The sequence below is a fragment of the Enterococcus alcedinis genome (assembly GCF_014635985.1).
Lineage (GTDB): Bacteria > Bacillota > Bacilli > Lactobacillales > Enterococcaceae > Enterococcus_I > Enterococcus_I alcedinis.
In genome coordinates, this window is record NZ_BMDT01000002.1 from 57,290 (window position 1) to 114,960 (window position 57,671).

General features: G+C 38.2%; 51 protein-coding genes (2 of these 51 running past the window's edge). 9 read left to right on the forward strand and 42 right to left on the reverse strand.

The window, feature by feature from the left end; all coding sequences use genetic code 11:
- Positions 1-1,023, reverse strand: the start of a protein-coding gene (locus IEV09_RS03160; protein WP_188366825.1) for a YhgE/Pip domain-containing protein. It extends 1,683 nt beyond the left edge of the window; the window shows 1,023 of its 2,706 coding nt (coding positions 1-1,023); the start codon lies at positions 1,021-1,023; the stop codon falls past the left edge of the window.
- 268 nt (positions 1,024-1,291) lie between these two features.
- On the opposite strand from IEV09_RS03160, the gene IEV09_RS03165 reads away from it, so the two are divergent.
- Positions 1,292-2,074, forward strand: a complete 783-nt coding sequence (locus IEV09_RS03165) for an ABC transporter ATP-binding protein (protein WP_188366826.1) — start codon at positions 1,292-1,294, stop codon at positions 2,072-2,074.
- A 127-nt stretch (positions 2,075-2,201) separates the two neighbouring features.
- Here IEV09_RS03165 and IEV09_RS03170 read toward each other — a convergent pair whose 3' ends face one another.
- The 11 genes from IEV09_RS03170 to IEV09_RS03220 all read right to left on the reverse strand — a co-directional run bounded on the left by IEV09_RS03170 (position 2,202) and on the right by IEV09_RS03220 (position 15,422).
- Positions 2,202-3,572, reverse strand: coding sequence for an MATE family efflux transporter (locus IEV09_RS03170; RefSeq protein WP_229731658.1), 1,371 nt, complete (start codon positions 3,570-3,572; stop codon positions 2,202-2,204).
- A gap of 38 nt (positions 3,573-3,610) precedes the next feature.
- Entirely contained in the window at positions 3,611-4,420 is an 810-nt protein-coding gene (proC, locus tag IEV09_RS03175; RefSeq protein WP_188366828.1) for a pyrroline-5-carboxylate reductase, read from the reverse strand.
- 10 nt (positions 4,421-4,430) lie between these two features.
- Complete coding sequence (locus IEV09_RS03180; RefSeq protein ID WP_188366829.1) at positions 4,431-4,706, reverse strand: hypothetical protein; 276 nt, start codon at positions 4,704-4,706, stop codon at positions 4,431-4,433.
- Positions 4,707-4,709: 3 nt separating this feature from the next.
- Positions 4,710-5,063, reverse strand: coding sequence for a type II toxin-antitoxin system PemK/MazF family toxin (locus IEV09_RS03185; RefSeq protein WP_188366830.1), 354 nt, complete (start codon positions 5,061-5,063; stop codon positions 4,710-4,712).
- Positions 5,060-6,196: an alanine racemase gene (gene alr / locus IEV09_RS03190; protein ID WP_188366831.1), complete on the reverse strand. Its 1,137-nt coding sequence runs from the start codon at positions 6,194-6,196 to the stop codon at positions 5,060-5,062. The genes IEV09_RS03185 and alr overlap by 4 nt, the downstream gene beginning before the upstream one ends.
- Positions 6,183-6,563, reverse strand: a complete 381-nt coding sequence (acpS, locus tag IEV09_RS03195; RefSeq protein ID WP_188366832.1) for a holo-ACP synthase — start codon at positions 6,561-6,563, stop codon at positions 6,183-6,185. The genes alr and acpS overlap by 14 nt, the downstream gene beginning before the upstream one ends.
- Before the next feature lie 189 nt (positions 6,564-6,752).
- On the reverse strand, positions 6,753-9,296 hold the full coding sequence (gene mprF, locus IEV09_RS03200) for a bifunctional lysylphosphatidylglycerol flippase/synthetase MprF (protein WP_188366833.1): 2,544 nt from the start codon (positions 9,294-9,296) through the stop codon (positions 6,753-6,755).
- Positions 9,293-10,027 (reverse strand): alpha/beta fold hydrolase, encoded by a 735-nt coding sequence (locus tag IEV09_RS03205; protein WP_188367097.1) that lies wholly within the window; start codon positions 10,025-10,027, stop codon positions 9,293-9,295. Before IEV09_RS03205 ends, mprF begins: the two co-directional genes overlap by 4 nt.
- A gap of 276 nt (positions 10,028-10,303) precedes the next feature.
- Entirely contained in the window at positions 10,304-12,226 is a 1,923-nt protein-coding gene (locus tag IEV09_RS03210) for a BglG family transcription antiterminator (RefSeq protein WP_188366834.1), read from the reverse strand.
- Between the two features lie 108 nt (positions 12,227-12,334).
- On the reverse strand, positions 12,335-14,257 hold the full coding sequence (locus IEV09_RS03215) for a fructose-specific PTS transporter subunit EIIC (RefSeq protein ID WP_188366835.1): 1,923 nt from the start codon (positions 14,255-14,257) through the stop codon (positions 12,335-12,337).
- Between the two features lie 136 nt (positions 14,258-14,393).
- Entirely contained in the window at positions 14,394-15,422 is a 1,029-nt protein-coding gene (locus IEV09_RS03220) for an NAD(P)H-dependent amine dehydrogenase family protein (RefSeq protein WP_188366836.1), read from the reverse strand.
- 89 nt (positions 15,423-15,511) lie between these two features.
- Here IEV09_RS03220 and IEV09_RS03225 point away from each other — a divergent pair, with 89 nt between their 5' ends.
- The gene (locus IEV09_RS03225) at positions 15,512-16,351 is read left to right on the forward strand and encodes a MerR family transcriptional regulator (protein WP_188366837.1); all 840 of its coding nucleotides are present in this window, start codon (positions 15,512-15,514) and stop codon (positions 16,349-16,351) included.
- A 62-nt stretch (positions 16,352-16,413) separates the two neighbouring features.
- On the opposite strand, the gene IEV09_RS03230 is transcribed toward IEV09_RS03225, so the two are convergent.
- From IEV09_RS03230 to IEV09_RS03255, 6 genes are all read right to left on the reverse strand, one after another.
- Positions 16,414-17,751 carry a sialidase family protein gene (locus tag IEV09_RS03230; RefSeq protein WP_188366838.1) on the reverse strand — a complete coding sequence of 446 codons (1,338 nt, stop codon included), beginning with the start codon at positions 17,749-17,751 and terminating at the stop codon, positions 16,414-16,416.
- Between the two features lie 302 nt (positions 17,752-18,053).
- Positions 18,054-19,706, reverse strand: a complete 1,653-nt coding sequence (gene cshA, locus IEV09_RS03235; RefSeq protein WP_275950531.1) for a degradosome RNA helicase CshA — start codon at positions 19,704-19,706, stop codon at positions 18,054-18,056.
- Between the two features lie 425 nt (positions 19,707-20,131).
- Entirely contained in the window at positions 20,132-21,472 is a 1,341-nt protein-coding gene (locus tag IEV09_RS03240) for a UDP-N-acetylmuramoyl-tripeptide--D-alanyl-D-alanine ligase (RefSeq protein ID WP_188366840.1), read from the reverse strand.
- A gap of 65 nt (positions 21,473-21,537) precedes the next feature.
- A complete protein-coding gene (locus IEV09_RS03245; protein ID WP_188366841.1) occupies positions 21,538-22,611 on the reverse strand; it encodes a D-alanine--D-alanine ligase in 1,074 nt (357 codons plus the stop codon).
- 132 nt (positions 22,612-22,743) lie between these two features.
- On the reverse strand, positions 22,744-23,193 hold the full coding sequence (locus tag IEV09_RS03250) for a YaiI/YqxD family protein (RefSeq protein WP_188366842.1): 450 nt from the start codon (positions 23,191-23,193) through the stop codon (positions 22,744-22,746).
- A 155-nt stretch (positions 23,194-23,348) separates the two neighbouring features.
- The gene (locus IEV09_RS03255) at positions 23,349-24,146 is read right to left on the reverse strand and encodes a formate/nitrite transporter family protein (protein WP_188366843.1); all 798 of its coding nucleotides are present in this window, start codon (positions 24,144-24,146) and stop codon (positions 23,349-23,351) included.
- Between the two features lie 384 nt (positions 24,147-24,530).
- Here IEV09_RS03255 and rpsD point away from each other — a divergent pair, with 384 nt between their 5' ends.
- Positions 24,531-25,142 (forward strand): 30S ribosomal protein S4, encoded by a 612-nt coding sequence (gene rpsD, locus IEV09_RS03260; protein ID WP_188366844.1) that lies wholly within the window; start codon positions 24,531-24,533, stop codon positions 25,140-25,142.
- Between the two features lie 380 nt (positions 25,143-25,522).
- On the opposite strand, the gene IEV09_RS03265 is transcribed toward rpsD, so the two are convergent.
- The 4 genes from IEV09_RS03265 to IEV09_RS03280 all read right to left on the reverse strand — a co-directional run bounded on the left by IEV09_RS03265 (position 25,523) and on the right by IEV09_RS03280 (position 29,004).
- Positions 25,523-26,080, reverse strand: a complete 558-nt coding sequence (locus tag IEV09_RS03265) for a hypothetical protein (protein ID WP_188366845.1) — start codon at positions 26,078-26,080, stop codon at positions 25,523-25,525.
- Positions 26,073-26,726: an ATP-binding cassette domain-containing protein gene (locus IEV09_RS03270; RefSeq protein WP_188366846.1), complete on the reverse strand. Its 654-nt coding sequence runs from the start codon at positions 26,724-26,726 to the stop codon at positions 26,073-26,075. The genes IEV09_RS03265 and IEV09_RS03270 overlap by 8 nt, the downstream gene beginning before the upstream one ends.
- 765 nt (positions 26,727-27,491) lie before the next feature.
- On the reverse strand, positions 27,492-28,232 hold the full coding sequence (locus tag IEV09_RS03275; RefSeq protein WP_188366847.1) for a hypothetical protein: 741 nt from the start codon (positions 28,230-28,232) through the stop codon (positions 27,492-27,494).
- Positions 28,222-29,004 carry a hypothetical protein gene (locus IEV09_RS03280; RefSeq protein ID WP_188366848.1) on the reverse strand — a complete coding sequence of 261 codons (783 nt, stop codon included), beginning with the start codon at positions 29,002-29,004 and terminating at the stop codon, positions 28,222-28,224. The genes IEV09_RS03275 and IEV09_RS03280 overlap by 11 nt, the downstream gene beginning before the upstream one ends.
- Positions 29,005-29,250: 246 nt before the next feature.
- On the opposite strand from IEV09_RS03280, the gene IEV09_RS03285 reads away from it, so the two are divergent.
- Positions 29,251-29,685, forward strand: coding sequence for a DUF2712 domain-containing protein (locus IEV09_RS03285; RefSeq protein ID WP_188366849.1), 435 nt, complete (start codon positions 29,251-29,253; stop codon positions 29,683-29,685).
- A 339-nt stretch (positions 29,686-30,024) separates the two neighbouring features.
- Here IEV09_RS03285 and IEV09_RS03290 read toward each other — a convergent pair whose 3' ends face one another.
- Positions 30,025-31,356: a citrate/2-methylcitrate synthase gene (locus IEV09_RS03290; RefSeq protein WP_373281472.1), complete on the reverse strand. Its 1,332-nt coding sequence runs from the start codon at positions 31,354-31,356 to the stop codon at positions 30,025-30,027.
- 204 nt (positions 31,357-31,560) lie between these two features.
- Between IEV09_RS03290 and acnA the strand changes: the two genes are divergently transcribed.
- The 3 genes from acnA (at position 31,561) to IEV09_RS03305 (ending at position 36,116) form a co-directional block, all read left to right on the forward strand.
- Positions 31,561-34,254 (forward strand): aconitate hydratase AcnA, encoded by a 2,694-nt coding sequence (gene acnA / locus IEV09_RS03295; RefSeq protein WP_188366851.1) that lies wholly within the window; start codon positions 31,561-31,563, stop codon positions 34,252-34,254.
- Position 34,255: 1 nt separating this feature from the next.
- Complete coding sequence (gene icd, locus IEV09_RS03300; RefSeq protein ID WP_188366852.1) at positions 34,256-35,491, forward strand: NADP-dependent isocitrate dehydrogenase; 1,236 nt, start codon at positions 34,256-34,258, stop codon at positions 35,489-35,491.
- Positions 35,492-35,579: 88 nt separating this feature from the next.
- Positions 35,580-36,116, forward strand: a complete 537-nt coding sequence (locus IEV09_RS03305) for a biotin transporter BioY (RefSeq protein ID WP_188366853.1) — start codon at positions 35,580-35,582, stop codon at positions 36,114-36,116.
- A gap of 703 nt (positions 36,117-36,819) precedes the next feature.
- Here IEV09_RS03305 and IEV09_RS03310 read toward each other — a convergent pair.
- The 12 genes from IEV09_RS03310 to IEV09_RS03365 all read right to left on the reverse strand — a co-directional run bounded on the left by IEV09_RS03310 (position 36,820) and on the right by IEV09_RS03365 (position 50,352).
- A complete protein-coding gene (locus IEV09_RS03310; RefSeq protein WP_188366854.1) occupies positions 36,820-37,125 on the reverse strand; it encodes an ArsR/SmtB family transcription factor in 306 nt (101 codons plus the stop codon).
- A gap of 28 nt (positions 37,126-37,153) precedes the next feature.
- On the reverse strand, positions 37,154-39,106 hold the full coding sequence (locus IEV09_RS03315; RefSeq protein WP_188366855.1) for a heavy metal translocating P-type ATPase: 1,953 nt from the start codon (positions 39,104-39,106) through the stop codon (positions 37,154-37,156).
- A gap of 571 nt (positions 39,107-39,677) precedes the next feature.
- Positions 39,678-40,604, reverse strand: a complete 927-nt coding sequence (locus IEV09_RS03320; protein WP_188366856.1) for an RNA-guided endonuclease TnpB family protein — start codon at positions 40,602-40,604, stop codon at positions 39,678-39,680.
- A 35-nt stretch (positions 40,605-40,639) separates the two neighbouring features.
- Positions 40,640-41,578 (reverse strand): ATP-binding cassette domain-containing protein, encoded by a 939-nt coding sequence (locus tag IEV09_RS03325; protein WP_188366857.1) that lies wholly within the window; start codon positions 41,576-41,578, stop codon positions 40,640-40,642.
- Positions 41,571-42,647, reverse strand: coding sequence for an ABC transporter ATP-binding protein (locus IEV09_RS03330; protein ID WP_188366858.1), 1,077 nt, complete (start codon positions 42,645-42,647; stop codon positions 41,571-41,573). Before IEV09_RS03330 ends, IEV09_RS03325 begins: the two co-directional genes overlap by 8 nt.
- An 18-nt stretch (positions 42,648-42,665) precedes the next feature.
- Positions 42,666-43,601 (reverse strand): oligopeptide ABC transporter permease OppC, encoded by a 936-nt coding sequence (gene oppC / locus IEV09_RS03335; protein WP_188366859.1) that lies wholly within the window; start codon positions 43,599-43,601, stop codon positions 42,666-42,668.
- A gap of 1 nt (position 43,602) precedes the next feature.
- The gene (locus IEV09_RS03340) at positions 43,603-45,090 is read right to left on the reverse strand and encodes an ABC transporter permease (RefSeq protein ID WP_188366860.1); all 1,488 of its coding nucleotides are present in this window, start codon (positions 45,088-45,090) and stop codon (positions 43,603-43,605) included.
- A 67-nt stretch (positions 45,091-45,157) separates the two neighbouring features.
- Positions 45,158-47,140, reverse strand: coding sequence for a peptide ABC transporter substrate-binding protein (locus IEV09_RS03345; RefSeq protein ID WP_188366861.1), 1,983 nt, complete (start codon positions 47,138-47,140; stop codon positions 45,158-45,160).
- A 340-nt stretch (positions 47,141-47,480) separates the two neighbouring features.
- Complete coding sequence (locus IEV09_RS03350) at positions 47,481-48,374, reverse strand: metallophosphoesterase (protein ID WP_188366862.1); 894 nt, start codon at positions 48,372-48,374, stop codon at positions 47,481-47,483.
- 15 nt (positions 48,375-48,389) lie between these two features.
- Positions 48,390-48,761, reverse strand: a complete 372-nt coding sequence (locus tag IEV09_RS03355) for an iron-sulfur cluster biosynthesis family protein (RefSeq protein WP_188366863.1) — start codon at positions 48,759-48,761, stop codon at positions 48,390-48,392.
- A gap of 82 nt (positions 48,762-48,843) precedes the next feature.
- On the reverse strand, positions 48,844-49,566 hold the full coding sequence (locus IEV09_RS03360) for a DUF2786 domain-containing protein (RefSeq protein ID WP_188366864.1): 723 nt from the start codon (positions 49,564-49,566) through the stop codon (positions 48,844-48,846).
- A gap of 63 nt (positions 49,567-49,629) precedes the next feature.
- Positions 49,630-50,352 carry a hypothetical protein gene (locus IEV09_RS03365; protein ID WP_188366865.1) on the reverse strand — a complete coding sequence of 241 codons (723 nt, stop codon included), beginning with the start codon at positions 50,350-50,352 and terminating at the stop codon, positions 49,630-49,632.
- A 177-nt stretch (positions 50,353-50,529) separates the two neighbouring features.
- Between IEV09_RS03365 and IEV09_RS03370 the strand changes: the two genes are divergently transcribed.
- Together IEV09_RS03370 and IEV09_RS03375 are read left to right on the forward strand one after the other, a co-directional pair.
- Positions 50,530-50,973 (forward strand): YueI family protein, encoded by a 444-nt coding sequence (locus IEV09_RS03370; protein ID WP_188366866.1) that lies wholly within the window; start codon positions 50,530-50,532, stop codon positions 50,971-50,973.
- A 31-nt stretch (positions 50,974-51,004) separates the two neighbouring features.
- Positions 51,005-51,406, forward strand: a complete 402-nt coding sequence (locus tag IEV09_RS03375) for a hypothetical protein (protein ID WP_188366867.1) — start codon at positions 51,005-51,007, stop codon at positions 51,404-51,406.
- 82 nt (positions 51,407-51,488) lie between these two features.
- On the opposite strand, the gene IEV09_RS03380 is transcribed toward IEV09_RS03375, so the two are convergent.
- The 7 genes from IEV09_RS03380 to ftsY form a co-directional block, all read right to left on the reverse strand.
- Positions 51,489-52,211, reverse strand: coding sequence for a hypothetical protein (locus IEV09_RS03380; protein ID WP_188366868.1), 723 nt, complete (start codon positions 52,209-52,211; stop codon positions 51,489-51,491).
- A 179-nt stretch (positions 52,212-52,390) separates the two neighbouring features.
- Positions 52,391-52,591: a cold-shock protein gene (locus tag IEV09_RS03385; protein WP_188366869.1), complete on the reverse strand. Its 201-nt coding sequence runs from the start codon at positions 52,589-52,591 to the stop codon at positions 52,391-52,393.
- Between the two features lie 209 nt (positions 52,592-52,800).
- Positions 52,801-53,001, reverse strand: a complete 201-nt coding sequence (locus IEV09_RS03390; protein ID WP_188366870.1) for a hypothetical protein — start codon at positions 52,999-53,001, stop codon at positions 52,801-52,803.
- 163 nt (positions 53,002-53,164) lie between these two features.
- Complete coding sequence (gene tnpA, locus IEV09_RS03395) at positions 53,165-53,641, reverse strand: IS200/IS605 family transposase (protein ID WP_188366871.1); 477 nt, start codon at positions 53,639-53,641, stop codon at positions 53,165-53,167.
- A 230-nt stretch (positions 53,642-53,871) separates the two neighbouring features.
- A complete protein-coding gene (gene gshAB / locus IEV09_RS03400) occupies positions 53,872-56,139 on the reverse strand; it encodes a bifunctional glutamate--cysteine ligase GshA/glutathione synthetase GshB (RefSeq protein ID WP_188366872.1) in 2,268 nt (755 codons plus the stop codon).
- 229 nt (positions 56,140-56,368) lie between these two features.
- A complete protein-coding gene (locus IEV09_RS03405) occupies positions 56,369-56,887 on the reverse strand; it encodes a GNAT family N-acetyltransferase (RefSeq protein ID WP_188366873.1) in 519 nt (172 codons plus the stop codon).
- Positions 56,888-56,967: 80 nt separating this feature from the next.
- A protein-coding gene (ftsY, locus tag IEV09_RS03410; RefSeq protein ID WP_188366874.1) for a signal recognition particle-docking protein FtsY crosses the window boundary here: on the reverse strand, positions 56,968-57,671 show its 3' portion. 526 nt of this gene lie beyond the right edge of the window; only the last 704 of its 1,230 coding nucleotides appear in the window; its start codon lies beyond the right edge, outside the window; its stop codon occupies positions 56,968-56,970.

Sequence of the window (57,671 nt, forward strand, 5' to 3'; positions counted from 1 at the left end):
CGCTTCCTGTGTTTTTGCCACAAAATTCGTCGAGTCTTCACCAAATTGTTGAATCATTGGTAACAAACTTTGCACTTGTTGAACGATTTCCAGTGCTTCTTTGCCTTCGGTGACACCTTCTGAAACGGTTTGGGCAATCTTCTCAAAATCCTGGTCAATCATCGCCACTTGTTGACTAGCTTGTTCAATTTCCGGGATTTTTTCTTGCAAGGTTAAAATAACTCCTGCTTCTTTTTGAATGTCAGGGAATTTTTCATTTAATGCGACGATTTTCGTCGCTAGCGCATCCACTTCTGGTAAGTAATCGACCATTTCATTTGCTTTTGCTAATTTTTGTTTGATATTTGGTAGCTCTTTTTGAAGGGAAACAACCTCTTTCGTGTACCCGTCGATTTTACCGAGATTGTCATTTGTTGTTAAGATTAAATTTTTCACTTTATTAATCGATACAAGATTTTCTTCTAGTGTATAGCCAATCGCGTTAAAGACCTCTAACAATGTGCTGCTAGCAGTCTCGATGAATTGACGACTAATCTGTTCTTGAACACTCGTTGCGCCCTTCTCGGTAATCTTAGGCGCAATTGCATTGATTTTACCGTTAAAGTAATAGTTAATTTCTGGTTTTTTAATTTCACCATCCACGAAACTCAATAAATCCTCTGAAAACTCCGGTGGTAAATAAATGCCGGCATAATACTTACCTGACTGAACCCCCTTAGTAATTTGTTCTTTGGAAGAAACAAACCGCCAACCGAGCTGCTTGTTTTTATGCAAATTGTCGATGACTTCTTCTCCGACGTTGACTTCCGTCTCTTTTAACGTCGCACCGATATCCGCACTGTAAACGGCAATCGGCAAATCTTTTGTATTACCGTACGGATCCCATAGCGCTTTGATGTTAAACCAAGCGTAAAGTGATGGCAGAACCATTAAGGCAATCACTAAAAATAATGCGATGGGATTTTGTCCGATTCGCTTCCAATCTAACCGATAAAGTTGTAAGACATTTCTTAGTTTTTTCATTCTTCCTCACCTATTCTTTAATAACAGGACCTATGCGTCCATTTTACCAACGAATATTACGCCTCTTTGTCTTTCTTTTCAAGTATTAAACATGAAAACAGCCGTTTTTCTTTATTAAAGCAAAAAAAAGTGAACGGCATTATGTTTTCTCTTTTTTAAGTTATCTAGTAAGATAGATTTAAGAATTGCGCGCATCGCTTGATTGCATCCCATTCATAGCGCTAACAAAAAAATAAGCTTCATATAAAATAAATAAAGGAGTGAACTTATGAAGGTCCTTTCATTAGAAGAAGTGTCATTTATTCGAAATCATAAGTTTTTATTAAATCAGATCAATTGGCAAGTCAACCCAGGGGAACACTGGGCATTATTAGGTTTAAATGGCGCTGGAAAAACACTCATTCTACAAATGATCACGGGAAATTTATGGCCGTCTGAAGGAAAAATTACCGTTTTAGGCGAAGTTTTCGGTCAAACATCGATTCCTGAATTAAGCAAACGCATTGGTTGGGTTAGTACGGCACTACAAGTTCGTTTACGTATGAACGATGTCGCCGAAGAAATTGTGCTATCTGGCAAATTTGCAAGTATTGGGATTTACCAAAAATATAGTCCCGCGGATTTAGAAAAAGCAAAAAAACATTTAACTGCTTTAAATGCTGCTGATTTAATCGGCAAACCGTATGCCCACCTCTCTCAAGGCGAGCGCCAAGTTGTTTTGATCGCTCGGGGGTTAATGGCCGATCCTGAATTATTAATTTTAGATGAGCCTTGCACTGGACTCGATTTGTTTGCTCGTGAAGACTTATTGCAAAGCATTCAACATTTAGCCGAAGCGCCGGATGCGCCAACGATTCTTTTCGTGACGCATCATACAGAAGAAATCATGCCTTTTGTCTCACATGTTTGTTTATTACGAGAAGGCGAAATTTTTAACCAAGGAACGCGCGAGACGATGTTAACAACTCAGACTTTTCAACAGTTCTATCAACACCCCGTTACGATTGCCCCTTATTCAGGCAATCGCTTGCTCGTTTCACCCCAAAAATAGTAAAAAGGCTGAGACAAAAGTCACAGCTTTTTTTGTTATACGAACATTTGATAGATACACAAGTGAAAAAAATCGACTCTTTTCAGAAACGGCACTAAATATCTTAAAGTAAAATGATTTTTGACGTTTAATCTAAATTTTTCATCCACTTATTGCTAAGGAATCGTCGATAAAAAATCGCACCACGAATGCCCCACTCAATCGTCATCACGACGAAAATTCCAAGTAGTCCATAACCGAGATAGACACCAATTAAATAACCGGCACCGATACGAAAAATCCACATTGAAAATAAAGAGACGGTTGTTGTAAACTTCCCATCACCAACCGCTCGTAAGGCAGAAGGTAAGACGAAGCTATAACACCAAGCCACGCCATGCATCACAAAAGCGACCATATAGATTTTAAAAATAATTGGAATCATTTCAGGTTCTGGATTAAATAACTTCATCGCCCACGGAAACAATGGCAACAGTAAGATATCCACGGCGATAATCGCGACAATTCCTAAGCGAATAAAAGATTTGGTTAAGTTTTGAACGTCATTTAAATTTCGACGACCCACCGATTGTCCGACGATTGGTACGAGTGATGTTGCTAAGGCACTCGGAATAATTTCGGACAACTGTATCCAAGAACCGGCAATCGCATTGGCTGCAATATGGGCGGTGCCAAAACTGACAATCATCATTTGCATAATGATTTTCCCGCCATTAAAAAAGAGCGATTCTGCAGCAAACGGTAAGGACGTTCGTAAAATAAAGCTGATTGTCGGAAAGTCCAATTGTGTTAAATCCTTTTTTCGTAGACGGAAATTTTGTCTATGTTGATACATTGAATAACTCGCAAAAATGACCCCTAAAAAACGAGAAATAAGCAACGACACGATCAAGCCGATTATCCCTAAATCAAAAATCAAAACGAATACCAGATTCGAAACCAGATAAACACTATTCATGAATAAGGAATTTTTCAATGAGTTTCGTGTAAAGCCTAATCCTCTTAAACTCCCATTAATCCCTTCAATCACTGCATGTGCAGGATAGCTCAGTAAGATGCCGACAAAATAGCCTTTGGCATGCGACATGACGAGCGCATCCGCTTTACCAAAGAGAAGATTCAATACGACGGGATGGATGATTAAAAATAAGAGCATTAAAATCGTCCCAATAAACAACGTTCCATGAATGACACTAGCACTCAATGCCCCTAGTCCCTGTGTATCTCCCCGCCCATAGGCTCGCGAGATTAAGACCGTGCCACCTAAGCCGATTGCTACGAAAATTTGGACTAAAAAGACATTGATACTGCCGACCATATTGACCGCACTAATCGCAGCCGATCCTGATGAACTAATCATCGCAGTATTAATAAAGTTGAAACTAATTAAGAAAAATTGATCAATAATAACCGGAAAAAGAATCGCTAAAATTTCCCTTTGCGAAATTTCCTCCCCAACTAACGAGATACCTAATTTATGACCCACTTTAGCAAGCAATAGACTACCCTTTCTTTTCCTCATCATTTTTTGAGCATTTATGCTTCGTTCATTTTACGACTTTTTCCGGCCGCGGCCTGAACGGCTTGCATGACTGTACTACGGAAATGATTGTCCTCTAATGCTTTCACCGCTTCAATCGTCGTCCCTCCCGGTGAACAAACTTTATCTTTTAAAACGCCTGGATGTTCTTTCGTTTCAAGCACCATTTTTGCACTGCCTAAAACCGTTTGGGCCGCGAATTCATAGGCCATTTCACGTGGCATTCCTTCTAATACTGCGCCATCGGCTAAGGCTTCAATAAATAAATACACATACGCTGGTGCCGAACCACTAACGCCAATAAACGCATCAAAGAGATTTTCTGGTAATTCTTTCGCCGTTCCAACTTGATTAAACAAATTGAGAATGGTGGTGAATTGTTCCTCGCTGACAAATTGGTTACGCGTTAAAGCAATCGAACCTTCTAAAACAGCTAATGGCGTATTTGGCATTGCTCGGATACATGAGTAATCGCCTAGATTTGATTCAAATTCTGCTAACGTAATCCCCGCAGCCAATGACACCAAACAATGCTTTGGTGTTAAGAATGGTTTGATGTTTGCATAGAGCGTTCGTAACACTTGTGGTTTGACTGCAAAAATAACAATATCGACGGATTCAAAAAACGCCTTTTCATCTAAAACAGCGGTCACGCCATATGTTTCAACTGTTTTTTGTAACGTTGGTGCATAGCGACGATTATACACAACAACCGCTTCTTTGGGATAAACCTCTTTTGCTAGTAGTCCTTGAATAATACTTTGTGCCATATTACCCGAACCATAAAAACCAATTTTAACCGTCATTTTCTTCCTCCTAAAATTCAAATGAATCGAACTTTTTCTCGTACAGTGTCAAGCTTCCTCGACTAAGTATAGGCACGCTTTGATAGATTTTATAAGGACAATCGAGCGCCCACTCTTGTTGCCCTTGTTGAAAAACAAGGATGTAACGACCCTCGACTTCATATTTATCAACGACAAGACAGTAGCCGATTTTTTCTTTTTTTAGCTCTTTAAAAAAGTGTCGGCTCTGTTTGATGATAAAAAACAAAAAGAGAACCGTCGTTAGAAAAATAACAAGTTTCCCCATCGATTACCCCTTCTTTCTAGCGTCTAAACTTAAACTAATTCGCAACGCACGATCGACTTCTTGCATTTTTTGTGCCGTTAGTTGACAGACTTTTTCTTGTACCCGACACTTATCGATCGTCCGGATTTGTTCCACTAAAATCATCGAGTCTCTTTTGAGTCCCGTTAGTGCTTTGGGCAATTCAATATGCGTCGGTAAGTTGGCTTTGCTTTTTTGAGTCGTAATCGCGGCAACAATCAAAGTCGAACCATGGCGATTCCCTAAATCATTTTGAATCAACAATACTGGGCGCACGCCACCTTGTTCTGACCCCTTAACAGGCGATAAGTCCGCAAAAAAGATTTCTCCACGCTTCATGTTAAAATACCCTCGCTATTTAAATAATCACGTGGAATACGATCCGATAGTAAACAAATCACTTCATAATGAATCGTCCCTAAATAGTCAGCGACTTCTTGCAACGTAATTTCGTTGCCTTGATTTTTTCCAATTAGAGTGACTTTTGTCCCTACTGGAAAAGCTTTCGGCAAACGAACCATTAGTTGATCCATACAGACGCGCCCGACGATTTCACATACCTGTCCTTCGACTAGCACCTTAAACCCCTGCATTCTACGGACATACCCATCTGCGTAACCAATTGGCACCGTACCAATCCATTCAGTTACTGTCGTCTCATACGTTTTCCCATAACCGATGCCTTCTCCGGCTGGAACTTGCTTAACTTGAACCAGCGCCGACTCCAAAGATAGCGCGGGTTGCAGGGGATAAGGATTCGTTAACGCGCTACCTGAGGGATTGTACCCATACATTCCAATACCCAAACGGATCAGATTTCCTTGATCCTCGTGCCACATCGTCGCTGCGCTATTGCTGCCGTGAACGTAGCGTGGACGATACGGGAGTTGATTGATAACTTGTTTGAATCGCTCGTTCTGTCTTTCAAAATAGGTGAAATCAACATCATCCGCTGTCGCGAAATGAGTGAACAGTCCTTCGACAAAAAATCCCGCTGTTTGGTCAAGTTGTTGCATCGCTGCAAGCACCTCTTCGACCGTTTGAAAACCAATCCGTCCCATCCCTGTATCAAATGTCACGTGCACCGCAATGTCTCCGGTTAATTGATGTTCTTGGTAAAAAGCACGTGCTTCTTCAATCCATAAATTTGTCGCAACTGGAATCGCTAAATCGTACTGCAAAATAAGGGGTAACCAAGCCACCTCAACAATTCCCATCACTAAAATCGGTGCGGTTAAGCCATTTTCTCGTAAAGCAATCCCCTCATCTAGCGTTGCCACACAAAAACCCGCAGCACCTCCTGCTAAAGCTGCTTTGGCAACTGGCACCGCTCCGTGCCCATAACCATTGGCCTTCACCACCGCAAACACATCACGCTTGCCTTGTTGTTTTTGTACCTCTTGTTGCACGTTCGCTTTAATGGCTGCCAAATCGACAACGACACGTGTTGGGCGATGATTAGATACAACCATTTTTGTTTCCCTCCTTTTTTTCTAAAATAATTTGGGCGAAAGCAAAGGCATCGGTATGTGTAATACTGACAAAAACGGTTCCTTCCTTAAAAGGTGATTTCGTCACAATCGGTGCCCCTTTTTCATTAACTAATACTTCGATATCTTGAAAAGTCACTGCTCCAATGCCGGTTCCCCATGCTTTCGAAAAAGCTTCCTTACAAGCAAAGCGTCCCGCTAAAAATTCGACTTGTCGTTTAGCAGGTAACGCATCAAACAATGTTTTTTCATTTTCAGTTAAAACCCGTGTAATAAAACGTGGCTTTTCTTCAATTATTTTTTTTATGCGCGGCAATTCCACCGCATCTATTCCAATTCCTTGAATCATCTTCTTCGACTCTTTCCCTATCCAATAATTAGATATCCTTTGATAAATCCATTCTAGCAAAAAAAAGGGTATAAAAGAAGCGCTACGATGCAAGAGATAAGCAGACAGCCGATAAAATATAACCTTTCTTAAAGGTAAAAAAGAAACAAAAAAATACCTAGGGATTTGACTCCTAGATATTTTCTTGCTTTAATTTTCCCTTTTCGGTGCATCATCGACCATCAGCAAAGCAATCATCACATACAAAATCCAAGTATCTCGGTGATAAAGTAGGTAACTCGGTGCCCATTTCGTCGCGTATTTTGCTTTATACTTACGCAATCCTTGGAAGGAATAAAAGCGCGAACCAAATTGATAAACAAGATGGGCGATTCGTTCTTGGATAAAGCTTTTTTGATTGACACCTACATTGGCTAACGGCGCCATTCCCAAGCTAAAATAGTCATAACCTTGTGCTTGGCTCCACTCGAACAAATGAATAAATAAGAAATCCATACTACCGGATGGGGCATTTTGTGGATGATGACGCATCAAGTCAATCGTAATGACGTCTTTATCATACGTTGGCATAATATTCGAAAAGGCCACGATTGCACCCTCTTGATCACGTACAATAGCCATTTCTGCCCGTTGTAAATAGTCTTCTGAAAAGAATCCGAGTGAGAAGCCTTTTTCTTTTCGACTGCCTAACCACGCGTCCGAAATCACTTTAATTTCGGTCATTATTTCTTGACTGAACGGTGGTTTGAGTACTTCGAAAGTATAGCCTGATTTAATTAATTTATTGATTAAGGCGCGGTTGCCTTTCATCTTTTTACCAGATAAGGTGAAATCGGGTAAATAAACATGGGCTTCTTCCCCCATTTTGAAAAAATCATAGCCATATTCATGTAGTAAAAAGACAAACGGTTCGCTGACTTCATAAAATACTGGGGTGTAACCCAACACATCGGCCGCGTCAATAATGGAGAGAACCGCCTCACGGAAATCTTCTTTTTTACCTGAAGGATCACCCATAACGACACACTTATTATTGTGAATCCCGAACTGGAAAAAGACGGTTTGTTCGCCATCCTTCTCATAAACAAAAATTTGCTTGTCTTTTAAAAAGACGAGTTGACTCGTTAAATTCCCACCATAATTAGTTAAGATTCGTTGCACGATTTCCTCATCAAAGTCTTGCCCTAACGACTCTTTTTTCCCTTGTAAATACCGAATCAGCAATACGCTACATAGCGTAATCGATAATAAGATTAAAAAGCTGTAGAGCCAAACGACCCCGATTGAAAGGTTGATGAAGTGGAGTGCTCTGAAGTGAAATGCTTTAGGTAATTGGTGGCGATTTTCAACGCCTAGCACGATATAACTGATCGAAAATAAGACTAAAATCAAGCCGTCAATCGTCAGCCACTCCCAAGCATAGACAAACTGCTGACGAAACAATCCCCGACGAGTCACGTACGTCAATAACAAAAGTCCTACTAAATAGACTTGAATCAGCATGCCATAATCCGCAGATAAACAATAAATACTCGTTCCAATCAATAAAATAAAGGCTGGGATTAGACTACGTGAGACTTTTGCCGATAAGCCTCGACCGATTATTAAGAAAAATGCCCCAATAATCAGGTTCGGTATTTGTGAAAAAAGATGGGCTGAGGACAAATGAAATTGTTGTAGCCAAATATATTGGTCAAACCAACGTGGAAAAACGTTGGATAGCATTAACAGGATACCGAATACGTAATAACCAATCACCGTTATTTTTTGTAAGACTTGTGATAATAAGCGTTTCGGGACGCCCTCATAACGTTCATTTAGCATTTTACCGGTAGTGTGCGCAAAGACTGGTAAGCTGAATAAAAATGGTACAACGTAATAAAACAACCGATACAACAACAACCAACTCGTAACGAGTTCCTTGGATAATCCTAGACGTGTGAGACCAATTAACATCACTAAATCAAAACTTCCCAGTGCTCCAGGAATCATTGAAACGGCCCCGATAACGGATGCGGTAATAAAAATTGGAAAGACAGTGGAAAAAGAATAATCAATTCCCATGAGTCGTCCAACAACAAAGAACGTTGCTAAAACGCCCGTCCATTCAAAAAAAGAAATCATAATTAACGAGAGTTGCTCTTTCCACTTGTCCGAATGAACCGTTTTTTTATTAAAAAACGCATTCGCTAACAGTACCATCGGAAAATACAAACTACCACCCAATAACCACAACCAATCATTCGCTAGACCACTCGTATGCGGCTGTGTCCCAATCCTCAACAAAGCAAAAGCACTATAAATCGACAAACCGGACATCATGAATAAAAATATTTTGGATAACGCCGCTGTCACGGCTTTGACTTCTTTATTCTTGCCATAAATTTGTGACCGTAATCCGATACTGATCAAACCACCAAAACCGGCAATATTATTAATCGTATTAATCATCCAACTTGTTTCAAGCAAGTATTTTTTGGGCCATTTTCGATCGAGATTACGGTTCAAAATCCAGTCATATCCGATCATCGGTGTGACCGACAGGATTCCTACCAATAACATCAATAGAATTTTCCATAGCGCAATTTGACTAAAAATCTCCAGCAACTTCTCATAAGACAAGCTTTTATTTAAAACCAATAACTCGCGAACGACAATTACGACAACCGATAGGAAAAATAGCAACTTCAAGAGTCCAAAATACTTTTTAATGCCTTCAATTAATTTTTTCATGTTCTCACCTCAACTGATTTTTTGAGAAACTGTAGGACTTGTTGATTAAAACTTTTTGGATTTTGCTTGGCATAAAAGTGGTTTTCTCCAGTCATCTGAACAAAAGATGCATGCGGTATCGTTCGTGCCAAGTACTTCGAATGCCGGACCTTTACAAAATCTTTTCGACCGACAATAATCAGAACTGGAAATGTCATTTGACGTAACTGGCTTTCAGAAACACCGATATCACGCATCATCAATTGAATCCTTTGAACGGATTGTTTATATTTCGGAACAAATAATGATAGCAACATATACCAGCCATATTGAAGACGCGTCCACAGATTCGACCACCATTTAACGCCAGAAACATACGTATTACCTGAATTCAAAATTAGTGAGCGAACTTTTTCTGGATGGAGAATACTAAAAACCATTGCCAAATTTGCACCGTCACTAAATCCGAGTAACGTCACTTGTGCTAACCTTTCTTGTGCCATCAATTCGACTAGATCATTTGCCATCAAAGGGAAATCTAAATACGGTTGGGCATTACTTGATTTGCCATGTGCTCGGCTATCAATCACATATACGGTAAAATATTGTTCAAATAAAGGGACTTGATAAGAAAAATAGCCCCCACTATCGCCATTACCGTGCAGTAAAAAAAGTGGCGCTCCGGTACCACTTTTTTCATAATAAATACGTGTCCCATCTGGCATGTGACTATAGAAAGCTGCTTTATCCATCTTTTCCATCACCTTTTTCTACTGCCTAATTCTTTTCTTTTATCATACATCAACTTTCCTTTTTTTCCTCATTTAAACCTTTCGTATTTAAATATTCTCACAAAAAAAGCGATGACTGAGGTCATCGCTTCTTACAGTTACATGAATTTTTGATTGATACACAGGTGATAAAAGCCACCTCTTTCGAAAGGTTACAATCGATTCGAGCAATTGAAGTCCCCGTTTGTTTGAATTTACTTCTAATTTCTCAGAGTCAAATGACTTTTGCCACACTCCCTACTCGTATTCTGATAATAATTGAATCAGATTTAAAGGGTTTTTCTCGGTTAGTAGATGATTCAATACCGTGTGATTGCTTTCCAAATAATGAATCAGTGGAAACAGCCGTTTAAATTGTTCATCCTTCAACTCTTCTTGTCGTACGGCTAACAATAAAACCAGTTGTACTTTCTCGCCATGCCAATCCATTGGTTCTCTTAATGTTGCAATTGAAATGGTCGATAATTTGACGAGATCTGGATTGCCATGAGGCAGGGCAATGAATGGTGCGACTCGCGTACTTGAACGGCTTTCTCGATCAATTAATGAGGCGACAAATGATGATGCGACATACCCTTCATTCACTAAATGCTCCCCTAAAAAATGCAATAAATCCGATACGTTCGCAAAATCTAACTGTGGAAAAACTAAGAACGGATTGGTAAAACGTGCGAGATCAAATTGCTTTTTTGTTTTAATTGGTTGGTGTTCAAGCATGTATTTCAACAATTGCGCCACATCACTTTCCGTAATCATCGGAGAAATGACAACAACCGGTAGCGTCGCATTGTCGAGTGGTACGGTACTCACAATAAAATCAGCCGATCCAAAATCAGCGGACATCCCATCTAAATACTCAATCGTTTTTTTAATGGTCAGATCGGGCAACTCACGATTTAAACGTGCTTCTAAAAACGTCGCCATTGATTGGCTATACTGACTGACTAAAATCGCTTCAAAACGCTTTTGTTTTGGCTTTTGTGTTCGTTCAAAAGCCGCTTGAAAATGGACGGTTAAATAAGCGATTTCCTCTTGTGGAATATAAAAATCTTCTTCAGAAAAGAAGGATTCTAACACCATTTGAATCACTAAAAATAAGTGGGTATACGTGCCTAAAATCTCTTTTGTTAATGGATTTGAAATTGAAAATCCATGATTGATACGGAAATATGTTGATGATAAGTGCGACATCAAATTGGCTTCCAAGGTTGGATCTTGTTGAAAATCGACACACATCAACTGCTCGACTCCCTTGATCAGATGAACCGTGAGCGCTTGGGCTTTTTCTAACGATTGCCTTTCGCCTTGTTCTTTTGAAATCACGTGGGCTAATCTTAAAGCTAAATAATCAATTTCATTTGGTGAAAAGACAACCGGGTACACGTCTGACAACTTAACTAAGACGCAACTACTTAATTTTTGAGCCAAGGTATTTTCGACTAACTGATGTTCTTCATCGCTCAGCAACACGGTTTCTCCTTGCCACATGCGTTCGAGCATAAAATAAATATGAATATCGACATTCGATAATTCCGGGTTGTAACCGACACCCTCTTTCGTTAAGACTTCACGTAAAATGCGCTGAATGAGAGAGAGGGTTTCTTTTGAAAAAAAGTCTTTGAGCATCATCGTTTGCGGATCGCTCTTTTGAATGGCTTTTAAATTTTGAGCTAATAATTCTCTTTTCTTACGTTCGGATCCTTCCACCAATGTTCCGATACGTGGTTTTGAAACAAGCGATAGACCATTGTAAGAAAAGAAGGCGTGCAACGCCTCTAGTAATCGTTTAATTTCCATCCGACTCACGAACATCTTTTCAGCTAACTCATCTAATGATTGTCCTTTTTTCGCCATCAACAAATGAAAAATTAATAACTCTGTCCGCTTCTCCTCATCAAAACTTGGTTGATTTAATCCTTGATTCACTTTCTTTTTTAGACGTGCACGTTGACTGTCATGCCCTTCGATTCGTACGCCTGTCCCTTTTTTACGTTGCAATTGGACTTGCAGTGGTTGTGCCGCTAAGTATTCTTCGATTCGATTCAAATCGGTTTGTAAAGTCCGCTCCGAAACAGAAAATGATTCCGCCAGAGCCTTCGTTGTTTGATAAGTCATTTGTTCCAACAATGCTAAAAGCAATGCTTGTTGACGATTGTTCATTTTGAATACAACCTTTCTTTTTTTACTAACGCCCTATCTTACCATCAAATCGCCAAAACTAAAAAAACAAACCTTATGGAATCATCGCTCCATAAGGTTTGTCCGTTATTACATTTCAGCTAATAGTGCTTTAATTGCTGCTTTATCTTTTGCATCCATTAAGTTTTGACGGAAATCGTCATCCATTAACTTACGCGATAGACGTTGTAAGATTTTCAAGTGCATATCGCCTTGTGCATCTTTTGGTACAGCAATCATGAAGATTAAATGTGATGGCTCACCATCAAGTGCTTGCCAGTCCACCCCTTGAGTACTTCTAGCAAAAGCTAATGTTGGACGTAGTACACTGTCTGATTTTCCATGAGGAATCGCAATTCCCATGCCGATTCCTGTTGTGCTTTGAGCTTCACGCATATAAATTGCTTCTTTAAAGCTTTCAGCACTTGTCACATTTCCAGTTGTTGCTAAACGTTTCGTTAACTCTTCAATCACAGGTTCTTTTGTTTCGCCTTCAATGTCTAAAACAATTGAATCATCGACAATAATGTCTAAAATTGATGTTAACTCTTCTGTATTTTCTGTTGCAACTTCTGGCGTAACAGTTGGTTCTTGTGTTGGTACTTCAACGACCGCTGCTTTAATGGTTGGTTTTAAGAAACTTAACATGATCACCGTTGTTGCCACTCCGGCTAAGACCGCTACGAAGAACATAACCACATTTCCGACAGCTCCTAAAACGGCTACGATTGGACCACCGTGAGCAACTTGGTTCGTTACGTTACTTAGCATTGCGACCACGCTACCGACCATTGAACCCGCTACAATACTTGGAATAACACGAACTGGATCGGTTGATGCAAAAGGAATCGCACCTTCCGTAATTCCGAACAGTCCCATAGCAAATGCTGCTTTCCCTGCTTCTTTTTCAGGGCGCGTAAATTTATTTTTTAAGACGAATGACGCTGTTCCTAAAGCTAATGGCGGAATACAAATCGCTACAGCAATTGGCCCCATGATTTGATAATTTCCTTCTGCAATTAAACCAGAACCGAATAAGAAGGCAACCTTATTGAATGGTCCACCCATATCAAAAGCAATCATCGCACCTAAAATCATCGCTAAAACAACTTCACTTCCACCTTGCATGCCAACTAAGAAATCCGTTAACGCTTGGAATAACCAGGCAACTGGTTCACCGACAATATAGATAAATGACAGTCCGACAATGACAGATGCCAAGATTGGAATAATAATAATTGGCATAATCGATTGAATGACTTTTGGTACTTTAACTTTCTTAATTGCAACGACTACGTAACCGGCTAAGAAACCTGTCACAATCCCGCCTAAGAAACCAGCATTGGCATCACTACCATACAATGCGCCATTCGCCGCTAACATCCCACCGATGAAACCTGGAACCAGTCCGGGACGATCGGCAATACTTTGCGCAATAAAAGCAGATAATACAGGTACCATTAAGCTCATTGCGATACCACCAAGGGCTAACAGTGTTGACCAAATCGTTCCTTCAGGTACGACAATTCCACCAGGTCCTGCTTCGCCACCTAATGTTAATGAAAGAGCGATCAGTAAACCACCTGTTACGACAAACGGCACCATGTACGAAACACCGTTCATTAGGCTTTTATAAATTTGTTTACCGATACTCGTTGTTTGTTCTTCCTCTTGGACAGATGTGCTTGCATCGCTTGTATGAATCGCTGCTTTTCCGTCTAGAATTTGTTGAACTAATTGAACGGATTTATGTACACCGTCTTGTACGCCAACTTTAATTAGTGGCTTCCCACCAAAACGTGATAAATCAACGTTCGTGTCGGCTGCGATAATCACACCATCCGCTTCGTTGATCTCTTGTTCGGTTAAAGGATTTTCAATCCCGATTGATCCATGTGTCTCTACTTTGACTTGGACTCCTAATTCTTTTCCAGCTTTTTCTAAATTTTCAGCTGCCATGTATGTATGGGCGATGCCGACTGGACAAGAAGTGATTGCTACGATTTTTTTCATTTTGTTACACTCTCCCTCCCTTATATTATATAAAATCCTTTTCAATTGATTAAGCCTTCCTTCTTTCCGTTATAACGGCAACATTTTTACTATTAAAAAAATCTCAGAAGGCAGTAGCCGACCGAGACTTTTTAGATTATACATAAAGATGAATTGGATAAGTTAAGTAGCTTGGATTTTCTAATTTTTCTGCTGTGACTAAACCAGCTGGTGCATGTAACAACGACGGAATTCGATTCACCACTGTCGCACAAGTGTGAGCCACCGTATCGGGTTTATTCAATGAAAAGACCATATCAGGTTCACCAGTAATTTCCCAATCACACATATCACCATCTGATTCACGATAGACTTTTCCAATACACTCAACTTCTAATTCAATCCCTTGATACGTCTGAATCGTCGTCACTGCTGACATTCCAATCGCATCACCTGCTGGAATTGTTCTACCTAACGTTTCAGAATAAACATCTTCTTCCAAGACAAAAGGCACACTTTGCTGACGAATGGATTGAATCGTCCAGTTCATTTTGGCACAAATCCCTTCCGCCGCATTCCACATATAAGAAGGTAAACTTTCCGCTTGTGCAATCTCTTTATCAAACTTTTCTAAGTCATAGCCCGCACCGTGTGCTTCAGCTAATGCTAGACCATAATCTTCCACGTTGTAACTAACCGCACCTTTAACTTTTTGAATTTGATTCATACCAGCCATCATTAAAGTCGGCATGTTAATCCAATACAGATCTTGCATTCCACTTCCTGTAATCGTTACGTCGTTTTCTTTCGCTAAACGATCTAAGCGATTGGAGACTGCCGGTGAGGTATTCCAAGAATAAATTGCTTCTTCACACGTTGTGATAACATTCACTTTATTACTTAAGCAGGTTTCAAATATTTGTTCCATCTCTGGCATATAACTAAAAACCGTGACAATTGCAACATCGGCATCACACTGATCAAAAACTTCTTGTGCATTGTCTGAAATTTTAACCCCAGTATTGTAACCTAAATCCGCAAAAACACCAATGTCTTGCCCGACAACTGTTGGGTTGCTATCAATTGCTCCAACGACTTCTGCACCATGATCGATTAAATACTTAATAATTGATTTTGACATCTTTCCACAACCATATTGCACGACACGTACTTTTTCTTTAAACATTTTTCATTCCTCCACTTTAACTTGTATTTTAATTCACAACTGAAGTATAATGTCTATAGTAACTATAGAGTCAAGGGAGTGTTTTGAAATTGTTTTCAAAAATGAAAATTGGTGATTTTGCGAAATATAATCAAATTTCTATCCAAGCTTTACGCTATTATGAAAAGATCGATTTAATCCATCCGATTGCAATTGACCCCTTTACCAATTACCGTTTCTATCACATCAAACAATCCGCCGTTATCGATAATATTCAATTTTTTCAGCAATTAAATTTTTCATTAGCAGAAATAAAACATATGATGGATGATACGAAAAATCCTACAATGTTAAATCAATTAATCGAAAATAAAAAAGAAGAACTTCGACACGAATTAAGCCAGCTTGACCAACAATTAAAAGAAATTGAAGCCTTTCAAGATGGCGCTTTTATTTATCAAGCAAAAAAAGAATGCAACGAGATTGAACTCTTGGAATTTCCAACCCGCTGGATTCTTACGCACCCGACCACCCAAAATATTTATGAGATGTCTGAAGAAGAATACGAATTTTCATTACGTGAATTTAAATCCGAAAGGAAAAACTTACGCAAATTTAACCGCGTCGGCTCAATTATGTCACATCACTCTTTTGCTCAAGAAACATTCCAATCAAAAGAATTTTTCATGTTTTCCGATAAGAAAACATCCCGTACAAAGTCCCTTCGAAAAGGCACATATGCCACCTTTTATTGCCATTCATTTCGAGAAGAGATTGAGCAATTACCACGTTTTAAAAAGGCACTAGCACTGCTTGACTATCAAATAACTGGCGATTATATTTGCGAAGTTCTTTATGAAAATAACAAAACATCTGATATGAACCGCTCCATGTTTATTCGTATGCAAATTCCCGTTAAAAAACGAAACGAGCCCAATATTTCATTTTAAACAACGAAGTTAAAAATACCGTCCTATTCTTCTCAATCTGAGTCAAATAAGACGGTATTATTCTATTCTGTTAATTCATCCAGTCCAATCGTGACAAAAGTCGATTGAAGCAAGCCGGGTTGGTCGCTTTCTGTTTCATATAAAATACCAATCGTGCCATCGGCTAGTTGGGTCATACAGGAATAGACAAATGAGCCGGGTTCAATTAATTTTTCAGTAATCCACGTTTCACCGCCATCTTCACTTAAACGTAACGTGCCTTTCGCGCGCTCCGTTTCTGAATTTGGTCCTAAGAATAAAACCACTTCTTTTTCCGGTTGTCTTTCATCGATGACTTTTAAGAGGCTAAATTGGCACACAGGATTCACCAAGGTTTCATCATATATTGGCTGTGACCAAGTTTGCCCCCCATCGTGACTCACCGATTTTGCGACGCGTAATTTTCCTGAATGATTGCGCATATATACTACCAAATCACCGTTTTCACGCTCAATCACTTGTGATTCCGTTAACTCAAATTGACGTAAATCTTTCCCATAGTGTTCCGCTGAGAGGAAGGTCGCGTCGCATAAGCGACCATCATTTGGTGATTCCCCTCTATGCCATGTTTGACCATGATCATCGCTATAAATAACGGCACAAGAAAATAATTTTAATTCATTCGTATAATAGATTGGAAAAATCAGTCGCCCACGATGTTTTCCATGCTGTAACTGAATCCCAATTCCTGGACCCGAACCGATAAAGCTCATCCACTCTTCTTTAACTTGTAAATTAAGATTGATCGGCTCCGACCAAGTCACTCCGCCGTCTTCGCTCTTAATTAATTGTAAAAAACTTGTGGGCATTTCAAATAACTGTTCTGATTTTTCACTGTCGAATTTTGCATAAATGGTCGACAAACGTTCTTCATTTAAATAGACGTATCCTTCTTGATCAACACGATAGTCGGTTGCTTCACCTTCGATTGTTTGCACACGACCGTCAGCTAGCATCCGATACCCTTTTTGTCTACTATCTATTAGTTTTTTATCTTCTCCAATATAACCTGTTCCGGGTTGACTTAAATACCAACCGACCCCACCCGGTGTATGATTAAAGACACCCCAAACCGTATCTGTTGCTTGATCATTTAAAAGGGCGATGTCAATCGCTGCCGGTCCATCTTCACCTTCATCACCAATGTACGCCACGGTCGTTTGACTTTCTGTCCAAGTTTGTCCGTTGTCATAACTCCGACGAATCACGTTATTAATTTGATTCGGATTATCATTTTGATTCACTAAACGCGCGTCATTCGCGGCAATTAAAACGTTATCATTTGTACAAATCAACGATGGAATACGATAGGCTTTTGACCCTTTATCACCTGGATAAAATAAAACTTGTTTGTTCTTCACTTGAAACCCTCCACAATTGTGATGCTCAATCCGCACCTTATTCTTTTTGTTACACACTCTCAAATCAAAAGCTTAACACATTCGTAAGCGTTTTCCAATATAGAATCAAACATCCTCCGACCTACAAGATTCACTATTGATTGAAAAATGGAATGGAAATAGCATAAAGTCAAAGTAAATCCTAAAAAACACGTTGCTCGATAATCAATAATCAAGCACTTAAGCCTTTACTTAGTCCAACACGATTTGAAAAAAGGCAAAAAAAAAGCGAAAACTTTTTTAGTTTTCGCTTTTCATTATGATTAATCTTGGTTGTTACGGATAACGAAGCTGCGTTTTTTGTCGCCGCTTTGACGTTTGCTACGGTCTGCACTGTTACCGCTGCGTCCACGACTATCTTCACTACGAGGTGTACGGCGCTCATCGCGTCCGCGGTTTTCACCTTCGCTGCGTGAACGACGGTCATCACGTCCGCGACCTTCGCCACTACGGTTGCCACCTTCACCACGAGGACGACGATCATCACGATTGCCACTTCCACGGTTGCCGCCTTCACGACCACGGTTGCCTCCGCCTGAACGGTTGCCTCCACGACGATTACCGCCACCTTTGTTACCAAAGCCTTTTTTACCTTGTGGTAATGGACGCTCTGGTGTGATGTTTACTGGATCCATATCAGCTGGATCTTTCGCTAATGTCTTAACTAACAATGCCACTAACTCTTGTGGATTATGTTCTTCAAGTAATTGATCAGCTACTTCTAAGTAACGCTCTAAACCGTTCTCTGCAATTTTGCTGCCAACTTGTTCCACTGCAGCATTTAATTGACCAGAGAAAGCTTCTTTTTCACTTGGTGGACGTAAAGCTGTCATGCGTTTTTTCGTTAAGTTTTCAATAACTTGTAAGTAACTCATTTCGTTTGGTGTTACAAACGTTACAGAAACGCCTTCTTTACCGGCACGACCTGTACGGCCGATACGGTGAACATAGCTTTCTGGATCTTGAGGAATATCGTAGTTGTAAACGTGTGTTACACCTGAAATATCCAATCCACGAGCTGCTACGTCAGTCGCAACTAAAATGTCTAATTGACCACTCTTGAATGAACGTAAAACGCTCATACGTTTTTGTTGTGTTAAATCGCCATGGATTCCTTCAGCTTTATAACCACGAGCTTCTAATCCACGTGATAATTCATCTACACGACGTTTTGTACGACCGAAAACAATCGTTAATTCTGGTGTTTGAACGTCTAATAAACGAGTCATGATATCGAATTTTTCGAAATCTTTTGAACGTACGTAAAATTGTTCAATTAAATCAGCAGTCATTTCTTTTGCTTTAATTTTTACGTGTTCAGGTTCTTTCATGAATTTCACGCCAATGCTTTTAATTGCTGGCGGCATTGTTGCTGAGAACAATAATGTTTGGCGGTGATCAGGGACTTGAGAGATAATCGCTTCGATATCTTCTAGGAAGCCCATGTTTAACATTTCATCGGCTTCATCTAATACTAATGTTTCAACTGTTCCTAATTTTAACGTACGACGGTTAATATGGTCTAACATACGTCCTGGTGTTCCAACAACGATGTGTGGATTGTCTTTTAATTGACGGATTTGGCGACCAATATCTGCCCCACCGTAAACAGCTGACACACGAATCTTTTTGTCGCGACCTAAACGGTGTAACTCTTCTTGTGTTTGGATAGCTAATTCACGTGTTGGTGCAATCACTAAACCTTGAATTTGACGTTTTGTTGCGTCAATTTTTTCTAACATCGGCAAACCAAAAGCGGCTGTTTTACCCGTTCCTGTTTGTGCTTGACCAATAACGTCTTTGCCTGCTAAAGCCAAAGGAATCGTTTCTGATTGGATTGGTGTTGCTTCTTCAAATCCTGCACGCTCAACCGCTGCAAGTAGTTCTGGTGATAAGTTTAATTCTGTAAATTTCAAATAAATCCTCCTAGTGGTGATTGAATACGTCTCCCGCATTCATCGCTTGTTTGTAGGGTTTCCCCCCGTCAGATTTTGTTTCTGACTAACTTGAAGCGTTATTTTTGATAAATGACGTAAAAGTGGATGTCCCTAGCCAAACTCTCACTCATTTCCCACCGAAAAACCGCTTCTTGAAGGCATTAGAAAAGACTAGGACAAGTTATTATTTCCCTTCTGTCTTAGCCTCATTTCGAATCTAAATTCATTTTGACTAATAATTAGTCAATTAACGTTTCGTTTATCTTCATTATTGATTATCTTGAGTTGATAATCATTCTCTTCATCTTTCGGCACGAAGTTTATTCTAACACACATGAAAGATTTCAGCAAGTTTCAAGACTCGCTTACATTACTTTTTCTTAATTTTCTTTTTGATATCATTTTTATTGTAAATGCTCAATAATTTCTGCTAATCCCATCCCATTACTACCTTTCAGTAATAGCGTATCTGTCGCTTTTAATTGTTTCACAAGTTGTGCAACCAGGGAGGCTTTTTCCTCTTTTTCAAAATGATACACCTTAAACGAGCGTCCTTGTAACGCATTCGCCAAAGCTTTCATCTCACTACCATATAAAAAGACTTCATCATAATCATCGGATAAATGATCCTTCATCGAAACGTGCATCGCTGTAGCATCTGGTCCAAGTTCCAACATATCCGCTAAAACGACAAAACGTTTCCCTTTGATTTCTAACTGCCCAAAACTATCCAGAACCAATCCCATCGCAGTTGGGTTCGCATTATAGACATCACTCAAAATATCAGCCCCGTTTGCGGCTTTCAACCATTGCGTGCGATTTTTAGTTAATTGAAATTGAGCCAAACCGCGCGCAATTTGTTCATTCGTTAAACCAAAATACCGACCGAATCCATACGCAATCAGCGCATTTGTCACATTGTAACTTCCAAGTACAGGAATCTCGTAAATCATACCTGCCACTTCAAAAGTCGTTTGTTCTTTTGCTTCTGTTAAAATAGTTGCACTCAAATCGCCTCGTTGAATACCAAACGTCTGAACAGTTTGGGATAAATGAGCCACTAATGGTTCTAATAATGGCTCATTGGCTGGGATTAATAATAATCCTTCTGCTTTTAAACCTATCACAATTTCCATTTTCGCAGCGGCAATTCCTTGGCGCGAACCGAGATTTTCAAGATGGGCCTCACCCACTAAAGTAATCGCTGCAGCATCTGGTTTGGCTAACTGAGATAAGAAGGCAATCTCATCTTTATGATCCATGCCCATCTCTAAAATGAGCATCTGTGTGTCTGCTGGCATATGTAAAATCGTATAAGGCATCCCTAAGTCATTGTTATAGTTGCCTTGCGTTTTATACGTTTTAAATTGTTGGGCTAAGACGGATTCTGTCATATCTTTCGTCGTCGTTTTCCCGTTACTTCCGGTAATTCCAATGACCTTTGGCGCGACTTTCGCTTGATAGTAAACAGCTAATTGTTGAAAAGCATGTGTCACATCAGCGACTGGTAATAGAATCATTCCTGTTGGTGCTTCCTCTAATGGACGACTCCAAAAACTTGCAATTGCACCATTTTCTAGTGCTTTATCAGCAAAAGTATGCCCGTCACGTTCACCTGCTAAAGGCACAAATAATCCATCGGCCTTAATCAAACGACTGTCAAACTCAACACTCGAAATCATGTTATCTGGGTATTCGCCTTGAATGTTTAACGCTTCGGCAATTTCTTTAATCGTTAAATTCATTTTTTTCTCCTTATTTTCCCACAAAAAGAAGGCTGCAACCTTAATGGATCACAGCCTCGTTTTTGTTACATATTGACTAAAAAGTTCTTACGTTGTTCAAAACGATTCAAGCCTAATTGAATCAATTCTTCAATTAGATCGCTGTATTGTAAGCCCATCGACTCCCAAAGCACAGGATACATGCTGAATTGTGTAAAGCCTGGCATCGTATTTAATTCATTTAAGAAAAGTTCATTCTTGTTCGTTAAAAAGAAATCGCAACGACTTAACCCACTACCACCAATCATCGTATAAGCCAATTTGGCATACTCTTGCGCTTTTTCTTGCACATCATCGGGGATTTGAGCTGGAATAGCCATCGTAATTTTGTTATCGACGTATTTCGAATTGTAATCGTAAAACGCTACATCTTTGACAATTTCACCCGCAAGCGTCGTTCGCACATCTTCATTTCCTAGAATCGCTACTTCGATTTCACGTGCTTCGATCCCTTGTTCAATGACCGCACGGTTGTCGTATTTAAACGCTTCTTCCAGTGCCATTTGTAATTCTTCGCGATTTTCAACTTTTGAAATCCCCACACTTGAACCCATATTCGCAGGTTTCACAAAAAATGGATACAGTAGTGAGCCTTCACATTGTTCAAAAATCTTCTTCGGATTTTCTTTCCAAATATTTTTTAAAACAGGAACAAATGGTACTTGTGGAATCCCTGCTACTTGCAATAGGTTTTTCGTGGTAATCTTATCCATTGCACAAGCGCTTGTTAGCACACCAGCCCCAACATATGGCATCCCAATCGTTTCTAAGAACCCTTGGATTGTGCCGTCTTCGCCGTTTGGTCCATGTAAAATTGGAAAAACAATCGCATTTTCTTCCTTAATAAGACTTGGTGAGATGACTTCGCCTGTGAAGTTTCCTTCATCAGTTGCAGCTTTCGCCCAAGTTAATTCCAATACTTCTTTGGAAGCGGGTTGTTCGGTTAAAAGTGGCCCTTTAATCCATTCACCATCTTTAGTAATAAAGACTAGTTGTACTTCATAATAGTTATAGTATACAGCATTCAAAATCGAGAAAGCCGACAAGATGGAAACTTCATGTTCTGCACTTTGGCCGCCATAGATTAATATAATTTTCAAAAACGCGTCCTCCTAATATCTCTTACAGTGTCTTCAATATTCTTGCTAAATCATTTCATATTTTATCACAAAAGAGTCGACGCGAACATAGTTTAGTTAAAAAATTAAGAAAAGGCTTTCACAATCCTTGCTTTAAGCTATTGTTTGCTCGATGATTGCTGCCATTGTTTCATAGAATACTTCTCGATCATTTGCTGTAAAAGGTTTTGGTCCTTTTGTTCGTTTACCCGCTTTACGTAATTGACCGCCAATGTAGCGCTGCATCAACAACTGATCGATTGTTTCCACTAAGTATTCCTGACCGGAATGATGAAAAACTCGAGCCTTTTTAGGTAATACTAAAGAAGCTAAACCATAATCTTGGGTGATTAAAAAATCACCAGGTTGAATTTCTTTAACAATTTGATAATCTGCACGATCTGCACCTTTATCAACATAAATAAATTGAACAAAATCAGGGTATTCTTTCACCGTATAGTGATCCACACTCGTAATAATTAATACCGGCAATTGGAACTTCTCCCCTAATCGAATCACTTCTTCTTTGACTGGCGACCCGTCACCATCAATCAAAAAACGCATAAAAACACCTTCTTTTTTGTTTTAGTTTAACACAAAAAAGAAGGTTATTGGATAAGCTTGATTGATTATCAAAACAATATTAACGAATCGAAAGAACCGATTACGGCGCTTCTTCTCCAGTCTCTCGGGGCAAAACGTCGAATAAAGCACCTTGGTTAATCGACGTATTTTGATTTTGTGTTGTTTAGCCATGCGTAGCCGAGGCCCATAATGAGGCCGCCACCGATGTAGTTGCCGATTAATGCAAAGCTTAAGTTATGGATGACTGCACCTGCTGTCATGCCTTCAATCGTACCATTTGAAGCAAAATAAGCTAATGAAAATGCTGGGAAATTGGCAATGACGTGCTCAAATCCTAAGAAAGCAAAGATGTAGATAATAAAGATGATTGCCATAATTTTCCCTGCATCGTCTTTCATTCGCATGCTAATTAAAACAGCTACATTGACCACAATGTTGGCAAACATTCCTTCTACCAAAATTTGTCCCGTGGGTTTCGCTAATTTCGCTGCAATCGATTCAAAGAAATAACTATCTGCTGGAAGGTTTTGAAATGGACCAGTAAATGAAATCAAATAACCAAATATAAAACCTCCGACCATGTTAAAAAATATACAAGAAAACAATATTTTAAGTGCCGTGAGTAAATTTAATCGACGACGGTAATAACCAACTGTCATATAAAGCATATTTGAAGTCCCTAGTTCGGTGTTCAAATAAAGAATCATGACAAGCGACCAGCTAAACATAAAGGCGTATAGCATTTTTCCAAAACCAGGTGCAATATGTTCCCCTTTAATGGCGACGCTATAAGCAATAGCCGTTCCTAGTGTTAAAAACATACAAGCTAAAACTGCTCGCAAGGCATACCGAGCATAACTTGTTTGAATGAGATTTTTCTTTTTCTCAATGGAGGCATCAATTTTCTCAAATAATGGTGAGATTGGATTCATTTTTTAGCTTCTCCTTCATTTATTCTATCGTTCATTTACAATATTCATCTCTTATTTTAAATAGATTATATCTATTTGTAAAGCCATTTGTGAAAATACCTATAAATACTTTTCTGAAATACCTTGAAACAAAATGATTTATTCCATTTAACTTCTACATTCAATTATTTGACAAAAGAAGTTGTTTCATGCTATATTATTCTTTGTGTAAAATAATGCAGCAGAAAATAAGTTACTCGTCCCCAGTTCATCGCCTTTTTAATAGGTTCAATTGCGTAGCCACGGCTGCATAAGGTGAAGATTGAAGGATGAACTACACGAAGAAACGACCTTTCATCGGATTATTTTACTCCAAATACATTTATATTATTGGAGGAATCTTTAATGTCACGTTATACTGGACCATCATGGAAAATTTCTCGTCGCTTAGGTATTTCATTATCTGGCACTGGAAAAGAATTAGCTCGTCGCCCTTACGCACCTGGTCAACACGGACCAACTAGTCGCGGTAATCGCTCAGAGTACGGTTTACAATTAAACGAAAAACAAAAACTACGTCATACTTATGGCATGAACGAACGTCAATTCCGTACGTTATTCGTACAAGCTGGTAAAATCAAAGAAGGAACACACGGTGTTAACTTCATGATCTTATTAGAGCAACGTTTAGATAACGTAGTTTACCGTTTAGGTTTAGCTACGACTCGTCGTCAAGCTCGTCAATTAGTTAACCACGGTCACATCACTGTAGACGGCAAACGCGTTGATATTCCATCATTCCGCGTTAAACCTGGTCAAGTAATCTCAGTTCGTGAAAAATCTAAAAATATCCCTGTAATCAAAGAAGCGGTTGAAGCGACGATTGCTCGTCCATCATTCGTATCATTTGATGCTGAGAAATTAGAAGGTTCATACACTCGTTTACCTGAACGTGATGAATTATCACAAGAAATTGATGAATTATTAGTCGTTGAGTACTACAACAAATTAATCTAATCTTTCAAATGAAAACACTCGAAAACTTCTTCGGAAGCTTTCGAGTGTTTTTTTGTCTTCGGAAAGCGACGTTTCAAAACCATACTTATTTAAAATGATGCTCAGAAATGTTCAACACTTGCGATTCTCTAATTCACCATGCTCTTTAACAATAGCGAGTTTAACACGACTTCTTCTAATCTCCAGTGTTTAGTCAAAAATTAAAATGTCTAATCGTACAAAATAGTTTCAGTATCTAGCCAGTGAAACAAATGAAGAACTACTAACCCTATTCGATGCAGAGTGTATCAAACACTCATGAAAAAATGATTAAATGATAAAAGCAGATACAAACTTCATACCCAAAGTTTTGTATCCGCTCCATTGTCGTACTCGTTCTTTTATATTTGTTCATTCAAAGAAAAAACAATACCCTTAAATTTTTTTTCTTTATACAATTCCATATAACCTTTTTCATCAAAAGACGTTAAAAAGTTAGAACTCAATACAAATTTTAGTGCACCTTTTTCCAAATACTTTGATTCTACAGTATATGTGAACCTAACAATCGTTTCTTGATGCCCTTTTAATTGATCGTCTTCAAACTTAACATCTAAGGTATTATAATAGTTGTATCCCATATGTAATGCCGACTGGGATATCGATGTGATATCTTGAAATTCAGGAGAATTATTTTGAACCTTTACCTCAATTGTAACAGGAACAAAGTTATACTGATCATCAGGATTTCCTCCATCATATTGATAAACTTCTCCAAAAGAATGACTCAATACAGTAACATTTATATTTTCTAATTCTGCTACTTCACTTTCCCTGTACTGCCTTATTTCAAAACCATTTGGTACATTATCATTTACTTGTCTCACACGTATCACAAAAAAAGAAAAAAACATTAAAACAAGCATACCGATACCAGTAACTTTAACCTTTTTATTCATTCCACTCACCTGTAATTACAGAAAAATTACCTTCCTGAACCTTATAAAATTTGTCGCAAACTTTCTCTAAATCTTCATTTCTGTGACTAGTTAATAACACTAATTTATTTTCTTTCTTCAACTGAAGAATCAATTCTATCAACAATTCAATTCCTTGATTATCCAACCCATTGAATGGCTCATCTAAAATAACTAAATTCGGGTCTCCCATTAACGCTTGCGCAATCCCTAGCCTTTGCTTCATCCCTAAGGAGTATTTTGAAAATTTTATGTCCTTATTATCAATTAATCCAACAAGATCAAGTAAATTTAGGATATCTTTTTTTGATACACCTTTCATTAACAAGGCTAAACTATAGAGATTATCGAAGCCAGTCATCGATGGAATAAATCCTGGGTTTTCAATTAAAATCCCTGTATTAGAAGGGAAGTCTACATCTTCACCAATCCGTTCTTCACCTACTTGGATTTCTCCTGATTTAATTTTAACAAATCCACAAATAGCTTTAAAAAGAATTGTTTTTCCTGAACCATTTTCACCAACAAACCCTAACACTTGACCTAATTCACCATTAACATTTACATTTCTAACAATTGTTTTTCTTTTTAATTCTACACACACATTAGTCACTTTTAAATACGACATAATTTTCCCCCTAAAAATTTTTTCTTTTAATAAGAATTGAAATAATAATCGATAGAAATATAATTAAAACTACATTCATTCCAAAATTTACAACAAACGAATCTGTACGTGTATATCTGGATATATCGCCATTCAAAATCAACGAGCTTTTAAATGGAAAATTTTTAATATTTACCATACTACTAATAATTAACGCAAACATACTAAATACTAATGAAAAAATACTGTTCGATGTAATCAGATATATGAGATAGGAAAAATAATTTAATAAAGAAACACTTGAAAATAATAGTAGGGAATATTTAAAAATAGTCGTTGAGAATAGAATTGGTTGCCATAAAATTATTGATAACTCTATTATAAATAGTAAAGTGTAAACAAAAGAGACTCCTAAAATAGTTAATATTGAAGCAGCAGATACAAGCAACCTACTGCTACTTCGAATCAATAAAAATAAATTTTGCTTTTCTAATAGTTCTACTATTGAAAAAAATATAGCTAACAATGAAAATACAAGAAAGAAAAACCAAATATATGGTACTGAAAACTCACTATAATCCTCTATTGGAAATTTATTATGAAATAGAAAACTTAAAAGCTCTCCCCCTGTAAATTCTATATCACTAAACAATAGAAGGACTGATACTGCGTACAAAGATATAAAAAAACTACAAATAATCCACCAATTTTTACCATAAAAAATAACAAAAATTGAATATCGTCTTATTAGTTTGTATAAGAAATTTATATTCATGGTTCTTCCACCTATTTCCCTCGTATTATCCTTAAGACATTCAAAAGCAAAACACAAAAAATATTGAGCAATAAAACCTTTAACAGTATCGATAAGTAGCTATAATTTTGAACAACCTGATTTTTACTTAACAATAAAAATGAGGTCATTTTGGGTAATGCTGTATTCAAATCTACAACCATAACTGAAGATACGAGAATAATTAATATGTAGACTTCTTTAATAAGTTGTTTTAATGAACGATATACTAACCCTATAATATTCAATTGAGCGATTTTAATAAGAAAAACCTTACTAATAACAAAAAAATCGACAGTCATTACTTGCGTATCACTAAATACTAATAGAGCAATGACTGGGTATACGATTAAAAAAGATGCGCATAAAAAAAAAGAATACAATGTAGAAACAAAAACTGTTAATATTATCTCGCTATGTAAAAACATACGTTTATATGTTATCTGCAGATAATAAAACGGTGTATTCAAAAGTTCCAAGACGTAATCTAATATTATTAAAAAAATAACAAGATAAATTAAAATAAAAAAATAACCATTAATCGCTCCTTGCATATTACCCTCATCACCTATTACTAACGTAGATAAATCAGGATACATTTTTCCCAAATAAAAATATTGGAAATTTATATTAAAAATACTCATTCCAATCAAAATGAAAGGTAAATAATATAACTTTTTCATTAAACTGAATGATATATATTTTATCGTTCTAATAAAAACCTCATAACTCATTATTTTTGGCTCCATAAAAAACCGTAAAAATCGTAGCTAGAATCGTTAGACTCACAAATAAAACTCCTGTGATTTGTAATTTTTCAGTACCTATAAATTGACTAGATATTGTATATGGGTCACTTTCTATTAGTCGAATCATCATATCAATCAACATTATCAAAATCATCGGTGTCGCTATAGCGATGTAACGATTTTTAAAATAAAACGAAACAATCGATGCAATTATTGATATACACCCTGCAAAGATGAAGACCAAACCCAATCGAATCAACCAGTATATAAAAGAGTGATCATAATATAGACTTGGAAAAAACTCCTGAGAGTCCACTAAAAACATGCTATAGTATCGATTCAGCGGTACTACAGGCACGAACATCATCAGTGTAATAAAATTTATTATCACTACTAGGGACGATATACTTCCTCCTATAACGAAAGATGCTATAAAATTGTTTTTTAAATATTTTTTGAGTGTCAAATGAGAAACTAATGATTTAATATAACCTGTAGAAAAGTCCTCTGCAATTAAATCCCCCACTGCAACCGTTGAAATAATTGGAAATAAAAATTTAAAAATAACGAATGTTGGAAGCGGTAACACAAGCATTTGCAACGAATAAATACTTACCGGATAACCAATGTAAGATTGTTGCGGAAAGTTTCCGATTATCCCATAAGTTTGCAAAGAAGATATTCCTAACAAGATAGAAATTATTATCCCCGCAATAAATTGTTTTCTTCTAAACACTCTAAAAAATATTGCATTCATACTCTAATCTCCTTAAATATTGTATTAAGTTAAATTTTTGAATTCACTCTATTATTAGATTAATCTATAAAAATAATCAAGCTTTTTTTAACCTTAATCAGAAATATTAGATTTGTATAATTAAAAAAACATACACAATACCTATAACGTAAAAATAAATATATAAATATTAACAAAACTTCTTTTTTATAAGAAAGCGTTTACAATGATTTTGTAACACAAATAAAAATGAGAAGAGGTTTTTTTATGAAAAAGATTATTTTATCTTCAGTTATTACACTTGGTATCTTAGCTACATCTATTGGATCTATTTCTGCTCTAGCAGATGGTATTGATGCCTACGGTAATAGTAGTGACACTTCTTTTGATTATAATTTTGCACCTGGACTTGGAAGTACACGTTATACAGCTTCTAGAGTAAAGTACGATGCTACATCTGCCTATATGAAACTACAAAGTCGTACTAAAAAGCAAAACTACACTGCAAGTGTTGTTGATTCAAACAATAAGAATTTCAGTCAAACTTGGTTTGTTGAAGTTAAAACAATCGGTACGGAATATTTCATTCCAAACAATGCCTATGAAGATCAGGGATATGGTGTCAAAGTAAGAATAAAAGCTCATACAGGTGATTTATTCGGTTTTGGAGCATCCGGCGTGTGGAGCCCGGATAGTGTTTAAAAATACATTAAAACACGTCTCCGGAATCACAATCTTATTTGGTGTAAGATGGATATAATTCTTTTAATTCACTCAAAGTATATTCTTGCCGTAATTGTAATTTGAGTGTTACATAAATGACTTTTTTATGGTTTTGCTTAATTTTACAATCGGAGTTATTTAATTAAAATGATATACTTACAGCTTGACGTGCCAATATTTTGAATCCAGTCTTTGTTAGCATCCGTTGTATAAAAGTTCATATTAAAGAAAAATAGGTAGCATAGTGTAGAACCATTATTTAAAGGATTCTGCACCATGCTGCCTATTTGATTTTTCCTAATCCACAATTTTCAACGCTTAGCGATCACTCATCTTGGTATAGTCACGGTCTTCGGTCACTTCTTGATAAGCTGGTCGAATGATTTTCTTCGAATTAATTAACTCTTCCATCCGATGAGCTGACCAGCCAACGATTCTGGCAATTGCAAAAATCGGCGTATAAATTTCTTCCGGTAACCCAAGTAAGTTATAAACAAAGCCGCTGAAAAAATCAATATTGGCACTGACACCTTTAAACATCTTACGTTTGCTACCAATAATTTCTGGTGCTAAACGTTCAATCAAAGCATACAACTCATATTCTTCACGTGCATCCTCGCCTTTTTCTTCTGCTAATTTAGAAACATAGCGTTTAAAAATCGCTGCTCTCGGATCATTGTCACTATAAATCGCATGCCCCATCCCATAGATAAGTCCTTTTTTATCAAACGCTTTCTTATCTAGTAAATCTTCTAGGTATTGACGCACAGCTGCTTCATCACTGTAATCAGAAATATTCGCTTTTAAATCGGCCATCATTTGCGTAACTTTAATGTTGGCGCCTCCATGTTTAGGACCTTTTAATGAACCTAGCGCTGCGGCAATCGTTGAATACGTATCCGTTCCACTTGAGGTGACTACACGTGTTGTAAAAGTCGAGTTATTTCCCCCGCCATGCTCCATATGTAAAATTAAAGCCATATCGAGTGTTTGTGCTTCTTGCTTCGTGTATTGCCGATCCGGACGTAGCATCATCAATAACGTTTCTGCCGTACTTAAATTATCTTCTAGTTTCGGTAAATGAATATACATACTTTCTTCCTTATTATAATGATTATAGGCATGATATGCATAAATCGCCAATAATGGAAAAACACTGATTAACATCAAACTTTGATTCAAAACATTTTCCAAAGAGACGTCATCCGCGCATTCATCATAGCTAGCCAGTGTCAGAACACTACGCGATAAACTGTTCATAATATCTGCAGAAGATGCTTTCATAACCACATCACGGACAAAATTCGTCGGTAAAGTCCGATTGCTTGAGATTAATTGTTGGAATTCCGCCAATTCATTTTCGTTAGGTAATTCCCCAAACAACAACAAATAAGCCGTTTCTTCAAAACCGAAACGTTCTTCTAATACAAATCCATCGACTAACTCATCAATCGCAATCCCACGATAACGTAATTCACCCGCACCTGGTACCACTTCTCCATTCACAACTTTTTCAGGGTAAACCGTCGAAATGGTCGTTAATCCAGCAACGACACCTTTTCCGTTTTCATCGCGCAACCCTTGCTTTACTTCATATTTTTTATACAAATCACTGGCGATTTGATTATTTTTTTCACTTAACGCTAACATTTTCTCGTAATCCAAACCAATCATCCTTTCTGACATCTCCTTACATGATAATGTTAGATTTCTCATTTAACATCACTATTTGTTAAAATTTATTATAGCACGGTAAGCTTAAAATGAAAGTTTTTTTCATTTAACATTTGCTTTTTTTCATTTTGAACGTATAATTATTCCATATCTATTATTCAAGAAACAGGAGGATTCACTATGAAATGGCAGAAAGAACTAGTATTAGACAACGAAACGTATCATTTTATTGATTTAAAATCCATCGCTGAAAACTATCATGTAAATTTAACAAACTTACCTTATTCAATCCGCGTATTATTAGAAAGCGTTGCACGTCAGATGGGAGAAGATATCACAACAGAGGATGTCGCTTCACTGATTCACTGGGATGCGAGCAAGCCACAAGGCGTTGTGCCTTTCAAAGTCGAACGCGTCATCTTACAAGACTTTACCGGTGTTCCCGCCGTTGTTGACCTCGCTGCAATGCGTGATGCGATGATTGCTTTAGATGGTAATGCCACTGATATTAACCCTGATATTCCGGTAACTTTAGTCATTGACCACTCGGTACAAGTTGACCAATACGGTACTGCTGCTGCGGTTTCATTGAATACCGAAAAAGAATTCGAAAGAAACCACGAACGTTACCAATTTTTAAAATGGGCGCAATCTTCCTTTAAAAACTTCGATGTTGTTCCTCCTGAAACAGGAATTATTCACCAAGTCAACTTAGAAGTCTTATCCGAAGTGATTTTAGAAGAAGAATCCGCAGGTCAAAAATGGCTATTCCCAGATACCTTACAAGGAACCGACTCCCATACAACAATGATTAACGGTTTAGGTGTTTTAGGCTGGGGTGTTGGCGGAATCGAAGCTGAAGCAGCCTTACTCGGTGAGCCTTCTTTCTTCCCAACGCCTGAAGTGATCGGTGTGCGTTTTATCGGTGAATTACCTTCTGGCGCAACAGCAACGGACCTTGTTCTATCGATTACGGAGACACTCCGTAAAGAAAGCGTTGTCGGAAAATTCGTGGAATTCTTCGGACCAAGTTACTCTGAGTTGAGCTTAGCTGATCGTGCAACGATCGCCAACATGGCTCCTGAATACGGTGCAACTTGCGGATTTTTCCCAATTGATGACGAAACGTTGAATTACTTACGCGTCACGGGTCGCCCAGACCACGTGATCACTCGTGTAGAAGCTTACGCGAAAGCGAACGGTTTCTTTTACGACACTGAAAACGAACCAACTTATACAAAAGTTGTAACCGTTGATTTAGCAACGATTGAACCGGCACTTGCAGGACCAAAACGTCCTCAAGATCGAATTATTTTATCCGACGTCGCAAGCGATTTTGATCAAGGTGTAACAGCTCCAGTCGGACCTAAAGGTTTTGGTTTACCTGAAGCAGAACACGAAAAGAAAGTGACCATTGATTGGGATAAAACCGACAAGGAACTGACCACAGGTGATTTAGTCATCGCGGCGATTACAAGTTGTACAAACACAAGTAACCCATTCGTCATGCTTTCTGCTGGACTTCTAGCAAAAAATGCGGTCGAAAAAGGCTTACGTGTGCCTGATTATGTCAAAACATCACTCGCACCAGGTTCAAAAATTGTCACGAGTTACTTAGAAGCAAGTGGCTTAATGCCTTATCTCGAAAAACTAGGCTTCTATTTAGTTGGTTACGGCTGTACAACATGTATCGGGAACTCTGGACCACTAGACCCTGAAATGACTCAAGCAATTACAAGCGAAGACATGCTCGTTTCTTCTGTCCTATCTGGTAACCGCAACTTTGAAGGCCGAATTCACCCACTTGTGAAAGCCAACTACCTTGCATCTCCACCATTAGTCGTGGCGTATGCATTAGCCGGAACGATTAAAAAAGATTTAACCACGGAACCGATTGGCTTTGACCAACAAGACAATCCGATTTTCTTAAGTGATATTTGGCCTGAAAAAGCTGAAGTCCAAGCTTACGTCGATCAATTCGTTTCACCAGAAGCATTCCGTAGTGCGTACAGCGATTTATTTAGTGCAAACGAACGTTGGAATGCGATCGAAACAACGCAAAGCAACGCCTACGATTGGGATGATGCTTCAACTTATATCGCATTACCACCTTACTTTGAAGGCCTAACAAAAGAACTACCAAAACAAGGAACACTAACGAATTTACACGTTTTAGCGAAACTCGGTGATTCGGTTACAACCGACCACATCTCCCCTGCCGGCAGTATTTCACTGAAATCTTCTGCAGGTGTGTATTTAAAAGAAAAAGGTTTATCGTACAGTGATTTCAACTCTTACGGTTCACGTCGTGGAAATCATGAAATCATGATGCGCGGCACATTCGGGAATATTCGTTTACAAAATGAACTCGTACCAGAAATTAGCGGCGGTTACACACGCTACTTGCCAACGAATGAAGAAATGTTTATTTATGATGCCTCGATGCGTTACCAAGAAGAAAACATCGGTTGTATGATTTTAACGGGTAAAGATTACGGGATGGGCTCATCACGTGACTGGGCAGCCAAAGGGACTCAATTACTAGGCGTCAAAGTCGTCTTAGCTGAAAGTTACGAGCGAATTCACCGCAGCAACCTAGTGATGATGGGCGTTGTACCGTTAGAATACTTACCTGGTGAAACCGCGGATACTTACGGCTTAACGGGCGAAGAAACGTTCGAGGTATTGTTACCAGAAGAACCAGAAGTTGGCCAACTCATTGAAGTGATTGCAACGAATCAAGCGGGCGAGAAAACAAGCTTCCAGACACGTCTACGCTTCGATGCACCCGCGGATATTCGTTACTGGAAACACCAAGGAATCTTACCAATGGTGATTCGTAAAAAATTAAGTGAAAGTGTAGGTAGCGTTTAAAATGACGACAATCGAAGAAAAAATCATTCCGTACATCCCTGGCGATGGCGTCGGACAAGAAATTTGGCAAGCAAGTCAAAACGTTTTTGACGCTGCAATAACCAAAGCATACAACGGCGAGAAAAAAATTGTCTGGCAAGAAATTTTAGCCGGTGAAAAATCGTTCAACGAAACAGGCGAATGGTTACCTGAAGCGACACTCGATGCCATTCATGCAGCAAAAATCGCAATTAAAGGACCACTGACCACTCCGGTTGGTGGGGGTATTCGCTCGATTAACGTAACGTTACGTCAAAAACTCGATTTATTTGCCTGCGTGCGCCCTGTCCGTTATTTTGATGGTGTGCCTTCACCTGTCAAAGAACCTGAAAAAACAGATATGGTGATTTTCCGTGAAAATACCGAAGATGTTTATGCAGGAATTGAATTTGCGATCGATGATCCAAAAACAAAAAAAATCATCGACTTTTTACAAAATGAATTAGATGTTACAAACATTCGCTTCCCTGAAACTTCAGGAATCGGCATTAAACCGATTTCCAAAGAAGGTAGCCAACGTTTGGTCTACGCTGCGATTGAGTACGCGATTAAACAAGGGCGTAAAAGCGTGACGCTCGTTCATAAAGGCAATATCATGAAGTTTACTGAAGGTGGATTCAAATCATGGGGGTACGAAGTCGCTGAAAACAGCTTTAGCGATGCGACCTTTACGATGCGCCAATTCGATGACATCAAGGCTACCGACGGACTTAAAACAGCTCAAAACGCCTTAAAAGCGGCTAAAGAAGCCGGAAAAGTCATTATCAATGATGTCATCGCGGATAATTTCTTACAACAGATTTTACTTTACCCAGAACGCTACGATGTTGTCGCTACGACGAACTTGAACGGGGATTACATTTCAGACGCCCTAGCTGCACAAGTTGGTGGCATTGGCATCTCTCCAGGTGCGAATATTAACTACCACACTGGGTATGCCATTTTCGAAGCAACACACGGCACCGCGCCAGACATTGCTGGACTGGGCAAAGCCAATCCTTCTTCGTTATTGTTATCAGGCGTGATGATGTTCGAATACCTTGGATGGCAAGAAGCAGCAGATTTAATTACAAGCGCCATTGAAACAGCCTTGATTAACAAACAAGTCACAAGCGATTTTGCAAGTCAATTGAATGATGCAACGTTACTCACGACCCAAGAATTCGGTGACCATTTAATCACTTTACTAAATAAATAATTTTTACGTTAACTTTTTATTTACAAACAGGTTAACGTAATGCTATACTCCTTTCACAGCAGTTTTTGCTAAGAAAGGAGTCTTTTTGATGAAATTAACATTACGCGAACAATTGATTTCAGGTTTATTTGCGGCACTCATCGCCGTTGCATCACAAATTGTTATCCCATTGGGGTTCGTTCCTTTGAGCCTACAAACACTGATGATTGGCTTAACGGCAACGTTACTCGGACGTCGTATCGGGACATGGAGTATTATTATTTATTTATTATTAGGACTCATTGGACTTCCTGTATTTGCAGGTGGCGCGAGTGGTTTCGGCGTTTTATTCGGACCGACTGGAGGGTATTTGATCGGATTCGTCTTTGCGAGTCTGTTAATCGGTACGTTACAAAATCGTTCGAACGGCACTTATTTTCCGACCTTCCTGATTAATTTACTAGGATTTATGGTGGCCTTATTATTCGGAACAGTCTGGTTAACCCTCGTCGCAAACTTAACATGGACCCAAGGACTTGCAGGAGGCTTCGTCCCATTCATCCTCCCCGAAGCCATCAAAGCCACCATCGTCAGCACCTTAGCCGTATGGATGAAAAAAAGATTACGCATCCTAGAGGCGATTTAAAAGGTGCTTTGATATGAGAGATAAGAACTAATTTGGAAAAATCGCTTTTTGATTTTATCCAAATCAGGCTTATCTCCGAAATATCAACCTTTTAAATGCCGTTTCAATTAGAGGCAATTTCTTAAGCGCTTAGATACGAGAGATAAGAGCAGCCTACGAAAAAATAGCTTTTTCATTTTTATCGGAGGATGACTTATCTCCGAGTATCTGCTTAGGAAATGCCATTTCAATTAGAGGCTATTTCTTAAGCGCTTAGATACGAGAGATAAGAGCAGCTTACGAAAAAATAGCTTTTTCATTTTTATCGGAGGATGACTTATCTCCGAGTATCTGCTTAGGAAATGCCGTTTCAGCTAGAGTCGAGTTCTTAAACGATTAGATACGTAAGACAAAAACTTTTTATCAATAATGCTCGCTGAATCATTTCACTTCAAGCGTATAAATAAAGACAAGTATCCATTACTGGACTTGTCTTTTCTATCGCTATCTTTCTCTACAATTGTTTCTAATTCATACTTCCCTTACTACCCTCTGACAATAAAGTCGCAATCAATTTTTACATGTCCTGTTGCCTTCGTGATTAATTGTTGGGCTTATCTTCCAATTGATTGGATTAATGGGGATTGATATGTTTAAAAAAGAAGATAAAAAACTTCTTTAATACCAAAAAAACGAAAGAATCTGAGATTCTTCCGATTTTTTATTATTTTACTTTTGCTGGTTTGAAGCCTTTTAAACGCAATGCATTTAACAATACAGAAACGGAACTTAAACTCATCGCAGCTCCCGCAAATATTGGACTAAGTAATGGTACACCGAATAGATACAAAATACCCATCGCGATTGGAATACCAATTCGTCGTTCTAATTCTTTCACGTTCATTTCTTCGACAGAGAGTAGAAACAAGATATTAAAACGTGTCGGATTACTTAGCATGTGAAAAAGAAGGAGGGCTTGATCTATCGCAACATGATTTTCATTGATTCGATCATTGGTTTGGTTATTCATCAGGCGCCCTCCACCTTCCATAAATACCTTAATTTGATAAATATTTTTTCGGTGTTACTAGTAATCTTAACGCATTCAAGATAACCATAATAGTACTTCCTTCATGTAAGATAACACCAATTGCGATATCCATTCTTCCTAAGAAGTTTAACACGACTAGGACAATCACGACAAACATTGAAAAATAAATATTTTGCCAAGTGACTTTATCCATTTTTTTAGACAATTGATGCGCATAAACGAGTTTCGATAGGTCATTGTTCATTAACACTAAGTCAGCAACATCCATTGCCACATCTGTTCCATCACCCATTGCCACACCAACGTCAGCTGTCACAAGTGCCGGTGCATCATTAATCCCATCACCTAACATACCTGTCGCTCCATATTTTCGTTGTTGCTCTTGAACGATTGCTGCTTTATCTTCTGGCATGACATTGGCTACAACTTCATCAATACCAATTTGTTTCCCAACGGCTTCCCCTGTTAATTTTGCATCACCAGTAATCATCGTTGTATGAATACCAACTGATTTGAAATATTTCACAGCATCTTTTGCATGTTGGTTCGGAACATCCATTAAAGCAATTAGCCCAATCACGTATTCATCTTTTCCTACAAAGACAACCGTTTTCCCTTCAGCCGCCAATTTTTCTTCTTTTTGTTTATACACAAAGGAGACATTACTAAATGAAGTCGGTTTACCAATACGATAAACCGTATTTTTGATACTTGTTGATAAGCCGCGACCGATTTCGTTTTCAACAGCTAGATTTAATTCTTTTCTATTTGGAAATTGATTGATAATCGCTGTCGCTAGTGGATGATTTGATTGTTTTTCCATTGAAACGATGATATCAATCAACTCATTTTCATCAATGCCATTTTCAAACGTATAATCAGTTACAACTGGTTTACCATTTGTTAGTGTTCCCGTTTTATCAAAAGAGATTGCTTTTAAGCCCCCTAATTTTGATAAATAAGCGCCACCTTTCACTAAAACTCCTTTTTTAGATAAATTTGAAATCGTTGCTAAAGTTGTTGGAACGGCACTTGCAGCGAGCGCACAGGGTGACACGGCAATTAAGTAAACCATACTTCTGTATAAACTCACTTCCCAAGTCCAGCCAAAAATATACGGGCCAGAAAGCAAGACTAATGGGAACATCAATAAGACAAATGTGACATACTTAGGTTCTAAACGTTGAATCAATGTCGCTGTTTTCGTTAGGCTCTTTTGCGATTGATTGACTAATTGTAAAATTTTTGAAAAGACCGTTTCAGAACTATCTTTTGTGACTTCCATCGTAAAGGTACCTGAACCATTAATCGTACTACCAAAAACTTCATCACCAATATTTTTTTCTTTCGGAATACTCTCACCATTGATTGAAGACTCATCTACGGAAGTTGTTCCACTTAGAATGACACCATCCGTCGGAATTTGATCCCCATTTAATACTTGTAACGTGTCGCCTATTTTTACTTGATCGACTGGAATCACTTTCGTTGAACCATTCGGTAAAACGATACGCGCCTCTGTCGGGTTCATTTCAAGTAAGTTTTTAATTTCTCGTTTACTTTTTCCATCAACATAGGCTTCTAAGAAATGCGCTCCTGCAAAAATAACAATCAGCAAAGCCCCTTCTTCCCAGTTACCAATCGCGACAGCACCCGCAGTTGCTAACGCCATCAGCAAATGGATATTTGGAGAAAATTTCTTCGCTCGCATCGTATTACGAATCGTATCACCAAAACCTTCAAGAATAATGTGGTAGCCGGCAGTTAAGATGGAAAGACCAAAAGCAATATTCGCGTATAAGACCATCCCTTCACCGAAGTACAAACCGATTAAAAATGCTACAAGTCCAATAAAATACATAATGACAGGAAATTTTCCACCGTGGTCATGATCGTGATCATGTCCGTGATCGTGGTTGTGGTCATGGTCATGATTGTGGTTATGTTGTTTACTTGACATATAAAACACTCCTTTATTTTTCAATTTACATGTTCAGATATTCATATGAATACTTAAACATTTGTTACCTAGAGTATACATGAATGGATATTCATATGTCAACTCTTTTATTTGATTTTTGGTTCTTTTCTACTATTCATTACGCCTACTCTTTAAGTGAATCTCTAAAAACCTTATCATTTCAACACTTCAAGAGATGGAATAAAAAAAACGTCTACTCAAAATGGTATTCCTTCAAAACGTTAAATAGAATTTTTGAAGGGATACCATTGAGTGACGCTTTTTGAGTTTATTATTCTAACAGGATTGTTTCAACGTTACCAGTTAATCGATGGCATCGGTATCTCGACAGATTTCCTTACGTTAAGCTAACTGATTACTTCTCGCTTAACCGTTTACGATTTCTATCCGATTAATTGCTCATATTGAGCGCATTACAAAAGCGGAAGAATCAAAGATTCTTCCGCTTCTTTCGGTTTTTCATAATTAGTGAGTCGGATTCCTAGAAACAAAAGTACTGGACTTTTTCTATACCCTAGGCGATCTCTGGAGCTCCATCCAGTTATTGGTTTTATTGATAAATAATTTCTTTTCCGTACCAATCAGCCTTATATTGTAACTTTCGTAAAAAAGTTTGCCAATCGGCTTTGGTAAAGTTCACCGTTTCATCATCCGAACGATCCGATAGTTTTGCTTTATCTACCGTGATTCGATCGAAGTCGCGGATGAGAGTATACGAAAGTTGATTGAAGTAATCTTCTTTCTTTTCTTTCTGATGCCCTTGCAAACGACTTAATTTTACTTTTTGTTTTTGGTAATTTTTAGCGTAAGCAAGTGGTACTTTCTTTTTTCGTGCGATTTTCCCTCGTAATTTTAAGCGACGATTCATTTTAGCCATTTTGCATAAGATTGCTGCTTGGTCAAAATTTAAGGTCGTTAAACCACTCAAATTATCTAACAATTCTTCGGGCGAGTAACGCAGTTGAATTTCTAACGTTGTTTTCGGTAACGCCTCAATCGACTCTAGACAGAGGATCGACACATAGAATTCTTCGTTGTTTTTGGCAGAAATCGTTGCTGACTTAATTTGCCCCTTGATCTCCCGATGTTCATTTACCGCGATGCGTGTTTTTAACTTCGGTAGTTTCAACAAGCCATCGGTTAAACAAATCGTCTGACCTTGGTTATTCGTCGTGTACGACTGCCAAATGTTTGACTTATTCTTAAACTTTGGGTAATCACTTTTTCCGGTGTAATAACGACGAAAAGCTGTTTCTAAATTACGCTGGGCATTCGCTAAAGCCAGACTATCTGTTTCTTTTAGAAATGGATACTCTTTTTTTAGCGAAGCTGGCGTCATTTTTTTACCATCAGTTTGTGAACGTGCAATTAACAAATGATTGTATGTGAACCGTACGCAACCAAACGTTTTAACAAAGAATTCTTTTTGGGCTTCATTTGGATAGATTTTAAATTTATAAGCTTTTAAGACACTCATATTTGATTCCACCCTTCAAAAATAATGAATAAAATTTACGGGCGAATGGCTTCACGATAGCCTTCGAGCTCTTTTTCGTTTCCATAGACAAAATGTCCTGGCTTCACTTCACTGAATGTCGGTTTATCAACAGAATAGTCGTGCATTTCTGGATCGTAAACAATCAGTTCTTTCTTACGAGCTAAAATTGGATCTGGAATTGGAACGGCTGATAGTAACGCTTTGGTATATGGGTGCAACGGATTCGTAAATAACTCTTCCGTCTCTGCCATTTCAACGATGCGTCCTGAACGGATAACCGCAATGCGATCCGAGATAAAACGGACAACCGATAAATCATGCGCAACGAAGAAATACGTCACATCATTTTTAATTTGCGATTCTTTCAGTAAGTTTAAGACTTGTGCACGGATCGATACATCTAACGCTGAGATTGGCTCATCTGCGATTACTAACGAAGGCTCCATGATTAAAGCACGGGCAATCCCAATCCGTTGACGTTGGCCACCTGAGAATTCATGTGGGTAACGATACATATGCTCTGGTAACAAACCTACTTGTTCAATTAATTTTGCAACTTTTGACAAGCGCTCTTCTTCGTTTTTGAATAAGTTAAAGTTATACAAACCTTCTGAGATGATATATTCGACGGTCGCACGTTCATTTAATGAAGCCGACGGGTCTTGAAAAATCATTTGAATTTTACGAATTTTATCTTCTAATTCTTTCCCAGTTAATTGTTTGTTAATTTTTTTACCTTCGAAAATAATATCGCCATTACTTGTTGGATTCAGTCCAACAATCGCACGTCCTATTGTTGTTTTACCTGAACCTGATTCCCCTACAAGCGAGAAGGTTTCGCCTTTATACACATCAATATTGACGTCTTGAACAGCGACGAATTTCTTCTTACCCTCTCCAAAAGTAATTTCAAGGTCTTTGATGGATAATAAGACTTCTTTATCATTAGACATTTTCGTTACCTCCGATTGTTTGTGGTTCTTCTTGTAATGCGACCATTTTCTCATGTAAGTTCTGGATGATTTCTGGTTTCTCAGCCTTTGGAGCACGCGGATCAAGTAACCAAGTTTTTGCAAAATGCGTTTCTGTTACTTGGAACATTGGTGGCTCTTCTTCAAAGTCAATTGCCATCGCGTATGGACTACGAGGTGCAAAGGCGTCCCCTTTAATCTCTTTATAAAGTGACGGTGGTGTCCCTGGTACAGAGTACAACTCGTCACCACGGTTACCTAATTGTGGTAGTGAAGATAGCAAGCTCCATGTATAAGGATGTTGTGGGTTGTAGTAAATTTCTTCTACTGTTCCCGTTTCAACGATTTGTCCTGCATACATTACCGCTACGCGATCCGCAATTGATGCTACTACACCTAAATCATGTGTGATAAAAATCGTCGTAAATTGATATTCTTCTTGTAATTCACGGATTAAATCTAAAATTTGTGCTTGGATGGTTACATCAAGTGCCGTTGTCGGTTCATCACAGATTAAGATTTTTGGACGACAAGCTAAAGCAATCGCAATAACAATCCGTTGACGCATCCCACCTGAATATTGGAAAGGATAATCGTCGTAACGTTTCGCTGCAAGTGGAATCCCTGTACGAACCATTAAATCAATCGCCATTTTTTTCGCTTCTTTGGCTGATTTCTTTTGGTGTTTGATGATGACTTCCGAAATTTGTGAACCAATTGTTTTAATTGGATTTAAAGACGTCATTGGATCTTGGAAAATCGTCGCGATTTCTTTCCCGCGAATCCCATCCCATTCTTCATCTTTCTTTAAATCACTCAAAATTTTATCTTGATAGCGAACGGTTCCGCCTGTAATTGAACCATTAGCTTCAAGCATTCCAGTAAATGTTTTGGTTAATACTGATTTACCTGAACCTGATTCTCCTACAATCGCCAATGTTTCTTGCTCTTTTAATTCAAGAGAAACGTTACGAATGGCGCGTAATTCGCTACTACGAACTTTAAATCCCACTGAGATATTTTCAGCGCTTAAAATTGTTTTTTTAACCATTTAAACGAATTCCTCCTTCTACATGTGTGTTCTTGGATCAGCGGCATCGGCCAATGTCTGTCCAACAATGTATAAGGAAACAGAAACTAAGGCTAAAACGGTAACTGGAATCCAGAAAAGATATGGATAGTTGCCCATGTTATTTGTATAGTCTGAGATTAAACGTCCCAATGAAGGCACGTCTGCACTTAGCCCTACCCCTAAGAACGATAAGAACGTTTCATAAGAGATAAATGCTGGAAGCGAGCGAGAGACATCTGTTACGATAATCGACGTTAAGTACGGTAAAATATTTCTAAAAATCATGCGTAGCTTTGGTGTTCCTAATGTACGTGAAGCCAAGTTATACTCGCGGTCACGCATAATCATTACTTGAACACGGATAAAGTAGGCTGGTGCTAACCAACCGGTTACACACATCGCAAAGATTAAGTTCCAGAAACCATTTCCGAAAGTATAAGACATAACGATAATGATTAATAGTTGTGGCACGTTTGAGACCACGTTATAAATTTCTAACATGATTTTATCGAACTTTTGTGAAACACCCCAAATTGCTCCGACAACGACTCCAATTGTGGTTGTAATTACTGTGGCTAATACCGAAATCGAAATCGATGTTTTGGCACCTGCCCAAACGGCATCAAAGAGTGACATCCCGTTTTTATCTGTTCCAAACCAGTTTTCTAAACTTGGTGGATTGTAACGTTTCGTAAAGTCGTTAATGTCTTCAACGTTCATAAAGTCATAGCCACTAAAAATTGGTTGAATAAAAGACATTAATAAAATAGCTGTCATTAAGATCAACATCGCAATTGCTGTTTTACTTGCAAAGAACTTACGACCCACTGAACGCCAGTAGGAATAAGTAGGCGTATCAATTTTCTCAGAAGCTAAGGAGTCAATGCTGACAAAATTAAAGCCGTCATTGATTTTTTGATTCGTTTTTTCCATGTTATTCTCCTCTTTCTGCTAAATTAATTCGTGGATCGACCATTGCCATCGTTAAGTCTCCGACCAAGATCGAAGTCACAGCTACTGTCGTAAAGATAAATACAAGTGCAATTACCATTGGATTATTATTGGCTAAGATTGAGTCAGGTAACATTTTACCCATACCAGGAACAGCAAAAACTGTCTCAGTAATCGTTGCACCTGTAATTGCGCCAATGATACTTGCTGGAATTTGGTTGGCAATTGGAATTGCCGCGTTTTTGAAAATATGTTTACGTGCAATTTCGCGCGCATTCAAGCCTTTTGCTTTGGCAAATTTTACGTAGTCTGCTGATTGTTGGTCAATCATGTAACGACGAATCCAAATCACAATATTTGAAATTGATAGCATTCCTAATATTACAGTTGGCAGAATGAAAGAACGAATATCACCTGCACCAAATGTTGGGAATGAATCGGGTAATCCTAGGAAATTACTTCCAATAAAGCGGAAGAAATAAATAAACGCTAAACTTGGTACTGAGATTAAGACTGTTACTAGTCCAATCCCCATACGGTCAGGCAATTTGCCTTTGTAACGAGCCATTAACATCGCAAAAGGTATTCCGATGCCGTAAGCAAGTAAGACCGCAATAATCCCCATAGTAAATGACATTGCCATCATTGATGGGTCACGGTAATTGTTTTGAGTAAGGGTATAGTTATCATTGAACAAACGTTTTTCTTTTGATGAAAGTTTCGCCGTTTGTTGATATTGTCTTGTTGTTAAGTTTGCCGCTGATTTAGCTGTCACACCAGTCGGGAAAGTTAATTCTTGACTATCTGTTTTCCCTTGGCCGCCTGTCACAACTTCCATTACGTCTTGTCCGGCAAATGTCGGATACGACACGCCTAGGTTTAAGTGCACGATATTTTGATGAATGAACGGGAACTGCTTATCAAAATAAATTTGGTATTTATATTGTGTGCCTGATCCCACTAATGCCCATCCAACTGTCTCGTCTTTTGTGAAACGTAGAGAACGTTCTAAATCCGGATTGTCCGGATCTTTTACCTTCCACGGATGATCAATCTGTATCATATTGGCATAAAAACGAAACACGCGTTGTGGTAATGGGATGTCTTTCGTTGCATAAAAGGCTTTACTAATCGGTAATTGTTGCAGTGTCCAACCATTTGCTTTTGACCATTTTTCTAAAATTGCTGTGTTTTCTGCGTTTGGTTCACCAGTTAAGCCTTCATGTTCTTTACTTACCGTTGCAATTAATTCGTTTGATGGTAAGTAATCAATATAACCCATTTTACTAAATGCCGTGTTTTCGTATACCGACAATTCATCTGGTTTCCCTTTAAGTTTCCCGTAGTTAATATCATCTTTAAAAACGTTTCTACGAGGAACCATTGTATAAATCACGCCATACGTGATTGTCGTTACCAGAAAAATACTGATGATTGATCTTAGTATCCTAAATGAAAGGTATCGCTTCAAATTCTGTCCCTACTTTCTATATGTAAGTAAAAAAGGCTAAAAGTTAGCCTTTTTTACTTTAAATCCTTTATTTTGCCGCTGCTTCTTTTGCAGCAGTCCATTCGTCATGTGCTTTGTCGAATTGCTCAACTGTTACGATGTCTTCTTGTAACTTCACATATTTCAACTTGTCTGCTGTAATTCCTGCCCAGCCATCAGGTTTCGTGAACGGTACAACTTTCGTTACACGTGGTAAACCTTCATCTGAGTTAACTGGAATTTGGATAACGTTGTTTAATAACCATGCTTCTGCATCGGCATAAGCGTCAAAACGAGCGTCATCGTTGTCAAAGATTGCTGATGCTTTGTCTAATAAAGCATCGTATTCTGTTAATTTGATTGCTTCTTTTGCTGCTGTTGATGGGTCTTCACCTTGAACAATTGCAGAACCTTCAAGACCTAATGTTTTTAACATATCCCCTGTACGAGAATCGTAAATGTTTAAGTAGCTTGATGGGTCAACATAGTCAGGTCCCCAACCAGATGCGTTAGAGATATCAAAGTCACCAGCTGCACCAGTTGTTGCTTGGTACGTTGCTTGTAAGTATTGATCGTTACTTAGCATTTGGATATCAACTACAACATTGTCTGTTCCTAATGATGCTTCAATCGTGCTCTTCAATGATTTCACTTGGTTGACAGAAACTTCTGCAGTACTATCCACTGGAATATCTAAGTGAATCGGGAATTTCACGCCATCTGCTTCTAAATCTTTACGAGCTTTTTCAATGTATTGTTTTGCTTTTTCAGCATTGAAGTAGCCATCTTGGCCTTCTTCTAACTCAACATCGCCAAACGCTTCGCCATCAAGTGCGCGTAATTTCGTTTCTACAGCATCACCGAATGGTTTACCTTCGATTGATACGAATTGTGTTGGAACAAGTGTGTTACGTAAGCTGCGGTCCGCACCTTCGTCACCCACGTTTTGTGCACGGTATGAACGTGTGTCAAAACCGAATAAAACAGCTAGACGGAAATCGCGGTTACGAATCGCTTTTTGTGTATCCGTGTGTTCTGCTTCTGATGTTTTAGACGTTGCATCAAACGTACCACGGTTAAAGTTAAACGTTACGTTAAATGTAGAGCCACCTGGTAATGACCAAGTTACGCCTTCTGGGTGTGCTGCTAATACATCTTTATAACCTGGTGAGTTCGGATACACACGTGCTGCACTTAATGTACCGTCTTCAAATTGTTTGAATAAGCCATCTGGATCTTTTCCATCGTTATACGTCCATTTTACAGTATCGTAATGAACGTTGTCTGCATCCCAGTAGTCTTCATTTTTCTCATATTCAATCACAGATTTCGCTGTATTGTTTTTTAAGATATATGCGCCATTATAAAGAATTGCGTCTGGAGATGGTTGCCCAAAAGCATCACCTTTAGAAGTTAAGAATTCTTCATTGATTGGGTATAAAATCCCGTAAGTTGTTTTAGAGTTCCAGAATGATTCTGGTTGATTTAAAGTATATTCTAATGTGTAATCATCAACAGCTTTAACGCCAACTTCATCGAAATTAGAAGTTTTACCTTCAATATAGTCGCTTAAGCCTTTGATACTGTTACCAACGATATATAATGTTTCAGATTTTTTGTCAACGGCATGTTTCAAACCAGTTACCCAGTCATGAGCCGTTACTTCTGCCCCATACTCATTTCCTTCACTGTCCATCCATTGAACGCCTTCACGGATTTTGTAAGTGTAAGTTAAACCATCTTCGCTTACTTCCCATGATTCAGCCATTGCAGGAACTAACTCACCTAATGGGTTGTTCTCTAATAAACCATCTACAAAGTTTGTAAAGTGATCACCGTTTGTTTTACGTTGAGAAACTGTGTAATCCAACGTCTCTAAATCTGTTGCAAAGACTGTGTTATAAGCTACCGGTGCTGTTGAGCCACCTTCGTCTTTTCCTTTATCACTGCTGCCCGTGTCGCCGCCTGTGCTACAAGCTGCAAGTACAAATGTACTAACCAATACAGTTGCTAAAACCTTCCTTACTTTCATGTATACTCCTCCATTTTCCTTTTCTTCTCTACTTTTCCCGATTTTTCATAACTTTTCAAATCACAAGAAAGTTCTTTCAAAAATTTGAATTGTCTGAACAATTAGATAAGCATGAGAGAATGATACCTGATTTTTATTTGCCCGTCAATCTTTTTTTAATAATTAATTAAAAAAGACGAGGAAAAACGAAGATTATACAAAAAAAAGCATAGAAAAGGGTGATTTTCTTATGAAAATCACATTTATCCATTTTCTTATGCGTTTTCTTTTTTTCGTTCTTCGTGTCTATTTATGAGAATATAAATAGTTTTTTTATTCTCCACTTACTTGATTATTGAAATTAATAATGAATAATCGTCATTCCGACTTGCAATTCTTTCAACAGATGCTCTTCTTTGTGAACTTGGTAAAGCGCTCGATTGTCACGCAAGACACTTCTTAACTTATTCGGACGATACTTTTCGACTAATTGATGATCAAAAACAAAGTCTCGTGTAATCTGCCATTCATAGTAATAACCAAATGGTCGACAATGATACCAAGTGCCGGCTAGCATTTTAGGCTCAAAGCGTCGATGCGTATGACCAAAGATGACATGTTCGACTTGTTGATAACGATCAATCACCTTACCAAAATCCTCTGATCCTAGAAAAGCATTTAATTGGTTCCAACGTACATGTTCACCTGTATGTTGAATAATAAATTCCCGTTTCGGAACAAAATGCGTCGAAAGAATCACTCGCTTGTCTTTTGGTAATTGCTTAAGATACTCATCTAACTTTCGATTAATTTTTTGGCTAATAACTGGGTCACTTCCTGTACGATGAATTTTTCGATCGTACCAATACAAGTCCTTCAAGCGTTTATTCTTCGTTAAATCAGGGTTCTCCGCAAATTGATAATCATACCAACCATTCACACCCACTAATAAAACTTCCTCGGACAATGCATACGACTTAAAATTCAAAAAAGCGTCTTGCTCGTATCCTTCAATTTCTTTTTCACCGATTAAGGTCACCATCTCATGGTTCCCCCAATGAAAAGTTGTTGGTAATAACTGCTGAAACTGTGCAACAGTTTCTAACGTTTCATCAGCGGTATTCGCGATATCGCCCGCAAAATGCAAATGCGTGATTCCTATTTCGAGTAGATAGTTTCCAATACGTTCTAGCGCGATAGCATTCAAACCATTAATATCGACATGTAAATCACTAATTATAGCTAATTTTCCCACTTAGTAAAAACTCCCCTAATTCTTTTTCAACACAATTCTTTTTAATGGAAGGTTTGCAGCTAAAATCCCAGCATTTGAACGCAACTGGATCCGTTGATAACTTGGTTCAATGGCGATTTCAACTTCTTTATCTAATAACATTTGCGACGTTTTCTTCATATATACAGTCCCCATCTGTGTTTCAAGCAAATCGTTGTAATCTGCTAGCTGATTTTCCGGAAATTCTTGCGGGACAAGTAACAAACGAAAATTAGGATATAACTGGCAAGAAACAGCATCTTCTGTAAATGGACCAATCGCATCTTCAAAATCAAGCAACAGACGATCACCTGCTTGACGTTGCTTTTCGATGACTGCTTGTGCTTCTTTTGTGATTTGTAATTTCATTTTTGATTCCCCCTATTGTTCTCTTTCTCCTTCTAGTCTACTGCTTTTCCATCCTTTTTTCACGAAAAGACACTCAGCAGTCTTATGACTCCTTGAGTGTCCTTTTGGTAAAATCGATTTGTTTTCCGGTTTGATACCCCTCTTGATACGCTTCTACCACATTCACATTGGGTGCTTGTAGTGCCAGTGCCTTGCCCCATTGACTAGAAAGCACTCGATAAGCTTCTTCTACTACTTCTGGAATTAAAACCAACAATTCATAACTTTCTCTTAATTGCGCGACTTGTTCAGTGAAACGTTCATCCAACCCACTTAAAAAACCTCGTAGGTAACTGGTTTTCAAACTTTCCGTTACATAGCGATTCCGAGCTTGTTTGGCATGCGTTTGATAATACTGATTCACAAACGTCCGACTATGAAACAACAGTACCTCATAGGCCAACAGATACATTTCTTTCGCTAATTCCAAATCTTTCACCAGACCATAAAAAACAATTTGGCGTTTCGCTTGCTTGCCGATTGTTTTCGTATTCATAAAATATTTCACTCGAAAATTTTGTGAAATGATTTGCGCTAAATAGCGTTCCCACCAATACAAGCGCTTATAGACCGTGACGGGTTCTTCTTGAATCGCTGCCCTCTCATCCGGCCGCGATTGCCCAGTCAATTCTGAAGCATCCAGGCCATACTGTAGCATGAGCTTTTGCGCTAACATAAAGGCCGACTGACTTTCTTCATCGTTTTTTTCATCTTGCGCAATCGCTAAAAGTCCGCGAATTTTTCTAATAATTTTTTGATTATCCATTTATTTACTCATTTCTATTTCACTACCGCCTTCAAAGTAAGCATCACTTTTACAAGGCAGACCTTAACTTATTTTTAACTTTAATTTATTTGATAATAAGCGCTTCGTCTCCGGTGCTTTGATATTATTAATCAAAATTTCAATTACATAGGCTTCTTCTGGTTGATAACGATCAATCAGCTCTAGCGCTTTTTGGACAAGATCTGCTTGCTCATCGATCACTATCAATGTCTCATCCATCCATCGTGTCCACGCATCATTGTGCTCACGAAATTGTTCTTTGAAAGCCATTTGCAGCTTCTGAACGTCCACAGTCGTTGTTGTCAATTTCAAAGGCACCTGACTATTAAAACTAGAACCGCTAATTGGGTATTGATCTTTAATGTCAAACAATACCATAATATCATTTTGCAAATCAAACTTTTGTTGCACAATACGTAATTTTTCTTCCGCCTTTTCGTTATCTGCCAAAGGATCAACCGCTAACTGAAATGCAGCAATCAGGTTCTCATTTTCATTCTTTAGTTTTAACAGTTCCTCTTGGATCGAAGTTAAATCATTCAGACGAATGCCGGAAACTAAAAAACCAGCTTCATCTGTCAAGTCATCAATCGCAATCGTCCATTTTCCCATATCGCCTACCTTGGATTGATTTGACTTTACTGTCAGAAGGGCTTCATTTTTCTTTGTTATTTGTTCTTTTTCACGCAAATCTCGATAAAAAAAGAGACCGAGTATCATAAATAAGATGATGATGAGTAAAACAGACAATGCTTTTTTCTTCATTCCATCCTCCTTGATTTTTTATTTTCACGTTTATTAATACTAATTTTACGCTATCTTTGTTTTTTTGTACAGTCGGTCAAAAATCATTTGTTTTTTCAATCATGTGCCGTCTGCAATAGCTTGCGTTATTTAAAACTGTGTTATAATAGAAGCAATAAATGGGATAAGGAGAATTGTATGACCGATAATTTACAACAACGAATCGATCAATCAGCATCTGGCACACCATTGCTGAAACCAGATGAACAAGCCAAGTATTTAGGAACTTTCCGTGAACGTTGCTATGTCAGCATGACCGTTGCACAAATGAAAAAGGAGACAAGCCAAACGTTATTGATTCGTGCACTCACGAAGTATCCTGAGGCTAAAATTCTCATTAACGGCCATTTACCAACAACTTTACAGAGCAACTATATCCAAACGGTTACTAGTAAGCAGCACGCATTTACGATTGTTACGCCGAAATCCGCTCTTACTGAAGATGCCATCGGTCTGTTACTCGTTTCCGATCAAGCCGTTCACGAAGAAGTGATCGATATTGAAGAGAAATTTCAGAAAAAAACAACGTCCACGAAGCAACCTGTAAAAGACAAAAAAAGTTTTTGGAACAAATGGTTTTAACAACCGTTATTCTCGAAAGGAGTTTTTGAAGATGCCTACGTACCTCGCACTAAAAGAAGAACTGACCGACGCCCTTGACATTCACATTGATATTTTAAAGGACACTGCCACGATTGATTATGAATCACTAGACGGTGTTATATTTATGATGCGTAGCTTTGGTTTTATTTTTGATCGCGCCCCTCGCGTATTGTTTGACGAAGACCCTGAAGAAATGAATTTCTTGATGTTCCAGTATTACAGTTTGCTCAGTGAATTAAAATACAACTTATTATTGAACTACTCTTATTCCAAAATTCATCAACGAACACTCATTCAAATCGTGCAAGATTTCCCCACTACCTACGAAAAAGAAATGAAAGAATGGTGGGAAGGTTTGACTGGCTTACACGTGGATGACACAAAGCAAACCATTTTGATTAACGATTTGTGACCGATTTAATTTTTCGATTATTGTCATAGCGAAAACACGAAGACCGCTTAGAGTGAACCTTTAGCGACTTCGTGTTTTTCGTTTATAATTGGTCAAAAACAGCTGTGCGTAACTCACCTGTCATTTGTGTCCGCAAAGCGATTTTGGTCTCATCGGCTGTAATGTTATTCAGTAAGATTGTTAATTCTTTCGCGTCTTTGACTTGAGAATCCTCAATTATTCTTGTCGCAAAATCCACCGCAATGACTTGTCCTTCAATCGCATCCAACGAGTCTTTCATCATCGTTACCCAGGTTCCTGATTGGTGTTCAAACGTTTGTTCAAAGTTTTTTTGAATCGCAATCAGATCATCCCAGACAAGCCTTGATTTTAGTGGCAGTTTGGCATTATAAACCCCTTGATTAATCGCCGTTCCCCTTACAAATAACTGATTGACTTGCTCTTGGAAGTCAAAACGTTGGCGAAGCGTCTCAAGTTTCTCCTCCACCCGCTCGACGTGACGAACCGCATTGGATTTTAACTTGTATGTTGCAATCAACTGTTCATTTTCAGCTTTAACCGCAGCAAGTTCTTCTTCTAACCGCGTGAAGTCTGCCTCTTGGATATCGAATTTCAAATAACCTGAAGCATCGGTTAATTGCTCAACCGCCAATGACAACTCACCATTTTTCCCAACTGCTTTTTGGTTGATTTCAACGACCGACTGCGCCTCTTCTCGCTTGTCGATTTGCACTTTTTGATGAATAACCGTACCTACACCCAACGTCATAAGCCCAACCAACACAATCCACTTTTTCTTACTCATTTTACTCCTCCTTTATTTTTTAACCCCTACAACATTGAAATTAATTAAAAAACGACAGTATTTATAAACATTCTAACACGTAAACGCTTAACATTTAAAGCAAAAACCAATTTTTACAAATAAAAAAACACGTACCATCAGGTTTCCCTAATGATACGTGTTATCAATTTAGATTTAAATTAAGCTTTAACGATGTTTACTGCTTGTAAACCACGTTGGCCTTCTTCGATTTCGAAAGTCACTGCTTGACCTTCGTCTAATGATTTGAATCCTTCACCTTGGATAGCTGAGAAATGTGCGAAAACATCTTTCCCATCTTCTGCTGTGATGAAACCAAAACCTTTATCTGCGTTAAACCATTTTACTGTACCGTTATTCATAAACGTTACCTCCATATTACACATCAAGTGTGTTTATTTTGCAATTCAAACTTAAGTGTAAATAGACGTGTTACTGACTGATTTTTACGCAATAAACAAATCTGAATGACAGATCAAGAAAGACTACCTTCAAAGAATAACATGTTTTTGTGAACATTGCAATACTTTTCTCTTAAGAACTTCATTTTTTTTCGATTTCCTTTCAAATCTTACGTTTTTATTGTGATTTTTCTGTCTTTAATTATCATAATTTGATTAAAACGACTAAGACTATCACTATTATGAGAAATCAGTAATACGATTTTCTCTTCTCCGTACTTCCTTTTAAATGAAACGAATAATTGCAGTATTAAATAAGAGAGAAATTTTAATTTATGATTCATCCCGTTGATTAATTCTTTTGTTGTCATTTTAGACTCATCCATTCTTTGATTTATTTTGCCAATCAAAACCTCCAGTGTGAACTGGAGGTTTGTTCTTCGGCTGAAAGCCTCTTTTGCCGGCCTGAGCCTGAAAGGCTTACCGAATCGGTTTCCCTCATGCACCACATTTACTCGCAGATCCTAAAAGGATCTAGGTTTTCTTTTGATTTTTTTCGCCTGTAAACAGGTCATACTCTTCAAACAGCGTTAGCTGGTCTGCTACGTAATCATCTTGAATTTGATTACGAATATATTCTTCAATTTGTTTTTTATTTCTGCCAACAGTATCCACATAATAACCTCGACACCAAAATTTTCGATTGCCATAGCGATATTTTAAATTTACATGGCAATCGAATATCATCAAACTGCTCTTGCCTTTCAAATAACCAATGAAACTAGAAACACTTAATTTGGGTGGGATACTAACCAACATATGGACATGCTCCCTACATGCATTGGCCTCTATAATTTCAACACCTTTCCTTTCACATAATTCTCTCAATATCTCTCCAATACTTTGTTTGTATTTTCCATAAATAATTTGCCTTCTGTATTTAGGTGCAAAAACAATGTGATACTTACATTTCCAAGTCGTGTGTGATAAACTTTGATTGTCCGTTTTCATAAGGAACCTCCTATTTGATTGATAGTTTGTGGTCGGGAAACCAAATCTATTTTATCATTTTAGGAGGATTTTTTTTATACCACGCTGGAAGCTTTTTAGAACCACCCGCATAGCAGGTGGTTTTCAATACAGACAATAAAAAAAAACCAAGCCGGCACCTTTTTAAGAAAAGGTACAAGCTTGGTTCACTTTGTATTCTGTTAAAAAACATTCTTTATGAAGCGATTTTTTTATTTCGTAAATGCTTCTGGGAATAAGAGTTCGAGTACGTCCATTGTTAAGCGACGGCCCTTACCTGAGTAAGGATAAATATGAATCATCATCGCCGGGTTGAAGTTTCCTTCAATAATCCCATAGGCACCTGGTTCATTTGGGTCCACGTTATAATCTGGGACAATGAAATCAATGCCACAAATCACCGCTCCCAATGCTTCGACTGCTTTGACTGCGATTTCCTTATACGCATCTGAAAAGACATCAGTCATATCGATCGAGTCACCACCGCTACTAATGTTGGAATTCTCACGCAAGTAAACAATTTCGTCTTTTGCTGGAATATCCGTCATTTTGTACCCTTGTGATCGCAGGGCAATTTTTTCTAATTCGCCTAATTGAATTTTTTCAAGTGGCGTTCGATGATGCTCGCCACGTAAAGGATCTTCATTTTTTTCAGCAACCAGCGCTTCAATTGTACGGAGGCCATCGCCTTTAACGTTGGCTGGTACACGAAGTAATATCCCTTTAACCTCGCCATTGATGACAAAGAAACGATATTCTGTTCCTGGTAAAAACTCCTCCACTAAGACTTCACTATCTTCACTAAAAGCGACTTCTAGTGCAGCCTTATAATCTTCAAAGCTTGCGCCGTCTTTAAAAATTGAAATCCCTAAGCCATAGTTGGTTGATTTTGGTTTAACAACAAAGCCTTGATCCGCAAATTCTGGATACGCTTGAATCGCTGCTTGGATATTCGAAAACTCGCTGCCTTTTGGTACACGATAGCCTGCTTTATCCAAAACTTTTTTCGTGACGATTTTGTTTTCCATAAGTAAGGGTACGATATAACTATCTTTACTCGTCATGTTACCATTCTTAACGTATTCGGAATGCCCATTAAAAGTCAATTTCAAAAATTGATCCGTGTCATCTAAAACTTCCACTTGAATCCCTTTTTGAATGGCATCAAACATAAAAATTTGAGTCGATAATTCCATTTGCGTAAAACCAGCTAACTGATAGGGATGTTCCCACGCACGTTTATAATTTGCTGTAGCAATCGTGGTTGCAACTTCTTTTTGAGATGTTTCTTGGCTCGCTTGATACAATTGACCAGCAAGCGTTGCGGATGGATTATCCACCATGTTAAAGACGCTCGCTAATAAGTTCGGCGAGATGTCCAACTCACGTTCTTCAACAAAAAGCGTTAAACCTTCGAGTAGCGCTCGGGCTTCTTCTTGATACGTGGTCACATTTAAGGGATGTTCTAACGCCACTTGCTCATTTTTATTTTCGCCTTCTGCGACCCACTCATCCGCGTCGACACCTTCATCTTGCCATAAAAGGAATAATAAGAATAAATGCAAGAACTCGACTTGCTCTTCACTGATTCCCCAATAACCAAATGGATTTAAATCAATGTTACGCAGCTCAATGTAACGAATCCCTGCTGTTGCAAGATCGGCCATTTTCTTACCGCCACGGAAGCGAACCGATGAATAGAATTCTTTTTCTTCTGACAGTTTCCCTTCAATGACCATCCGCTCTAGATCAGATAAATAACGATTTAAATTTTGGTATGACACTTGAACATCGCCATGATTTTTATAACCATATGAACTGTTACGAATACTGCGAACCGGTTCATTTGGTCGGTCTTCACTATCAAAATAATTCGCTTCACTTGTCGGTGTAGCACCAAATAAATACGTGATTAACCATGAATAGTGTAAATAGTTACGTGTCACTTTTAAGTACACTTCGGTTTTAAAATCAATATATTCGGTGTATTTATTTTGTAAGGCAAACATTTTGTGCAACAATTCATCACTAAATTCAAAATTAAAGTGAATTCCGCTGACCATTTGCTTACGACGGCCATAGGTTTTGGCTAAATAACGACGATATAACACATCTGAAAAACGTTCTAAATCAGCAATTAAAATGTCTTCTTCTTTTTCAGGTAATGCAGGTGGCATGCTAAGCGGCCAAATCATTTCCTCTGGATTCATCGAGCGATAAGCAACATCATGAATTCCCGATAAAAAATCAAACAATTCTGGAATGCTTTCTGCAACAGGTGTAATTAATTCTAATTGCGTTTCAGCAAAGTCGGTTTGTATATATGGATGGAATTGACGATTCCCTAAACTGCTTGGATGTTCCGTTGTGACCAAATCCCCTGCTAACGTCACGCGTTGGCCTTCACGTTCGACACCATAGCGCGCTTTAAGTAAGTAAGGTTGCAACTCCTTTTTTGATAGGAGAATTTTAAAGTTCATAGTAAGGCTCCTTTTTACTCTATAATAAATTCCATTATATCAAAGAAAAAGCGAAAGGGTTTCTTTTTTGTTTGTGATTTTCATTTATCCAAAGAAAAGGCAATTTTTCATTATTCATAACTTAGAAATAGCAAAAAAATCTATTCCGTGTGCTCATCATCGGGATGATACCACAGAATAGATTTGACTGATTATTCAATTGAAGCGAAAAAAATAACGTTGTTAATTTCTACGACAATACCCTTCTAAATGTCAGGAAACGCAATTCTTCCCCTTTTAAAGTAACGGTTTCTGGTACCGCATCGACTGCAACAAATCCGGTCTTCGTCATTACTTCTTGTGCGCCGAGATTGCGATCGGTTGTCTGAGCAAACAATTGAGTGATTCCTAAGTCAATCGCAAACTCGACTAAACGTTCGACCCCTTTTGTTGCAACGCCTTTGCCTGTATACTGCTCATCGACACGATAGCCAATATAGGCCGTTTTCTTTTTATAATCGTAATCAATATCCATTAGATTGACTCTGCCGATGATCCGATTTTCTTCATTTCGAATCACAAAAAAATAATCTTTCCCTTGTTTTTGACTCTCCAACAATAAATTATTCCGCTCCACAAATGTTTCATAGTTAAAATAATCTTCGCCACGAGAAGGGACATATTTCTCAAAAAATGCTTTGTTCTTTGTCTCAAAATCAAATAATTGATTAAAGTCACTACTTTTCATTTTTTCAATCGTTATATTCAAATAAACGCCCCTTTTCTTAATCTTTCCCCCAACCAACCATTCAAAAAAAGAACGATTACTCGCTCCTTTTTTCAGTCGGCTTACTCTTCTTCTATTAGTCCTTTAAATAATCCCATGACAAAATCATTTGGATTAAAGACTTCTAAATCATCAATGCCTTCACCTAGTCCGACAAGCTTGACTGGTAAATGGAGTTCATTGCGAATCGCTAAAACGATCCCACCTTTTGCGGTTCCGTCTAATTTAGTTAAGACAAGTCCCGTCACATCGGTGGTTTCTTTAAATTGCTTCGCTTGAACCATCGCATTTTGCCCTGTTGTTGCATCCAATACGAGAAGTACTTCATGCGGTGCATCTGGTGCTTCTCGTTGGATAATACGCTTAATTTTATCTAATTCTTTCATTAAATTGACTTTGTTTTGTAGACGACCAGCCGTATCGACTAATAATACGTCAGCTTGTTGCTCTTTGGCTTTGACCATCGCATCAAACACCACTGCTGCCGGATCACCACCTGCGGCACCACGAACGACTTCCACTCCGGCGCGTTCACCCCAGACGACTAACTGATCAATTGCTCCAGCACGAAACGTATCCGCTGCGGCTAGTAAAACTTTCTTCCCAGCTTGTTTGTATTCATGCGCCAATTTCCCGATACTCGTTGTTTTGCCGACGCCGTTGACCCCAACAAACAACATCACGGTTAACCCATTTGGTTGGATATTTAAATCGTTGACTTCATTAATTCCTTCAGCTTCATACAGATCAACCAATTTTTCGATAA

Excerpts from the sequence above, each read along its gene's own strand:
- IEV09_RS03285 (WP_188366849.1), top strand. The coding sequence starts at position 29,251 with ATGAAAAAGATTATTTTATCTTCAGTTATTACACTTGGTATCTTAGCT.
- oppC (WP_188366859.1), bottom strand. The coding sequence starts at position 43,601 with ATGGAAAAAACGAATCAAAAAATCAATGACGGCTTTAATTTTGTCAGC.
- IEV09_RS03390 (WP_188366870.1), bottom strand. The coding sequence starts at position 53,001 with ATGACAACAAAAGAATTAATCAACGGGATGAATCATAAATTAAAATTT.
- IEV09_RS03265 (WP_188366845.1), bottom strand. The coding sequence starts at position 26,080 with ATGAATAAAAAGGTTAAAGTTACTGGTATCGGTATGCTTGTTTTAATG.
- IEV09_RS03290 (WP_373281472.1), bottom strand. The coding sequence starts at position 31,356 with ATGTTAGCGTTAAGTGAAAAAAATAATCAAATCGCCAGTGATTTGTAT.
- IEV09_RS03280 (WP_188366848.1), bottom strand. The coding sequence starts at position 29,004 with ATGAATGCAATATTTTTTAGAGTGTTTAGAAGAAAACAATTTATTGCG.
- mprF (WP_188366833.1), bottom strand. The coding sequence starts at position 9,296 with ATGAAAAAATTAATTGAAGGCATTAAAAAGTATTTTGGACTCTTGAAG.
- IEV09_RS03385 (WP_188366869.1), bottom strand. The coding sequence starts at position 52,591 with ATGAATAACGGTACAGTAAAATGGTTTAACGCAGATAAAGGTTTTGGT.
- IEV09_RS03250 (WP_188366842.1), bottom strand. The coding sequence starts at position 23,193 with ATGCGTTTTTTGATTGATGGTGACGGGTCGCCAGTCAAAGAAGAAGTG.
- acnA (WP_188366851.1), top strand. The coding sequence starts at position 31,561 with ATGAAATGGCAGAAAGAACTAGTATTAGACAACGAAACGTATCATTTT.
- IEV09_RS03345 (WP_188366861.1), bottom strand. The coding sequence starts at position 47,140 with ATGAAAGTAAGGAAGGTTTTAGCAACTGTATTGGTTAGTACATTTGTA.
- IEV09_RS03180 (WP_188366829.1), bottom strand. The coding sequence starts at position 4,706 with ATGGGGAAACTTGTTATTTTTCTAACGACGGTTCTCTTTTTGTTTTTT.
- IEV09_RS03165 (WP_188366826.1), top strand. The coding sequence starts at position 1,292 with ATGAAGGTCCTTTCATTAGAAGAAGTGTCATTTATTCGAAATCATAAG.
- IEV09_RS03210 (WP_188366834.1), bottom strand. The coding sequence starts at position 12,226 with ATGAACAATCGTCAACAAGCATTGCTTTTAGCATTGTTGGAACAAATG.
- IEV09_RS03270 (WP_188366846.1), bottom strand. The coding sequence starts at position 26,726 with ATGTCGTATTTAAAAGTGACTAATGTGTGTGTAGAATTAAAAAGAAAA.
- IEV09_RS03220 (WP_188366836.1), bottom strand. The coding sequence starts at position 15,422 with ATGTTTAAAGAAAAAGTACGTGTCGTGCAATATGGTTGTGGAAAGATG.
- IEV09_RS03305 (WP_188366853.1), top strand. The coding sequence starts at position 35,580 with ATGAAATTAACATTACGCGAACAATTGATTTCAGGTTTATTTGCGGCA.
- IEV09_RS03205 (WP_188367097.1), bottom strand. The coding sequence starts at position 10,027 with ATGGATAAAGCAGCTTTCTATAGTCACATGCCAGATGGGACACGTATT.
- alr (WP_188366831.1), bottom strand. The coding sequence starts at position 6,196 with ATGGTTGTATCTAATCATCGCCCAACACGTGTCGTTGTCGATTTGGCA.
- IEV09_RS03380 (WP_188366868.1), bottom strand. The coding sequence starts at position 52,211 with ATGAGTAAGAAAAAGTGGATTGTGTTGGTTGGGCTTATGACGTTGGGT.
- rpsD (WP_188366844.1), top strand. The coding sequence starts at position 24,531 with ATGTCACGTTATACTGGACCATCATGGAAAATTTCTCGTCGCTTAGGT.
- IEV09_RS03355 (WP_188366863.1), bottom strand. The coding sequence starts at position 48,761 with ATGAAATTACAAATCACAAAAGAAGCACAAGCAGTCATCGAAAAGCAA.
- IEV09_RS03365 (WP_188366865.1), bottom strand. The coding sequence starts at position 50,352 with ATGAAGAAAAAAGCATTGTCTGTTTTACTCATCATCATCTTATTTATG.
- IEV09_RS03275 (WP_188366847.1), bottom strand. The coding sequence starts at position 28,232 with ATGAGTTATGAGGTTTTTATTAGAACGATAAAATATATATCATTCAGT.
- IEV09_RS03310 (WP_188366854.1), bottom strand. The coding sequence starts at position 37,125 with ATGAATAACCAAACCAATGATCGAATCAATGAAAATCATGTTGCGATA.
- IEV09_RS03215 (WP_188366835.1), bottom strand. The coding sequence starts at position 14,257 with ATGAAAAAAATCGTAGCAATCACTTCTTGTCCAGTCGGCATCGCCCAT.
- acpS (WP_188366832.1), bottom strand. The coding sequence starts at position 6,563 with ATGATTCAAGGAATTGGAATAGATGCGGTGGAATTGCCGCGCATAAAA.
- IEV09_RS03360 (WP_188366864.1), bottom strand. The coding sequence starts at position 49,566 with ATGGATAATCAAAAAATTATTAGAAAAATTCGCGGACTTTTAGCGATT.
- IEV09_RS03240 (WP_188366840.1), bottom strand. The coding sequence starts at position 21,472 with ATGAATTTAACGATTAAAGAAATTGCCGAAGCGTTAAACATTCAAGGC.
- IEV09_RS03375 (WP_188366867.1), top strand. The coding sequence starts at position 51,005 with ATGCCTACGTACCTCGCACTAAAAGAAGAACTGACCGACGCCCTTGAC.
- IEV09_RS03325 (WP_188366857.1), bottom strand. The coding sequence starts at position 41,578 with ATGTCTAATGATAAAGAAGTCTTATTATCCATCAAAGACCTTGAAATT.
- IEV09_RS03255 (WP_188366843.1), bottom strand. The coding sequence starts at position 24,146 with ATGAATCCAATCTCACCATTATTTGAGAAAATTGATGCCTCCATTGAG.
- gshAB (WP_188366872.1), bottom strand. The coding sequence starts at position 56,139 with ATGAACTTTAAAATTCTCCTATCAAAAAAGGAGTTGCAACCTTACTTA.
- IEV09_RS03185 (WP_188366830.1), bottom strand. The coding sequence starts at position 5,063 with ATGAAGCGTGGAGAAATCTTTTTTGCGGACTTATCGCCTGTTAAGGGG.
- proC (WP_188366828.1), bottom strand. The coding sequence starts at position 4,420 with ATGACGGTTAAAATTGGTTTTTATGGTTCGGGTAATATGGCACAAAGT.
- icd (WP_188366852.1), top strand. The coding sequence starts at position 34,256 with ATGACGACAATCGAAGAAAAAATCATTCCGTACATCCCTGGCGATGGC.
- tnpA (WP_188366871.1), bottom strand. The coding sequence starts at position 53,641 with ATGAAAACGGACAATCAAAGTTTATCACACACGACTTGGAAATGTAAG.
- IEV09_RS03320 (WP_188366856.1), bottom strand. The coding sequence starts at position 40,604 with ATGAGTGTCTTAAAAGCTTATAAATTTAAAATCTATCCAAATGAAGCC.
- IEV09_RS03330 (WP_188366858.1), bottom strand. The coding sequence starts at position 42,647 with ATGGTTAAAAAAACAATTTTAAGCGCTGAAAATATCTCAGTGGGATTT.
- IEV09_RS03315 (WP_188366855.1), bottom strand. The coding sequence starts at position 39,106 with ATGTCAAGTAAACAACATAACCACAATCATGACCATGACCACAACCAC.
- IEV09_RS03370 (WP_188366866.1), top strand. The coding sequence starts at position 50,530 with ATGACCGATAATTTACAACAACGAATCGATCAATCAGCATCTGGCACA.